Origin of the sequence: Streptomyces sp. HP-A2021, assembly GCF_022807935.1 — a bacterium.
In the GTDB taxonomy this organism is placed as follows: domain Bacteria; phylum Actinomycetota; class Actinomycetes; order Streptomycetales; family Streptomycetaceae; genus Streptomyces; species Streptomyces afghaniensis.
In genome coordinates, this window is record NZ_CP094344.1 from 5177977 (window position 1) to 5234673 (window position 56697).

Below are 56697 nucleotides of genomic sequence, written 5' to 3' on the forward strand. Positions count from 1 at the left end.
ACGGGGGCTGCGGCCGGGACTGGGACGGCTTGGGGGCGTTGCGGACGGCCTCGGCGCGCAGGAGGGCGCGCAGGACCGCGTACGGGTCTTCGAGCATGGCTGTGTTCCTCGTTCCGTGTTGCTGCGCATGGCTGCGCACGGGCTGACGGACAGGTGTCCGGTCCCGTCAGCAGCGCAGGACCTCGGAACACAGGGGTCGAGGGTCGTGCCGCGGCCCCGGCACCACGGGAACGGGATGCGGCGCGGTGTACCCGGACCCGGAACTCGGGAGCGGGGCGGGGCGCAGGGGGACGGCGGTGCGCCGGGAGCCCCGGGCCGGTGGGCGCAGGGCGGTGTCGAGGACGTCGCACTCGACGGCCGTGCTCTCCGCGGAGACGACGGCCGTCGGCCCTGCGTGCGCCTCGGCGTGCGCGCCGGGCACGAGCAGGGCGAGCAGCAGGACGAGTACCCGCGGCCACGTGCTCCGACGGGTGGCGCGGGGGGCCGGCCGCGGTGCGGGGTTCATGGGGGCCGGTTCCCCGTCGTGGGCACGCGGTTTCATCCCACCGGCTGCGAGTTCCGCTCGCTCGGCGTACGACGACCCTGGTTACGCAGGCCCCGGGGGGAGCCGCTCGATGGCTCGCTCATGATCCATGCTTGGCCCGCCCGGGAGACTCCCGCCACCTGGGACGGGCCGCGCGGCTGATGGCCACGGGGCCCCGGGGGGCAGGGTCTCCGCAGTCCGCTACTTGCCCGTCGCCTTCGCGGCCTTGGCCGCTGCCTTCATTTCCTGTTTGTGTGCTCGTACCTTCGCCAGCGACTCGGGGCCGGTGATGTCGGCGACCGAGCGGAAGGACTTGGGTTCGCCGTAGGAGCCCGCGGCCTCGCGCCAGCCCGTCGGCTGCACCCCGAGTTGCTTGCCGAGCAGGGCGAGGAAGATCTGGGCCTTCTGCTTGCCGAAGCCGGGCAGCTCGGCCAGTCGCTTCAGCAGTTCCTTGCCGGTGGCGGCGTCCTTCCAGACGGCCTCGGCGTCACCGTCGTAGTGCTCGACGAGGTACTGGCACAGCTGCTGGATCCGCTTGGCCATGGAGCCCGGGTAGCGGTGCACCGCCGGTTTCTGGGAGAGCAGCGCGGCGAAGGCCTCCGGATCATGCGCGGCGATCTCGTGCGCGTCCAGGTCGTCCGTGCCGAGCCGCTGGGCGATCGTCGCCGGGCCCTTGAACGCCCATTCCATCGGGATCTGCTGGTCCAGCAGCATCCCGACCAGCGCGGCGAGCGGACTGCGCCCGAGCAGCGCGTCGGCCTCGGAGTCCTGGGCGAGGTGAAGAGTGACGTCCATGCACCGATCATCCCCCGGGGTGGGCCCGGCCGCGTCCGGAGCCCCGCCCGCCCGGTGCCTACGTCGCGCGCCAGTAGCCCAGCGCGTGCACCCGCTGCTTGGGCAGGCCCAGTTCCTTGCGGACGTATGCCGCGAGCGACCGGGTCGTCGTCGTGTCGCAGGCGATCCAGACGTACGGGTCGGACGTGCCCTGCAGCAGGCCGGGCAGGTCCGCCTTCACCCGCTCGACCAGGTGCGCGCCGGAGTCCTTGCGCGGCACCTTGCGCAGCTCGTGCCGGTCCGGGTCGGTGCGGAACGGCAGATCGTCGCCGCCGCCCTCGAACCAGACGGTGGCCGGGGCGGAACCCAGTGCGTCCAGCAGGGAGTTGATGGCCGGCAGGGAGGCCGGGTCGCCGACGGCGAAGACGTGCGAGGGGCCGGGTTCCGGATGCTCGAATCCGGTGCCCTGGACGGTCGCCTCGATGGTGTCGCCCGGTTTCGCCGCCCTGGCCCAGTCGCTGGCGCAGCCCTCGTGCAGGGCGAACTCCAGGCTGAAGGTCCCGGCCGCCGGGTCCGGGTCGACCAGGGTGTAGGCCCGCTGGTGGGGCTTGCCCGCGTTGTCGAACCACAGCCGTACCCACATGGTCGGGTGCACGCCGGCCGCCGCGAGCAGACCGCCGTCGGTGAAGCGCAGCCGCCGGTAGTCCGGGGTGACGTCCTCCGCGTCGGTCACCGTGAACACGAAATCCTTCGCGCGCAGCAGCTTGAGGACCGCGCCCTCCCAACCCCGCCCCTGCCCCATCCTGTATTTCACCCTTCGCGTACGATTCCGCCACAGCTCTGACTTAGGCAAGGCTAACCTAAAGGGAAGTGGGGTACAGCGTGGCCACCGAGATCTACCGCGACGCCTGGGGCATTCCGCATCTGCGCGCGGGCAGCGCGGCCGAACTCGCCCACGCCCAGGGCCTCGTCACCGCCCGCGACCGGGCCTGGCAGCTGGAGATCGAGCGGCACCGGGCCCAGGGCACCTCGGCGTCCTTCCTCGGCGCGAGCGCCCTGCCCTGGGACCGGTTCGCCAGACGCGCCAGACTCGACGACACCGCCAGACGCTGCTTCGCGGACCTGGAGAGACGGGACCCCGAGACGGCGGCCTGGCTGCGGGCATACGTCGACGGGGTCAACGGCGGGCTGGCGGCGGGTGGCGACGCGGCCCCCGAGTTCGTCCGCACGAGCCTCACCCCCGGCCCCTGGCACCCCTGGACCCCGCTCGGCGTCTGGCTCGCCACCCACATCCTCTTCGCCGGGTTCCCGGCGAAGCTCTGGCGTGAGCAGGTCGCGGCCCACCTGGGCGGGGACGCCATCGGCCTGTTCGCCACCGACGGCCCCGGCACCTCCGCCAGCAACGGCTGGCTGGTGAGCGGGGCGCGGACCGTCACCGGGCAGGCGGTCATCGCCGGTGATCCCCACAGGTGGATCGAGGACCCCGGCGTCTACCAGCAGATCCACCTGTCCTGCCCGGAGTTCGACGTCGTCGGCCTGGCCGTGCCCGGTGTCCCCGGCATCGCCCACTTCGGGCACACGGGCACGGTCGCCTGGGCCATCACCAACGCCATGGCCGACTACCAGGACCTGTACCGGGAGCGGCTGCGGCGCACCGGTGCCGGGGTGGAGGCCCTCGGCCCGGACGGGGTCTGGCGCCGGGCGGCCCGGCACACGGAGGTCGTCGAGGTGGCGGGCGAGGAGCCGGTCGAGGTCGAGGTGATCGAGACCGACCGGGGCCCGGTGGTCATCGGCGGCCCCGAGGGGCTCGACGGCGACCCGTTCGACCCGGCAGATCCGTCCGACGCGCCCGTCGCGATCAGCCTCCGCCACCCGCCGCGCGTCACCGGCGACCTCGGTTTCGGCGCCCTGCTGCCGCTGCTGCGGGCCCGCCGGGTCGCCGACGTGGACCGGGCGTTCGACCGGTGGGCCGAGCCGGTCAACGTCGTCCAGGCCGCCGACACCGAGGGCGGTGTCCTGCACCGCGTCGCCGGGCGGGTGCCGCTGCGCGCCGAGGCCAACCGCCTGCGCCTGGTGCCCGCCTGGGAGCCCGGCCACGAGTGGCACGGCTGGCAGGAGGCACCCCGCGCCGGGCTCACCGACGACGGCGTCGCCGTCATGGCCAACCAGCGCGGCCCGGCCGAGCCCCTCGGCGTGGAGTTCGCCCCGCCGCACCGCCACGACCGCATCGCCGCGCTGCTCGCAGACAAGGAGCGCTGGTCCGCCGCCGACATGCCCGCGATCCACACGGACACCCACCTCGCCTCCGCGTCCCCCCTCCTGGACCACCTCCGGGCCCTCGACGCCCTCACCCCCGAGGCCTCCGCCCTGCGGGACCGCCTCCTCGCCTGGAACCGCCGCATGGACGCCGGCAGCGCCGACGCGGCCCTCTACTCGGCCGTGCGCGGCGCGGTCGTACGGCAGCTGGCGGCGCACCCCGCCTTCGCCGCACTCGCCACACCGCCGGCGTACCCGGAGGTGTTCCAGCCCTGGCTCGCCCTCCTCCCACGCGTGGGCTTCGCCCTCGAACACCTGCTGCGGGCCGAGGAGCTGTACGGAATCGACCGCCCGTCGGCCGTCCGCGCGGCGGTCGAGGAGGTGGCCGCCCGGCCGCCCGCCGGTGTCTGGGGCGACACCCACCGCCTCGCCCCCTGGCGGGCGCTGGAGCCGGAGGCGCCGTACGACGAACCGGGGCTGTCCGGCGACCACGACTGCGTGCTGTGCACCTCGGGCGTGCCGGGCCTCACCGACCGCGCCGCGCGCGGCCCGGTGGCCCGGTACGTCTGGGACCTGGCCCGGCGTGAGGACAGCCGCTGGGTCGTGCCGCTGGGCGCCTCGGGCGTCCCCGGCTCGCCCCACCACCGCGACCAGCTCCCCCTGTGGCTCGCCGGCGACCTCGTCCCGGTCGTCACCGACTGGACCCTGCTGAAGAAGGAGACCGATGTCTGACCCGTACGCCTCCCGCACGGCCGTCCACGAGCAGGTGACCGACGGCTTCGGCACCGTCCGCGTCCTGCCGCTGGACCCGGAGGCCGACGCCGGGACGGTCCACCGCTGGGTGAGCGAGGACCGGGCCGCCTTCTGGGGCATGACCGGCCTCACCGAGCGACAGGTGGCCGAGATCTACGCCCACATGGACACCCTCACCACCCACCACGCCTACCTCGTCGTCCGCGACGGCGAGCCGGTCGCGCTCCTGCAGACCTACGAGCCCGGGGCGGACCGCGTCAGCGAGTGCTACGACGTCCGCCCCGGCGACATCGGCGTCCACCTGCTGATCGCCCCCGCCGGCCCGGGCGGCGCGCGCTCCGGCTGGACCGCACGGCTCGTGACCGCCATCACCCGCTACGTCCTGCTCGGCCTGGACCGCCGGCGGGTCGTGGTCGACCCGGACGTCCGCAACGAGAAGGCGGTCGCCCGTTTCCTCAAGCTGGGCTTCACGGCGGGGCCGGTGGTGGTCCTGCCGGAGATCGACCTGCCGGACGTGTACTTGCCCGAGAAGAAGGCCCAGCTCGCCTTCCTCGACCGGGAGATACTCTTCCCCGCGTGACGCCCGACGACCTCATCGCTCACTACGGCCTCGAGCCGATCCCCCGCGAGGGCGGCCTGTTCCGCCAGACCTGGGCCGGTCCCGAACGCCCCGACGGCAGACCGGAGGGCACGGCGATCGTCGCCCTCCTGACAGCGGGCCCCGACGACTACTCCGCCCTCCACCGCCTGCCGACCGACGAGATCTGGCACTTCTACCTCGGCGATCCCCTGGAGCTCCTCCTGCTCGCCCCGGACGGCAGTACGCGGACGGTGGTGCTCGGGCCGGACGTCCTCGGCGGCCAGCACGTCCAGTTCACGATCCCGGCGGGCACGTGGATGGGCGGCAGGGTGCGCGAGGGCGGGCAGTGGACCTTGTTCGGCTGCACGATGGCTCCCGGCTTCACGTTCCAGGGCTACGAACACGGGGACGCGGCGGAGCTGACGGCGCGCTATCCGGCAGCGGCTGACCGCATCGCCGGACTGTGCCGACCTGCTTTTTAGGGGCGCGGGGCTGTATCGATGTGCGGCTCCGCCGCGCGGGCGCGACCAGCCACAACGCACCCGCACCCGCCGAACCACACACACCCACCCCCGGCTGAGCGCTACACATTTCCCATCCGTACATAACCGGGAGCCGTACAGCCCGACCCCGGAGACCCACGTGGAGCGCAATGTCGGACACCCCCGGCGATTCCAAGCCCTGGTGCTGCTCGGCACCGTGCTGGTACTGCTCCTCGCAGGAGCAGCCCCCGCCTCGGCCCACGCCGCCCTCCGCAGCACCGACCCCGACGACGGATCGGTCGTCCAGCAGGCCCCCCGCCACCTCACCCTGACCTTCACCGAGTCCGTCGGCCTGCTCGACGACTCCTTCCGGGTCTTCGGCCCGGATCAGCGCCGCGTGCACACCGGCGAGGCGCAGCACGCGGACGGCCGTTCCGACACGGCCCGGGTCGGACTGCCCGGGAAACTCGCCCAGGGCACCTACACGGTGGCCTGGCGGGTGGTGTCCGCCGACAGCCACCCGGTCTCCGGCGCCTTCAGCTTCTCCGTCGGCAAACGGTCCGCGACGTCCGCGCAGGTCGACACCGGCCCGGACGAGGACCCGCTGACCGGCGGCCTCTACGACGCCGCCCGCTATCTCGCCTACCTCGCCGCCGCGCTGCTCGTCGGCACGGTGGCGTTCGCGCTGCTGTGCCGGCCCGCGGACACGTCCCCGTTGCGCAGACCGCTGGTGGCGGCCTGGTGGACCCTGCTCGGCTCGACGGTCGCCCTGCTGATGCTGCGCGCCCCGTACGAGACGGGCGCGGGCCCGGCCACGGCCTTCGACCTCTCCGCCCTCGAACGCACTCTGACCAGCCGCCCGGGCCTGGCCCTGCTCGCCAGGCTGGCCGTCCTCCTGCTGACCGCCGCCTTCCTGCTGCGGCTGTCCAGGCACCGCGACCGCCAGGAGCCCGTGCTGCGGGCGGTGGGCGCGGCCCTGGCCGTCGCCCTGGCCCTGACCTGGGCGGCGGCCGAGCACGCCTCCGCCGGGATCCAGGTGCCGGTGGCGATGACGTCGTCCGTGCTGCACCTGGTCGCGACAGGCGTCTGGCTCGGTGGCCTCGTGGCGCTGCTGCTGACCCTGCGCCGGGCGTCCGTCGACGCCCTGACGGAGGTCGTGCCCCGCTTCTCCCGGATCGCCTTCATCTCGGTGACTGTCCTGGCGGTCACCGGCCTCTACCAGTCCTGGCGCGGCCTCGGCTCCCTCGCCGCGCTGACCGGCACGTCGTACGGCCGGCTGCTGCTGGCCAAACTGGTCGCGGTGGCCGCGCTGTTGCTGGCGGCCGGGTACTCGCGCCGATGGACGGCCCGCCTCGCGGCACCGGCGGCCGCCGCCGTCCGGGCGGCCGTACCGGAACGGGTGGCGCAGCCGGTCGGCGCGGGGGCGCCGGCACAGCCGGGGGAGCCCGGGGAAGCCGGCGCGGCAGTCGAGGCCGGGGAACCGGGGGAACCGGGAGAGCCGGAGAAGCCGGAAGTGCCGGAGAAACCGGAGAGGACCTCGGAACCGGCACCGGAGTGCGGCGACGCGGACACCCGGCGTCGCGGTCTGCGCCGCTCCGTCCTCGTCGAAGTCGCCGTCGCCGCCGTGGTGCTGCTGATCACGACACTGCTCACCACCACGCTGCCGGGCCGCGCGCAGGCCGAGGCCGCCCAGCGATCCCCGGCGGGCGCACTGCCGCCCACGACCCTGACCACGGTGCCCTTCGACACGGGCGGGGGCGCAAGCACCGGCCCCCTGTCCGGCCGCGGCACGGTGCAGGTCACCCTGGACCCGGCCCGCGTCGGCGAGAACGGCGTCCAGGCCGTGGTCTACGGCGCCGACAAGGGTCTGATCGTCGTCCCCGAGGTCCGCATCAGCTTCACCCTCCCCTCCCGGAAGGTCGGCCCGATCGACGCCCGACTCACCGACGTCGGCGGCTACTGGAGCGCCAACTCCGTCAATCTGCCCCTCGCCGGGACCTGGACGATGAAGACGACCGTGCGGGTGTCGGACGTGGACCAGGTGACGGTGGAGAAGCAGGTGCGGATCGTGCCCTAGGCAGCCTCGCAGCCGCCGTCGGCAGGTCGCCGTCGAGGAGCCGCGTCATGCACTCGGCGGCACGGACGGCGGCGTCGCCGCAGCAGTTGTTGAACAGGACGTGTACCTGTTCGGTCCGCTCGGCCAGCCGGCGCACGCGGGGCAGCCACTCGGCGAGTTCGTCCTCGCCGTACCCGTACCGGAACCGGTCCTCCTTGCTGCCGGTCCCCCAGGCGGTGCTGCGTCCGTGGAACCGTACGACGGACAGCCGGGGCGAGGTGACGGGGGTGACGGGCGGCATCGACGAGGGCAGTGTCTGCGTCATGTCGACGGCGACCGCGGCCATGCCGTGCCGGGCGAGCAGCGCGCACGTGGCCTCCGCCCGGTCCGGCTCCCACCACGAGGGATGCCGGAACTCCACGGCGACGGGCCAGCCGCGCGTCCGCTCGGCGCACCCCTGGAGGAACTCCTCCGCCCGCTCTTCGGGCCGGAACCACGGCGGGAACTGGAACAGCACGCTCCCGAGCCGCCCGGCCCGCCGCAGCGGCTCGATCCCGGCCGTGAACCGCGCCCACACCTCGTCGAGCACGGCAGCGTCCCGGTGATCGGCCGGCAGCCCGGCCGGCATCGCCGCCTCCCTGCTCGGATGCCCGGTCAGCAGGGAGAACGCCTTCACGTCGAACACGAACCCGTCCGGTGTCCGCTCGGCCCACAGCCGGCTGTTCCGCTCGCTCGGCAGCGCGTAGTACGAGGCGTCGACCTCGACGACGGGGAACCGCTCGGCGTAGTGCCGTAACCGCCCCTCGGCGTCCCGCCGCCCCACTGGGTACCAGCCGCTGCCGACCAGGGCCCGGTCGGTCCAGGAACACGTGCCCACCAGGATCTCGCCCATGGAGGACCGGTTACCCGGGCCGGGCAGCGGCAGGCTCCCGGCCGGGCCGTGGCGGCAAGGTAAGGGCCGTCACAATCGGGGTAATCAGGGGATAGGTTACATATCGGATGACTGTCCTCCGAATATCCGGGATCACCGCAGATTCCGGCCAGAGCGAGATGACCGATCATGGAGCAGCCCGTCGCCGTCGGCCGGGCCGGCCACCGGGCCGGCCGGCCGCTCGGAGCGGAACCCGAAGCCCCCCAACCCCCCGAAACCCCCGAAGCCCTCGCGGACCTCGTCGGCGAGGCCCTCACCGCCCGCGTCACGCTCGACGAGCAGGGCAGGGTGACCGGCTGGAACGCGGGCGCGGAACGCCTCCTCGGGTACTCGGCCCGGCAGATGACCGGCCGCCCCGCCGCGGCTCTGCTGGCCGAGCCGCAGCCGGCCCGGGGCGGCCCGCCCGCGCTCGCCGGACTGTCCCGGTGGAACGGCGATGTCGCGCTCCGGCACCACGACGGCCGGAAGCTGACCGTCCGGGTCCTCGCCCACCACAGGACGCCCGGCACCGGCGCCCCCGCCTGGCTCCTCGTGTCCGCCCTGACCCGCCGGCAGCCCCGGCCCGCCCTCGACGAATCCCTCGTGAGCTGGAGCTTCACCCAGTCCCCGTGCTGCGCCCTGGCGCTCTACGACACCCGGCTCCGGCTCAGGCGGGCCAACGAGGGCATGCAGCGGGCCATGGCGCTCACCGAGGAGGAGATGCTGGGCCTGCGCGTGTCCGAGATCGTCGACGGTGAGGCCGGTGCGCGGGCGGAACGCAGCATGGCCCGGGTGCTGCGGACCGGTGAGCCGCAGTACGAGGAGAACTATCTGCGCGCCCCGGGCGAGACCCGCGAGCACGCCTGGTCGGTCTTCGAGTCCGCGCTGCGGGACGCCGAGGGCGCGATCCAGGGCGTCTGCCTCTCCGCGCACGACATGACGGAACAGTTCTGGGCCCGCAAGCGGCTCCAGTTGATCGCCGAGGCCGGCCGGCGCATCGGCGGCACGCTCGACGTGCGGCGCACGGCCGAGGAACTGACGGACGTGATCGTCCCGGCCCTGGCCGACTTCGTCAGCGTCGATCTCGTCGCCGCGCTGGACGACATACCCGAACCGCCCGCCCGGGTCCTTCCGGCGGACGGGCCGCTGCTGCTGCGGCGGGTGGCGCTGCGGTCGGTGACCCCGGGGGCCCCGGAGGCGGTCGTGGCGGCCGGCCAGGTGGACGCCTACCCGGAGGGTTCGGCGCCCTACGAGAGCCTGCGCGCGGGACGCGCCACCCTGCACGAGGTGACCGACCCGGCGTTCGCGGCGTGGCTCGCGCACGACCCGGAGCGTGCCGCGAGGATCCGGGCGTTCGGCATCCACTCGGTGATGACCGTGCCGCTCGCCGCCCGCGGCACCACGCTGGGGGTCGCGTTCCTCGTCCGGCACCGCAACCCCGAGACCTTCCGGCACGACGACCTGGTCCTGGCCGGGGAACTGGTGGCCAGGGCCGCGGTCAGCATCGACAACGCCCGCCGCTACACCCGGGAGCGCACCACGGCCGTCACGCTCCAGCGCAGCCTGCTGCCGCGGCGGCTGCCCCGGCAGGCGGCGGTCGAGGTCGCCACCCGCTATCTGCCGGCGGGCGGGCACGCCGGCGTCGGCGGGGACTGGTTCGACGTCATCCCCCTCTCCGGAGCACGGGTGGCCCTGGTCGTCGGCGACGTCGTCGGCCACGGCCTGCACGCCTCCGCGACCATGGGCCGGCTGCGCACGGCCGTACGCACCCTGGCCGACATCGACCTGCCGTGCGACGAGCTCCTCACACACCTGGACGACCTGGTCGCCCGGCTGAGCCTGGAGGTGGAGGACGGGGAGGGCGGGGAGACCTCCGGGGACGTGGGCGCGACCTGCCTGTACGCCGTGTACGACCCCGTGTCGCGGCGCTGCTGCTTCGCCGGGGCCGGGCATCCCGTACCGGTCGTGGTGAGCCCCGACGGGAGGGTCGAGCTGATCGAACTCCCGGCCGCGCCCCCGCTCGGTATGGGCGGCCTGCCCCACGAGGCCACCGAGGCCGTCCTGCCCGAGGGCAGCCTGCTCGCCCTCTACACCAACGGCCTGATCGAGAACCGGGACCGGGATCCCGACGCCGGCGTCCACCGGCTGCAGGAGGCCCTGGCTCGCCCGGCGCCCTCGCTGGACGCCCTGTGCGACACCGTGCTGGCCGACCTGCTGCCGCAGCGCCCGGCCGACGACGTGGCCCTGCTCGTCGCCCGCACCCGCGCGCTCGACGCGAGCCAGGTCGCCACCTGGGCGGTGCCGGACGACCCGTCCGCGGTCGCCCAGACCCGCAAGGACGTGGTGGCGCAGCTGGAGAGGTGGGGGCTGTCGGACGCCGTCTTCGTCACCGAACTGGTCGTCAGTGAACTCGTCACCAACGCCATCCGGCACGCGCGGCCGCCGATCCAGCTCCGTCTGATCCACGACAACACCCTGATCTGCGAGGTCTCCGACGGCGGCAACACCGCTCCCCACCTGCGGCGCGCCCGCACCTACGACGAGGGCGGGCGCGGTCTGCTCCTGGTGGCCCAGCTGACCGAGCGCTGGGGCACGCGCCAGGGCGCCACGGGCAAGACCATCTGGGCGGAACAGACACTGCCTCTCCAGTGAGGATCCACCGGCCATGACCACACACCCTTCCCACCGGGCCGCCGCGGCGCCCGTGCAGCGGGCCGCCCAGCTGGTGGGCGTCGTCTTCCTCCTGGTGGGGGTGCTGGGGTTCATCCCCGGTATCACCACCGACTACGGCTCGATGGAGATCGCCTCCCACGACTCGGGTGCCGAGCTGCTGGGGCTGTTCCAGATCTCGGTCCTGCACAACCTCGTGCACCTGGTCTACGGACTGATCGGCCTGGCCCTCGCCGGCACGGCCGCCGGAGCGCACTCCTACCTGCTCGTCGGCGGCGCCGTCTACCTGGTGCTGTGGGTCTACGGCCTGTCCGTCGGCCACGACAGCGACGCCAACTTCGTCCCCCTCAACACGGCGGACGACTGGCTGCACTTCGCCCTGGGCATCACGATGATCGCCCTGGCTCTGGTCCTCGGCCGCCGCCCGAGCCGCACCTCCCGCACCGGCGCGGAGCGTTAGGCACCCCGGACGGGACGGCGTGCAGACCTTCCTCCCCTTCCCCGGCTTCCGGGAGTCGGCCCTGGTCCTGGACCGCCGCCGGCTCGGCAAACAGCGGGTCGAGGCGTTGCAGGTGCTGCGCGGCCTGGTCGTACCGGGGTACGGCTGGCGCCACCACCCGGCGGTCCGGATGTGGGCCGGCTACGAGGAGGCACTCGTCCGCTACGGCCTGGAGATCTGCCGCGTCTGGCGCGAACAGGGCCACCAGGACAGCTGCGCGGCCACCCTGGTCGCCGACCTCGCGGCGATCCGCCCGCACGCCCCGGTCCGCGACCAGCACGTCCTGGCGGCCGAGGGCGAACTGCCCCCCTGGCTGGGCGACGCCCCCTTCCACCACAGCCACCGCTCGGCCCTCGTCCGCAAGGACCCCACCACCTACGCGGACCTCTTCCCCGGCGTCCCGGACGACCTGCCGTACGTGTGGCCGGCGTCGGACCGGGCCGCGTAGACACCGGGCCGACCTCACGGGGACCCGAGGGCTCACCGGGCCGTCGGCTCGGCCGCCTGTTCCGGAAGCTGTGCTTGCTGCACCTGACCCCGCCCCGGTCACGGCGCCGGCGGATCAGCAGCAGCCGCCCGAGGCGGCCGGTTCCTCGGCGCCGGTTCCGGCCGAGGCCGGGTCGGTGCAGCAGGTACTGCCCCGCTGCTTGGCCAGGGAGTCGGCGTCGGCCTTGACGACGTACACCTCCCAGGGCTCCCCGCCGGGGCCGCGGACCCAGACCTTGTCCTGGAGGGCGTAGCAACAGGTCGTGTCGTTCTCCACGTCGGTGCTCAGGCCCGCCTCGCCCAGGCGTGCGGTGGCGGCGTGCACCGCCTCGGCCGTCCCGACCTCGACGCCGAGGTGGTCCAGGCGGGTCGTCTCACCTGCGGTGCCTTCGATGAGAACGAGCTTCAGCGGGGGCTCGGCGATGGCGAAGTTGGCGTAGCCGTCGCGGAGTTTGGCGGGTTCGGTGCCGAAGAGCTTGGTGTAGAAGGCCACGGACTCGGCGAGGTCGGGGACACGGAGGGCGAGCTGGACACGGGACGTCATGGCGAACCTCCTGGAGCAAAGGGGGGAGTTCAGCAGCCGCCGGAAGGGATGGCCGGGGCGCCGGTGCCGATCTGCAGGGTGGCCGGGGCGGCGCAGCAGCCTCCGCCCTCGGCGGCGGCCGTGTCGGGCTCGTCGAACAGCCCGGCCCCGCCGCACACACCCGTCTCGGGCAGGGTCAGCTCGACGCGCTCGGCGGCCTCACGGTCTCCGGCGATCGCGGCGGTGACGGAGCGGACCTGCTCGTAGCCGGTCATCGCGAGGAACGTGGGCGCGCGGCCGTAGGACTTCATACCGACCAGGTAGACGCCCTGCTCCGGGTGGGAGAGCTCGTTCACGCCGTGCGGGTAAACCGTGCCGCAGGAGTGGACGTTGGGGTCGATCAGCGGGGCCAGGGCGGTGGGTGCCTGGAGGCGGTCGTCAAGGCTCAGGCGGAGCTCGGAGAGGAAGGACAGGTCCGGGCGGAGACCGGTCAGGACGATCACCTCGTCGACCGGGTCCAGGCGGCGCCCGTCCTCGGCGACCAGGATCAGCCGGTCCCCGTCCCGCTCGACGGCCTGCGTACGGAATCCGGTGACCGCGCTCGCGTGGCCTTCCTCCACCGCGGCCTTGGCGCGCAGGCCGAGGGCGCCCCGAGCGGGCAGCTGGTCGGCCTCGCCGCCGCCGAACGTCGAGCCGGTGATTCCGCGGCGCAGGATCCACACCGCGTGCGTGCCCGGCTCGTCCTCGGCCAGGTCCGCGAGGTGGGCCAGGGCGGTGAAGGCCGAGGCGCCGGAGCCGACGACCGCGGTGCGCCTGCCCGCGTACCGGGCGCGTACGGACGGGACCTTGAGGTCGGGGACGCGGTAGGAGATGCGGTGGGCGGCCGTCTTCTCGCCGAGGGCGGGCAGGCCGTCCGCGCCCAGCGGCCCGGGGACGGACCACGTGCCCGAGGCGTCGACGACCGCGCGGGCGCTGATCCGTTCCTCGCGGCCGTCGGCCGACAGGATGTGCACGGCGAAGGGCTGCTCGTCGCGGCCGGAGTCGACGACGCGGTCGCGTCCGGCGCGGGCGACGCCGGTGACGGTGGCGCCGTAGCGGACCTTGTCGCCGAGGACGTCGGCGAGGGGCTGGAGGTAGTTCTCGGCCCAGTCTCCGCCGGTGGGGTACACGGAGCCGTCAGGTCGGGTCCAGCCGGTCGGTGCGAGGAGCTTCTCCGCGGCCGGGTCGATGACCTCCGACCAGGTGGAGAACAGCCGCACGTGCGCCCACTCGCGCACGGCCGTGCCGGCCGACGGTCCGGCTTCCAGGACCAGCGGTTCGATGTCCCGCCCGATGAGGTGGGCGGCGGCAGCAAGGCCGACCGGCCCGGCTCCGATGACCACGACGGGCAGCTGACCAGTGGGCACGCTGTCGCTCGACACGGACACGAGATTCCCCTTTGATTCGACATCTGTCGATGGCTTGTGCTGCCAGCGTCCCACCTGCTTCGACAGTCGTCAACATAGACATCCATCGAATCCAACCCCCTGGCCTCATTGGTTCGACGCATGTCAACATAGATGCATGTCGAATACGCGAGTGCTGCCGCTGCTGGACCCCGAGGTCTCGGACGTCGCCAAGGCCCCCGAGGCCGTGGCACCGTGCTGCCCGCCCCTCACCGAACGTCCGTTCACCTCGGAGGAGGCGGAAACGGCCGCGCGGATGTTCAAGGCCCTGGGGGACCCGGTGCGGCTGCGGCTGTTCTCGGCGGTGGCCTCGCACGAGGGCGGCGAGGCGTGCGTCTGCGACATCTCCGATGTCGGCGTCTCCCAGCCGACCGTCTCCCACCACCTGAAGAAGCTGAAGGAGGCCGGGCTGCTGACCTCCGAACGGCGCGGCACCTGGGTCTACTACCGCGTCGAGCCGTCCGTGCTGTCCGCGATGGGCAAGCTGCTGACCATCTCTCCGGCCGCAGCCTGACCCACCACCGAAAACGCGATCAGGGAGAAGGCGTGGCGCTGAACTTCCGCCGCCAGGCCAGCGAGACGTACACGAGCGCCACCAGCACCGGCACCTCGATCAGCGGCCCGACCACGCCCGACAGCGCCTGCCCTGACGTCACGCCGAAGGTGGCGATGGCGACCGCGATCGCCAGCTCGAAGTTGTTGCCGGCCGCGGTGAACGCGAGGGTCGCGGTGCGGTCGTAGGCGAGGCCGATGACCTTGCCGAGGGCGAAGGTGCCGAACCACATCACGGCGAAGTACACCAGCAACGGCAGCGCGATACGGGCGACGTCCAGCGGCTGCGAGGTGATGGTCCTCCCCTGCAGGGCGAAGAGGATGACGATCGTGAAGAGCAGGCCGTACAGCGCCCACGGGCCGACCTTCGGAAGGAAGCCGGACTCGTACGCCTCACGGCCCAGCTTCCGCTCGCCGATGCGGCGGGTGAGGAACCCGGCCAGCAGCGGCACGCCGAGGAAGATGACGACGTTCAGGGCGATCTTCCCCATGGAGATGTCCAGGTGCTCCCCGTCGCCCAGGCCCAGCCAGCCGGGAAGCAACTCGAGGTAGAACCAGCCGAGCAGGCCGAACGCCACCACCTGGAAGACCGAGTTCAGCGCGACCAGGACCGCTGCCGCCTCGCGGTCGCCGCAAGCGAGGTCGTTCCAGATGATGACCATCGCGATGCAGCGGGCGAGCCCGACGATGATCAGGCCGGTGCGGTACTCGGGCAGGTCCGGCAGGAAGATCCAGGCGAGCGCGAACATCACCGCCGGTCCGACGAGCCAGTTGATGACGAGCGAGGAGACCATGAGCCTCTTGTCGCCGGTGACGGCGTCGAGCTTGTCGTAGCGGACCTTGGCCAGGACCGGGTACATCATGATCAGCAGGCCGATGGCGATCGGCAGCGAAATGCCGCCGATCTCGACCTTCGCGAGGGCGTCGTCGAGGCCGGGAATGGCGCGGCCCAGACCCAGGCCGACGGCCATCGCGGCGAGGATCCACACGGCGAGAAAACGGTCGAGCGTCGACAGCTTCGCGACGACCGAGGACTCCTGGACGGTCGCGGCTGCTTCGGTGCGGGTCACGGGCAGGCCCTCTTGTTGTCGGCGGCATTGCGTGCGGACTCGGCCAGGTCGCTGAACTGCCCGGCGAGCCGGGCGATGACGTCGGGGCGCAGCCTGTAGTACGTGAACCGGCCGCACGGCTCCGTCTCGACGACCCCGGCCTCGCGCAGCACTCTCAGATGGTTGGAGAGGTTGGTCTGCCGGGCACCGGTCTCCTCCACGAGGTGGGTGGTGCACAGCGTCTCTTTGGCCAGCAGGGCCACGATTCGCAGCCTGAGCGGATCGGCCAGAACCCGGATCAGATCAGTGTCGACTGACGTCAGCATGGGCTGATACTTTCACACCAATGAACCGCTGACGAAGGAAGAACCGATGTCCTCCAGCCCGCTCGCCTCCGTGCTGTTCGTCTGTGTCCACAATGCGGGGCGTTCCCAGATGGCTGCCGGCTTCCTCCACCACCTCGCGGGCGACCGGATCGAGGTCCGCTCCGCCGGCTCCGTCCCGGGCGACCGGGTCAACCCCGCCGCGGTCGAGGCCATGCGGGAGATCGGCATCGACATCGCCGACGCCAAGCCGAAGATCCTCACCACCGAGGCCGTCCAGGCGTCCGACTACGTCATCACCATGGGCTGCGGCGACGCCTGCCCGGTCTTCCCCGGCAAGACGTACCTCGACTGGGCCCTGGAGGACCCGGCGGGCAAGGGCGTCGAGGCCGTCCGCCCCATCCGCGACGAGATCGGGAACCGCATCGAGGCACTGATCGCCGAGATCGACGCCGGGCCCCGGCCCCCTCACGGCAACTGAGACCACACACGCCGAAGGGCCCCACCGCAAGCGGTGGGGCCCTTCGACATCGTGCCCGGTGAGGCACTGGCGGAGGATACGAGATTCGAACTCGTGAGGGGTTGCCCCCAACACGCTTTCCAACTGTGTTGGTGGCCTGCGGTGCGGTGTGCAGGGGCGTTCGCCTGCGTTCATGGCCGACTGGCAGCCGGTGAGGGGGCGACTGCGTGTCCCGCCTGAACGGCCGTGAACGGGGCTGAATGAGACGGGAACTGAGACGGCGCTTCCTCTGACACAGCGCGCGACCAACCTCCTTCGTGCTGTGGTCTGGGCTGTCGGATAACCGGTTTCACGTGATGCTGGACGGGTGCGAGACTCCGTCGCGTGCCTCGACCTGAACTCTCTGAGCTGGATTACCTGCGGGAGATCGAGCGGCTTGCCAGGGCGGTGACCGCTGCGGCGTCCGCCGAGGGCCACCTGTCTTACGCACCAGACCCGGACGATGCCACCCCCCTGCAGCGAGCGGTAAACGCACTTGCACGCGAGATCCGGCACTACCACTTTCCCGGCGACGGCTGTTTGCCCGAGGAGGACCGTCCACCGGTGCGGTTGGCGGGCGTGGTGGTGCTCCGACCGACCTCTCTGCCTCCGGGTATGGAGGAGACCTACGAGGAGGCGTGTGCTCGCCTCGGTGTCGAAGCCCGCGCCGACGGCTGGGCACTGTGGAACACCTGGGGTAAGGGCGGGGCGAGGGTCACCATGGTGGTCTCGTCGGTCGATACGACGCTGGGGTTGCTGGCGAACTGGGCGCGAGGCAGGGATGTGTACCCGGTGAGTCCGGTGCCGTCCCAGGTAGCTCAGATCCAACAGGGATGGGCCGGCCCTATGACGTTCTCACCGTGGGGCGCCGAACGCTTGGGCATCACAGGGCAGTGATCTGTGATGCATGGATGATCCCAAGCCCTCAGCTTGGGAAGCTGCGGGCATTTTGGAGTGGTTCGGGCTCTGACCGGGGCAAAGAGGCATGGCAGGGCCTCATCGAGCCCGACGTCTTTCACCGTGACTCCCCGCTGTTCCCCGCTCGATCTGGTGCGTTTGTGGTGCGGGCGCGGTGCGCGGACGACTGCCGTGACCTTCTGATCCATAGCTCTATGTGGATCGGTCGCTGGCGGTCATACCGGTCGCGGTACGGCCGTGTGCGTGCTCAACCGGACAGGGCCGGTGGCTGCGGTTGCTGTACTCCGTTGCTGTACAGCACCAGTTTGGAAGATCGCGTAACTGGGTGGCGCGTGACTTGGCAAGACGCTGACCTGCACGTTCTCGGACAACTCGCCGACGTTCCCCGTTGTTCCCCGTGTGTGGCCGTCTGATCGGGCACGTAGAGGGCACAAGTGGCCGTCTCACGCGCTCCCAAGCCCGGGAGCGTAATTCTTCCCACACTGAGCCTACTCAGCGCTCACGCGGTCGGCGGGGTCTCACGAGCCCAGTCGAAAGGCATCGGCGCGCCCTGCGGAATCACCCAAGGGTGGGGATAGCGAGCCTGACAACCGGTACAGCGCGCGGCGAACGGACCGACCTCGGGGTTCGTGAGAAGGCTGTAGTGGCTGGAGGGCTCAGCCGGGAGCATGTGCCCGTTTGCTGTCGTTTCCAAGCCGGGCCACTCCGGCGAGCATCGACACGGGCGCTCTACCGCGAACGGGTCGCCAGCAGGAGTCTTGGCCGTGCTCTTGAAGAGCTTGGCGAAGTTCTCTCGTATCGACACGGCAGCGGCCTCCCCTTCGGTGCGCCCGACTCCCGGGCTCGCAGACAGTAACCGAGGTCGGCGGAGCGACTTTGGCCGGGAGCTGCTTTGGCGCGAGTGATCATGGCCCCGTAAGCTTCCGGCGCGTCGGGCAGTCTGTGGACCTGCCCGTTAAAGCACGACGTTGGGGCCATGATCTTCGAGGCTCGCGCCAAAGTGGCTGGCTAAAGTCGCGGAGCCGACCGCCCCAGCCACAGAGGGTGTCATCCCCCTTCATGCCCGCAGCTCGCCAGCGCGCCGCCGGGCGCGGCCAGCCGGGGCGCAGACAGGAGGCAGGCCGCGCCGCAGAGGCGGCGCGCGCCGCGCCGTGCGCGGGCCTTGAACCAGTAGAGAAAGTTGTAACTCAGTCTGTGGTGCTGGGCGTGAAGTCGTATGCGCAGGCTGGGAGATCAGCGCTCTGGCGGTGGGCCAGCGGTAGGAAGACCACAGGTCGGATCGTCCATGTGATGCGGGTGCTTGTCCGCGACCGGCAGACCGGCGAGATCGCCAAGGACGCCACCAGCGGAGAGGCACTGATGACGATCGGCGTCGTCTACCTGGAGGACGGCGAATCGTCGCTGATCAAGGTCACCGTTCCCGAGAGCGGCGTTTCCGAGGGGCTGACGCTGGGGGCTCCGGTCTCGCTGCCGGGTCTGGTGGCCCGGCCGTGGGAGAGCGTCTTCAACGGGCAGCAGCGGCACGGCATCGCCTACCGCGCCGCCGCCGTGACTCCGGCCGCGTTCCCGGCCGCCAACGGGGCCGCTGCCTGATGACCGATCTGACGACGCTCCTGGAGGTGGGTGGTCCTGTCGCCGCACTCGGCGGCGGGGCCGCCTACGCCCGGGCCAAGCATCCCGGGGTGTACTGGTCCACGGTCGGCCTGCCGATATCCACGGCCCGGCTCCTCAGCTCGTACAACTCGGTCATGGAGGCCTGCGGCCTGACCGTGGCTCCGTCCCGGCTGCGGATGCTGGCGGTCAAGGCCACCACTCGCCGTGAAGTTCGTCCCGTACCGCCGCGTCGGGGCATCATCCGGCCCACCTCTACCGGGCTGCGGCTCCGTCTGCGGCTCGCTCCGGGGCAGGAACCTGCTGACGTCGCCGCCTCGGCGGAACGGCTGCGGCATGCCTGGGGCGTTCACGCCGTGTACGTGACCACGGTCAAGCCGGGTGTGGTTGAGCTGCGGCTGGTCGGCTTCGATGTGCTGCGGCGGGTGCGGATGCCGCGCAAGGTGGACGCCGGGTTCCTTCAGGTGCCGGTGGCCCTGCGGGAGGACGCCATGCCGTTCATACGCGACTACCGGACCGTGCCCCACCAGCTCACCCTCGGCGCCACGCTGTCGGGCAAGTCCATGTATCTGCGGCACCTGATCGCCGGACTCGCCCCTCAGCCGGTCGCCCTGGTCGGGATCGACTGCAAGCGCGGTGTGGAGCTGGCGCCGTTTGCCTCCCGCCTCTCCGCGCTGGCGACCGAATCGGAACAGGCAGCCGACCCATGGATGAGCCCCGGACCCCTGCCACCGCCCTGGAGCCCCACGACCCCGCCTTGGTCCTTCTGACCGTCGAGGAGGCAGCCCGGCGGCTCCGTATCGGCCGCACGACGTGCTTCCGGCTCGTGCTGGCCGGAGAGATCGAGTCGGTCACGGTCGGACGGCTGCGCCGCATCCCTGCCGACGCCGTACCCGCTTACGTGGCCAAGCTGCGCCACCGACCCGCCGCCGAAGCGGCCTGAGGGGGGAAGTCGTGCCAGAGAAGAAGCGCACCCGCCAGCCCAACGGCGCCTCGTCGATCTACTTCGGCAAGGACGGGAAGTGGCACGGACGGGTGACGGTCGGCGTCCGGGATGACGGCAAGCCGGACCGCCGCCACATCGAGCGCAAAACCAAGGCGGAGGTGACCAAGGCCGTCCGCCAGATGGAGCGGGCGCGGGACGAGAAGAAGCTCAGGAAGCCGGGGCAGAGCTGGACGGTCCAGGCCTGGCTTGAGCACTGGGTCGAGAACATCGCCAAGCCGTACGTCTCCGAGAACACGTACGACGGCTACGAGGTCGACGTACGCGTGCACCTGGTCCCCGGCCTCGGCGCCCACAAGCTCGACCGCCTGGAGCCGGAACATCTGGAGCGCTTCTACCAGAGGATGCAGGAAGCCGGGAGTTCCGCCGGCACCGCTCACCACGCTCACCGGACGATCCGGGTCGCGCTCGGTGAGGCCAAGCGACGTGGGCATGTCGCCACCAACGCCGCTGAGATCGCTAAGGCCCCGAGACTCGAAGAAGAGGACATCGAGCCGTTCACGATCGAAGAGGTTCAGAGCGTCCTGGTCGAGGCCGCCAAACTCCGCAACAGCGCGCGTTGGGTCGTCGCCCTGGCGCTCGGCCTTAGGCAAGGGGAGGCGCTCGGGCTCCACTGGGAAGACGTCGACCTGGATGCGGGGTACGTACGCATCCGCAAGAACCGTCTACGCCCCAAGTACGCCCACGGCTGTGGAGACGATCCGTGCGGCCGGAAGGCTGGCTACTGCCCGCAGCGGGAGCAAATCCGTCGCGAACACACGTCCACCAAGTCCCGAGCCGGGCGGCGCACCATCGGCCTGCCAGATCCGCTGATCAAGATTCTCCGCCAGCACCAGGAGGTGCAGGAACGAGAGCGGATCGAGGCCGGTGCCGACTGGGAGGGCAAGGGCTACGTGTTCGCCTCGCCGACCGGCGGGCCGCTGAGCCCCAACACCGACTTCCATATCTGGAAGCGGCTCCTGCGGGCGGCAGGCGTACGGGACGGCCGTCTCCATGACGCTCGCCACACCGCAGCGACCGTGCTCCTGATCCTCGGCGTCCCGGACGTCGTGATCGACTCGATCATGGGTTGGGAGCCTGGGGGAGCGGCCCGGATGCGCGCTCGGTACATGCACGTGACGGGGACCATGCTCCGCAAGGTCGCGCAGCAAGTCGGCGACGCGCTGTGGGAACTCCCGGAAACCAACTGAGACGGAAACTGAGACGGACAACGTCGAAGGGCCCCACCGCGAACGGTGGGGCCCTTCGACATCGTGCCCGGTGAGGCACTGGCGGAGGATACGAGATTCGAACTCGTGAGGGGTTGCCCCCAACACGCTTTCCAAGCGTGCGCCCTAGGCCTCTAGGCGAATCCTCCGCCGGAAACATTACATGACGGAGAGGAGTGCTCGCGAACTCGTTCCCTGCCCCTGACATCAGGTAGCCTTGGCGCAGCCCCTCACGCGGCGCTATCTGACTGAACTCCCCCAGGGCCGGAAGGCAGCAAGGGTAGGTTGGCTCTGGCGGGTGCGTGGGGGGCGTCTGCGTTCCGGGCTTCCTGCGGCGGGGTCCGCTTCCTGTGGCACGGCCCACTCCGTGTGGCGCGGTCCGCTTCCTATGGCGGGGTCCGTTGTCAGTGGGCGCCTATAACCTCGTATGCGTGTCGTCTCTCGCTCTGTACCGCCGCTATCGCCCGGAGACCTTCGCCGAGGTCATCGGGCAGCAGCACGTCACCGACCCGTTGCAGCAGGCGCTGCGCAACAACCGGGTCAACCACGCGTACCTGTTCAGCGGGCCGCGCGGCTGTGGCAAGACGACCAGTGCCCGGATCCTGGCGCGGTGTCTGAACTGCGAGCAGGGCCCTACGCCCACGCCGTGCGGTGAGTGCCAGTCCTGTCAGGACCTCGCGCGCAACGGACCCGGTTCCATCGACGTCATCGAGATCGACGCCGCTTCCCACGGTGGCGTGGACGACGCCCGTGACCTGCGCGAGAAGGCCTTCTTCGGACCTGCCCGCAGCCGGTACAAGATCTACATCATCGACGAGGCCCACATGGTCACGTCGGCCGGCTTCAACGCGCTGCTGAAGGTCGTCGAGGAACCGCCGGAGCATCTCAAGTTCATCTTCGCGACCACCGAGCCCGAGAAGGTCATCGGGACCATCCGGTCGCGGACCCATCACTACCCGTTCCGGCTCGTCCCGCCCGGGACCCTGCGGGAGTACCTCGCCGAGGTGTGCCAGAAGGAGGCCATCCCGGTCGAGGACGGTGTCCTCCCGCTCGTCGTGCGCGCCGGTGGCGGGTCCGTGCGTGACTCCATGTCCGTCATGGACCAGCTGTTGGCCGGCGCCGCCGCGGACGGTGTGACGTACACCATGGCGACGGCCCTGCTCGGATACACCGACGGCTCCCTCCTCGACTCCGTCGTCGAGGCCTTCGCCACCGGTGACGGCGCCGCGGCCTTCGAGGTCGTCGACCGCGTCATCGAGGGCGGGAACGATCCCCGTCGGTTCGTCGCCGATCTGCTGGAGCGGCTGCGTGACCTGGTGATCCTCGCCGCCGTCCCGGACGCGGCCGAGAAGGGGCTCATCGACGCCCCCGCCGACGTCGTCGAGCGCATGCAGGCCCAGGCCGGCACCTTCGGCGCCGCCGAACTGAGCCGGGCCGCCGACCTCGTCAACGAGGGCCTGACCGAGATGCGCGGCGCCCACTCGCCCCGCCTCCAGCTGGAGCTGATCTGCGCGCGCGTCCTGCTCCCCGCCGCCTACGGCGACGAGCGGTCCGTCATGGCCCGACTGGACCGGATCGAGCGCGGTGTGAACTTCTCGTCCCAGGGCCCCGCCGGCATGCCCGCCATGGGGTACGCGCCAGGGCCCGAGGGGCATGGGGCAGCGGCGGCCGCTCCGGCGGCTGCTCCCGTTCCGCCAGGTGGCGGTCCGGCAGCGGCCCGGGCGGCGGTCCGTGCCTCGGGAGCGCCGGGTGGTGGAGGTCCCGGGGGCTCCGGGGGTCCCGTGGGCCCCGCTAGTGGCAGCGGCAGTGGCGGTCACGCGCCGGCTGCGGCCGGGCATGCGCATGCCCCCGCTGCGGCGGGCCAGGAAGCACAGCAGCCGGCGGTTTCGGGCCCGCCCGCTCCCGCCGAGCCCGCGCCCACCTCCGGCCCTGCCGACGGAGGGCACGCCCAGCCTGCCCAGCCGCCCGGGACACCGCCCGCTCAGGCTCCCGCTCCCTCCAAGGATCCCGCGGCCGCTCCCGCCCCGGCCCCCGGCGCCTGGCCCACCGCGGCCTCCGCCGGCAGCGGCCGTCGCCCGGGCGGCTGGCCCACGGCCGCCTCGGGCGCACCCGCACCCGCACCCGCACCCGCATCCGCACACGCGTCGAACCCCCCGGCCGCGAGCACCCCTGCTCCGAGCGCACCCGCACCCAGCAGCCCCCCACCGGCGCCCTCTGCCCCGGCGCCGGCCACCCCGGCCCCCGCCCCCGCCCACGCCCCCGCGCCCGGCGGTCTCGACCCCCGCATGCTCTGGCCGAACATCCTGGAAGCGGTCAAGAACCGCCGTCGCTTCACCTGGATCCTGCTCAGTCAGAACGCCCAGGTGGCCGGCTTCGACGGCACCACCCTCCAGCTCGGCTTCGTCAACGCCGGCGCGCGTGACAACTTCCTGAGCAGCGGCAGCGAGGACGTGCTGCGGCAGGCGCTGGGCGAGCAGTTCAACGTCCAGTGGAAGATCGAGGCGATCGTCGACCCGTCCGGCGGCTCCGCGCCGCAGGCCCCGGGCGGCCCTTCCGGGTTCGGAGGCGGCCAGGGCGGTCACGGCGGCGGCACCGGTGGCTACGGCGGCGGTGGCGGCTACAACACCGGCGGTGGAGGCGGCGACTACAACACCGGCAGCGGCGGTACGGCGACTGCCCAGCGCCCCGCCACGTCCCAGTCGACGGCCCCGTCCGCTCCCGCCCAGCAGTCGAACACACCCACCCGCGGCTCCACCCCGGCTCCCGCACCCACCGCCGCCGTACCCCAGCCCTCGGCCCCGGCGCCGCGGTCCGTCTCCGTCGAGGACGACATCCCCGAGGACGACGATCCCGACCTCGACGAGTCCGCCCTCTCCGGCCAGGAGCTGATCGTCCGGGAGCTGGGGGCGACGGTGGTGGAGGAGTTCTCCACCGAGCCTTAGGGCCAACGAGCCTCAGGGCCAACGAGCCTCAGGGCCAACGAGCCCTCGGGGCTGGCTGGTCAGCCGGTGCACGCCCCCCGGGCGTCGAGCCAGGCAGCCCCGTTCGGAGGAACCTCCAACCCAAGATCCCCGCCCCCTTCGGAAGCCCGCACAAAGGGAACCCGCCGCCTCCCGTTAGGCTGACCCCCGTGAAGGTCCTCGTCATCGGCAGCGGCGCCCGCGAACACGCCCTGTGCCACTCCCTGTCCCACGACCCCGACGTCACCGCGCTGCACTGCGCCCCCGGCAACGCAGGCATCGCCGAGGTCGCCGAGCTGCACCAGGTCGACGCCCTGGACGGCGCTGCCGTCACCGCGCTGGCCACGCGGCTCGGCGCGGACCTCGTGGTCGTCGGCCCGGAGGCGCCGCTGGTCGCCGGTGTCGCCGACGCCGTCCGCGAGGCCGGCATTCCGGTCTTCGGTCCGTCCGGGCAGGCCGCCCGGCTCGAGGGCTCCAAGGCCTTCGCGAAGGACGTCATGGCGACGGCCGAGGTGCCCACGGCGCGGTCGTACGTGTGTACGACCCCCGAGGAGGTCGCCACGGCCCTCGACGCCTTCGGTGCTCCGTACGTCGTCAAGGACGACGGGCTCGCCGCCGGCAAGGGTGTCGTCGTCACCGACGACCTGGAGGCGGCCAAGGCCCACGCCGCCGCCTGCGAGCGCGTGGTCATCGAGGAGTACCTGGACGGCCCCGAGGTCTCCCTGTTCGCCGTCACCGACGGTGAGACGGTCGTGCCGCTCCAGCCCGCCCAGGACTTCAAGCGCGCGCTGGACCGCGACGAGGGCCCGAACACCGGCGGCATGGGGGCGTACTCGCCGCTGCCGTGGGCCGACCCGAAGCTGGTCGACGAGGTGGTGCAGACCGTTCTCCAGCCGACCGTGGACGAGATGAAGCGCCGGGGCACGCCGTTCTCCGGGCTGCTCTACGCCGGTCTCGCGATCACCTCCCGCGGCGTGCGCGTGATCGAGTTCAACGCCCGCTTCGGCGACCCCGAGACCCAGGTCGTCCTGGCCCGGCTGAAGACGCCGCTGGCCGGTCTCCTGATGGCCGCGGCCACCGGCAACCTCGCCCACCTGGAGCCCCTGCGCTGGAGCGACGACGCGGCCGTGACCGTGGTCGTCGCCTCACACAACTACCCCGGCACCCCGCGTACCGGCGACCCGATCACCGGTCTCGACGAGGTCGCCGCCCAGGACGCCCCGCACGCCTACGTGCTGCACGCCGGCACCAAGCGTGACGGTGACGCGATCGTCAGCGCGGGCGGCCGCGTCCTGTCCGTCACGGCCACCGGCAAGGACCTCACCGAGGCCCGCGACCGCGCGTACACGGCCGTCGGCCGCATCCGCCTCGACGGCTCCCAGCACCGCACGGACATCGCCGCGAAGGCGGCAGGCGCGTAACCGGCCATCCCGGCACCCGGCGCCGCCACCACGCGTCAACCCGGGCGCCCACGCCTCAACCCAGTTGCCCACGCGTCAACCCGGGTACCCGGCGTCACACCAACGCGGGAAACCGCCCCGCTCGATGAACCTCGCAGGCCCCGGATCCGTCTCAGGATCCGGGGCCTGAAGTTTTCGGTATGCGGGGCCTGATCCTCGCTGTCCGTCATCCACCTTTCCCCAAAGCCATTCCATCGAGTGACCGATGTCCTATCCGGCTGACGGGGGGTGGAGCCCCAACTAGGGTGCGGCGCAAGCGTTCCGGCACTTGGCCCACCGGCATTGCGATGTCAGTGGCGGGTGCCACAGTGGGGGAGTGAGCAAGGACAGCGTCAGGTCAACGGGGAGGGGGTGAGGTCGGTCGTGACCGGAATGGGTGTGGAGGCAGGCGCGCAGGTCGCGCGGGCACGAGCACTGGTCGTGCTGCGCATCCGCAGCCGCGCCCTGGCCGTCGCCCTGCTGCCCGCCGCCGTCGCCGTGATCCTGCTCGCGGGCGCCGCCACCGGCCGTCTCGTCGGCCCCGGCTGGGATGCCGCCCGCTGGATCCTGACGCCGGCCGCGGTCCTCGTGCTGCTCGCCGCCGCCGGTATCGCCCTGGTCGTCGCCCGGGCCCGTCCCGCCATGAGCCCGACCATCCCGATCGCCGAGGAGGCGGCCCCGGACCTGTACCGGATGGTGCGCGACCTCGCCGACCGCCTCGACGTCCCCGCGCCCTCCGCGATAGCGCTCACGCCGGACTGCGACAGCTGGCTGGAGGACCGCACCCACCGGGCGCACGGCCCGCCCCCCGCCGAGGAGCACGACGACATAGCGGGCGGTGGAGGACACCCGCACCGCCGGCACCCGGTCGCGCCGGTCCTGGTCATCGGCTCCCCCTTCCTGTGGTGGATGCGGGTCGGCGAGCTGCGCGCGGTCCTCGCCCCCGTCGTCGCCGGTACGGGCCCCTCGGCGCACCCGGACATAGCCGCCGCCCGGCGCTTCGTCCGAGGTCTGGACGCCGCGGTGGCCGTGGCCTCGGCGCCGGAACGCAGACCGGTGTCGCGGGTCGTGCTGGCCGGTGTCGGCTGGGTGGCCCGGCTGCTGCTGCGCGGTTGCCGTGTGTACGCCGCAGAGATGGAGCGGGGCGTGGCGGCCGCGGCCGCGGAGCGTGCACAGGCTGTGGATTACGGGCTGCGGATCGTCGCCCAGGAGCAGGTGGGCCTGGCGTACGCGGGGTGGGACCGGCTGCTGACCCGGGTCGCGCTGCCCGCCTGGCGGATGGGCCGCTGGCCGTCCCGGCTGGACGCCGGTGTGGTGGCGGCGCTCACGGAGCTGTCCCGTCGCGACCGCCTGGCCGAGGGCTTCGCGTCCCGGCTCGGTGAGCGCCCCGCCTGCGATCTGCTGGAGGAGCCGGGCGCGATAGACGAGGCCGCCTCCCTGCTCGCCGCCCGCCTCTTCCACGGCGGCCCGGCGGGGCCCGGCCCCGACTGGTCGCCGGTGGGCTGGAGCGAGTATCCGGAGGAGGTCGTGGACCGCAAGTGGCGCATCGACGCGGCCCGGCTCCACCGCGTCCTGGACGCCATGGGTGTCCGCCCGGCCCCGGGGAGCACGGCCCCCGACACCGGCGGCCCGACCCTGTCCCGCGTCCTCGACCACCTGACCGACCGGACCGGAGAGCCCCCGTTCGCCACCCGAAGCCCGGAACGGCCCCCGGACGACGAAGAGGACCTCTCCGGCACGACCCCCCGCAGCGCCACCCTCGCCGCACGGCTCAGCGCCGAACTCTCCCGCGAGGAAACCACCGCGACACCGAGCCCGTCGCCCGCCACCACATCGCCCGTCGCCACATCGCCCGTCGCCACGTCGGCCACCACCACCGCGCCCGCCGCCACGTCGGCCACCACCACCGCGCCCGCCGCCCCCACGACCGCGGCCTCTCCACCCGCCGGCCCCCCGGCCACCCCGGCCACCACCACCCCGGACCCCGCGGCCCTCTGGGACGACCGGACCCTCCCCCTCTTCCCCCTCCAGCCCCCGCGCACGGCCCGTGAACTGCTCGCCGACCACCTCACGGCGATGATCTGCTGCGCCGCGATGGACACCGCGGGCGCGACCCCGGGCCTTGACTGGCTGGACGGCCCGACCCTCCTCCACAACGGCGAACGCACCGCCGACCTGGCGCCCAAGGTCCTCACCCTGATCGAGGACGGCGACTCCACGCCCCTGCGGGCCTGGCTGGCCGAGCTGGGGATACGCCCCGAGAAGCCGGTCCGCCTCGGCTGACCGCCGGAGCACCTGCCTCCGCTTCTGGCCAATTCGAAACGAACAGTAACGAAGTGCGCGCATTATGTGATGTGCTTGGACCGTTCGCGCACATGGCAAGGGCTTGCGACATACGACAAACACATAGGCACGAAAGAACCACACAGGTCGCAGCGCACCACACAGCACGCACAGCCACGGGGGCGAAGGGGAGGGGAAGCAACCATGGGCTCGGAGCAGATCCGCCGCTGGGAGTCGGGAGCGCTGGCGCACGCCGTGACGGATCCCTTCGGCCAAGGCCCCGTCCCGTGGCTGCGCGGAAACGTCACGTACTTCGACGACAGCGGTCAGGTCGTCCCCTGGTACGTGGACCAGGACCCGGCCCGGGCCTCGAAGAAGGGCAGCCGCTCCGGCGGCCCCCGCGCGGCCGACGACGTCCACCGGCAGATCAAGGGCTTCACCTCCACCGGCGCGGTCGCCCCGGGCGAGGCCATCGACTTCCACGTCACCGTCGACCCGCCCCAGGAGTTCGGCGTCGACATCTACCGCATCGGCCACTACGGCGGTGACGGCGCCGCGAAGATCACCACCAGTCCGCGCCTGTCCGGCATCGTGCAGCCCCCGCCGCTCACGGCGGACCGTACGGTCTCCTGCCACCACTGGTGGCTCTCCTGGCGGCTCCAGATCCCGTCGTACTGGAACATCGGCGCGTACGTCGCCGTCCTCACCACCGCCGACGGCTACCGCTCCCACGTCCCGTTCACGGTCCGCCACGACCAGCCCGCCGACCTGCTCCTCGTCCTGCCCGACATCACCTGGCAGGCGTACAACCTCTACCCGGAGGACGGCCGCACCGGCGCCAGCCTCTACCACGCCTGGGACGAGAAGGGCCGTCTGCTGGGCGAGTCCGAGGCCGCCACCACGGTCTCCTTCGACCGCCCGTACGCGGGCGCGGGCCTCCCCCTGCACGTCGGGCACGCGTACGACTTCATCCGCTGGGCGGAGCGTTACGGCTACGACGTCGCCTACGCCACCGCCGGCGACCTGCACGCGGGCCGCGTCGACCCCACCCGCTACCGCGGCCTGGTCTTCCCGGGCCACGACGAGTACTGGTCGGCCGCGATGCGCGGCGCGGTGGAGCTCGCCCGAGACACCGGCACCTCGCTCGTCTTCCTCTCCGCCAACTCGATGTACTGGCAGGTGGAACTGGGCGCCTCCCCGTCCGGCGTCCCCGACCGCCTGCTGACCTGCCGCAAGCGCAGGGGCCCCGGCAAGCCGGTGCTGTGGCGGGAGATCGACCGGGCGGAGCAGCAGCTCATCGGCATCCAGTACGCCGGGCCCGTCCCCGTGCCGCATCCCCTGATCGTGCGCAACGCCGGCCACTGGCTGTGGGAGGCGACCGGGGCGCACGAGGGGGATGAGATCGAGGGCCTGGTGGCGGGCGAGGCCGACCGCTACTTCCCGCGCACCCCGTTGCCCGAGCACGAGGAGCGCGTGCTGCTCGCCCATTCGCCGTACACGGACAAGGAGGGCGCACCGCGTCACCAGGAGACGTCCCTGTACCGGGCCCCCTCCGGCGCCTGGGTCTTCGCCTCCGGAACGTTCGCCTGGACTCCGGCCCTGGACCGCCCGGGCCACGTCGACCCCCGCATCCAGCGGGCGACCGCAAATCTCCTGGACCGCATCTGCAAACGCGACTGACCCGCTGTCCGTGATCAAGCTCGCATACGGGAGAATCGAGCCACTTGGACAGAACCACGGGGAGGAACCGTGTCCGGATTCGTAGAGAAGCCCGAGCCGATCCAGGTTCCGGGCCTGGTGCATCTGCACACCGGCAAGGTGCGCGAGCTGTACCAGAACGAGGCGGGCGACCTCGTGATGGTCGCCAGCGACCGCATCTCCGCATTCGACTGGGTGCTGCCGACCGAGATCCCCGACAAGGGCCGGGTCCTCACGCAGCTCTCCCTGTGGTGGTTCGACCAGCTCGCCGACCTGATCCCGAACCACGTCCTGAGCACGGAACTGCCCGCGGGCGCCCCCGCCGACTGGGAGGGCCGCACGCTCGTCTGCAAGTCGCTCCAGATGGTCCCCGTGGAGTGCGTGGCCCGCGGCTACCTGACCGGCTCGGGCCTGGTCGAGTACAACGAGTCCCGCACGGTCTGCGGCCTCGCGCTGCCGGAGGGCCTGGTCGACGGCAGCGAACTGCCCGCCCCGATCTTCACCCCGGCCACCAAGGCCGCCGTCGGCGAGCACGACGAGAACGTCTCCTACGAAGAGGTCGCCCGCCAGGTCGGCGCCGACACCGCTGCCCGGCTGCGCCAGGCGACCCTCGCGGTCTACTTCCGGGGCCGGGACATCGCCCGCGACCGGGGCATCATCCTCGCGGACACGAAGTTCGAGTTCGGCTTCGACGGCGACGCCCTGGTCCTCGCGGACGAGGTCCTCACCGCGGACTCCTCCCGCTTCTGGCCGGCCGACGAGTGGCAGCCGGGCCGCGCGCAGCCGTCGTACGACAAGCAGTACGTCCGCGACTGGCTGACCTCGGCGGAGTCCGGCTGGGACCGCAAGAGCGAGCAGCCGCCGCCCGCGCTGCCGCAGCAGGTCGTCGACGCCACCCGCGCCAAGTACGTGGAGGCGTACGAGCGCCTGACCGGCACCAGCTGGTCGTAGACCCGCACGTAGAACACGAAGAAGCCCCCCGGCTGGAACCGGGGGGCTTCTCGCTGGAGCGAACGACGAGGTTCGAACTCGCGACCTCAACCTTGGCAAGGTTGCGCTCTACCAACTGAGCTACGTTCGCCTGCGCCGTGGCGCGGGAACCACTATACCCAACCTCGCTCCCGCGCGAGCCGCACCGCCGCATGCCGGTTCTCCGCCCCGAGCTTCGACACGGCCGACGACAGGTAGTTCCGTACGGTCCCCTGTGACAGCGCGGCCCGCTCGGCGATCTCCGCGACGGGCGCACCGTCGGCGGCGAGCTCCAGCACCTCGGCCTCCCGCGCGGTCAGCGGCGATTCCCCGGCGGCGATCGCGTCGGCGGCCAACTCCGGGTCGACGTAGCGGTTCCCGGCGTGCACGGTGCGGATGAGCTCCGCGAGCCGCTGCGCGCTCACGGTCTTCGGCACGAACCCCCGCACCCCGGCCTCCAGCGCCCGCTTCAGATGCCCGGGCCGCCCGTGGCTGGTGACGATGAGTACCTTGCAGCCGGGCAGTTCGGTGCGCAGGGATGTGGCGACCTTCACACCGTCGGCGCCGGGCATCTGGAGATCCAGTACGGCGACGTCGGGCTTGTGAGCCCGGGCCATCGCGAGCGCCTCCGGCCCGGTGGCCGCCTCGGCGACGACCGTGAGGTCGTCCTCCAGCGACAGCAGCGCGGCGAGCGCCCCCCGGATGAGGTGCTCGTCGTCGGCGAGCAGCAGCCGCACCGGCTCCACGGCGGTCATGGCATGACCTCACTCACAGCAGGCACGGCGGCGATGGGCTCGGAGGGGGCGGACTCCGACGGCAGCGGAATCTCCGCCGTCAGCCGGAACAGCCCCTTGCCCGCGGGTCCGGCCTCCAGGGTCCCGTCGATCTCCGCCAGCCGCTCCCGAAGGCCGGCGAGCCCGGAGCCGGATGAGCCGGACGAGTCGGAGGGCCCGCCCGCGGCCTCGCTGACCCCGTCGTTCTCCACGGACAACACCACGCGCCCCTCCGACATCCGCAGCCTCACCGCACACCGCCGTGCGTCCCCGTGCCGCAGGACGTTCGTGGCGGCCTCCCGGACCACCCACCCCAGGGCGGACTGCACCGCGACGGGCAGCCCCGCCGCCGTCGCCCCGCCCACCGTGCAGTCGATACCGGCCGCGGTCAGTACGCCCTGCGCACCGGCGAGTTCCGAGGCGAGGTCGGCATCCCGGTAGCCTCGGACGACCTCGCGGACCTCCCGCTGCGACTCCTGCGCGAGCCGCTGCACCTCGACCATCTGCGCCACGGCTTCCGGCCGGTCCCGCTGGGCGAGCTGCACGGCCAGTTCGCTCTTGAGCGCGATGACGGCGAGGTTCCGCCCCATGACGTCGTGCAGGTCCCGCCCGAACCTCAGCCGCTCCTCGGCGACGGCGAGCCGGGACCGGGTCTCACGTGCCTCGTCGAGTTCGTAGACGATGTTGAGCAGCCACACCGAGACGATGGCCGTGAAGGCGACGAGCCCGCCGCCGAACAGCACCATCACCGACGCCAGCAGCGATTCGCCCGCAGGCGCACCCCGGGTGAAGGCCACGATCCCGGAGCCCGCGGCGAAGGCCCCGACGACGGCGAACACGCGCTTCCGCTCACGGATGCCGAGCGCGATGATGCCGGTCCCGACGATGACGACCACCCCGAAGGCCCCGCCCACGGCGGCGTCCACGCTCTCGCTGTCCGGTCCGCGTTCCGCGATGCCGATCGCGGTGGCGCCCACCGCGGCGGTGACGGCGGCCAGCGACCACAGCAGTCCGACGGGCTGGGGGCGCCTGCCCCGCGTCCAGTCCAGCGCCCGCGACACGGTGACGAAGCAGAGCGCGGCGTGCACGCCCGCCGTCAGCAGCAGGGCGGCCCCCACCCACCCTCCCAACGGGATCAGGGCCGTGAGCCCGATCGTCACGAACTCGAGCACCGCGAAGAAGTGGAACGACCCCCGGGTGTACGTCTCGACCTTCTCCGGCGTGCTCTGCCGCCGCCACCACCCGCCCGGCCCCCGCATCAGCCCGTCACTCCCCCTTCGGTCAGCGCCGCGGTTCCCAGCGGAACCACCGCCGTACAGCAAACACCGCGATGACGATCCAGACCACCGCCGTCGCGACGGCGCCCAGCGCCTCGGCCACCGGCAGGTCGCCGGTCCAGCCGCCGCGCACCAGGGTGACGACGGGCGTCAGCGGCAGCAGTTCGCAGACGGAGGCCACGCGGTCCGGCAGGAGCTCCAGCGGGAAGAACATGCCTGAGCCCATCATCGAGACGAGCATCAGGGGCATGGGCGTGACCTGGGCGCTCTCGCCGGTCCTGGTGAAGCTCGCGGTGGCGGCGGCCAGCGCGGCACACATCACGAGCCCCAGCAGCAGGCCGGCGACGGCCAGATGGGGCGCGGGCGGCGCGGGCAGATCCAGCAGGACCGAGCAGCCCACCGCCAGCACCAGGCACTGCACGAGCCCGGTGAGCACGGCCGGCAGCGCGGAACCGGCCAGGATCTCGACGTCCCGCAGCTCACCGGTGCGCAGCCGCTTGAGGACCAGTTCCTCACGCCGGACGACGAGGGCGCCGACGAGCACCGAGTAGACGGCGAACAGCAGGGAGAAGCCGACCGAGGCGGGCAGCACCAGGGTGCCGGTGCTCAGCCCGGCTTCGGCGAGGTCCATCTTCTTGGAGAACTGCGATGTGCTGACCGGCAGCACCAGCGGTGCGAACAGCGCGGCGACGAGCGCGCCCTTGGTCCGCCCGAGCAGGGTCATCTCGGCACGGGCGAGTGCCGTCATCCGGCTCAGTGGCGTGGTCACCGCCGACGCCGGGCGGGTCGTCGTGTGCGTGGCGCTCATGCCGCGTACTCCTTCGCCGTCATCCCCATGGCCTGCTGCGCGGAGACGTTCTTGGCGATTGCGAGGAACGCCTCCTCCAGGGAGGCCGACCGCACGTCCAGGCGGCGCAGTTCCACCCGGACCTGCGCGGCCCACATCAGCAGTCCGGTGGCCGTCCGCTGGAGTTCGTGGGTGCGGAGCCGGACGGTCCGGCCGTCGGTCTCGTGCCCGCTCACGCCCAGCTCGCCGAGCGGCGGGAGGTCGCCGACGAAATAGCCCTCGGGCAGTTCGAAGGAGATCCGCGACGGTTCCGCGGCGGTCACCTCGGCCGGGGTTCCGGTGGTGGCGATGCGGCCCGCATGCATGATCGCCAGCCGGTCGGCGAGGTTCTCGGCCTCCTCCAGGTAGTGCGTGGTCAGCAGCACCGTCGTACCGCCGTCGCGCAGGGCGCTCACCAACTCCCAGGTCTCGCGGCGGCCTTCGGCGTCCAGCCCGGTGGTCGGCTCGTCCAGGAAGAGCACCTCGGGGTCGCCGAGCAGCGCGAGCGCCAGATCCAGTCGGCGCCGCTGCCCGCCGGACAACTGCTTGACCCGGATGCCGGCCTTCGACTGCAGCCCCACCAGCGCCAGGATCTCCGCCGGTGGCCGGGCCCCGCTCACACACCCCGCCCACATCCGCGCGGTCTCCGCGACGGTCAGCTCGGACGGGAAGCCGCCTTCCTGGAGCATCACGCCGGTGCGCGGCCGTACGAGGGCCCGGTCGGTGTACGGGTCGTGGCCGAGGACCCGCACCCGGCCGCCCGCCGGCGCCGCGAGGCCCTCCAGCAGTTCGACGGTCGACGTCTTGCCGGCGCCGTTGGTGCCCAGCAGGGCGAAGATCTCCCCGCGTCGTACGGAAAAGGTGATTCCGCTTACCGCCTCGAACCCGCCCCCGTACACACGCCGCAGGTCAGTGACCTCAATCACGTGTTCGTGTCCGTTGGTATCCATGTCCTCAGCGTCCCGGCCGCGTGGCTCCGGGAGCAGTGCGCGCTGTCATCACTCGGCATGACAAATGTCAGAAGCAAGGATCAGAGACCAGGAACGGAAACACGAAGAAGACCCCGGTCCATCAGGACCGGGGTCTCATTCCCGAGCGGACGACGAGGCTCGAACTCGCGACCTCAACCTTGGCAAGGTTGCGCTCTACCAACTGAGCTACGTCCGCATATGCTCCCGACCGGCTCTCACCGATCGGTGCGGGCACCAGCCTACCTGATCCACACGAGTGGTCGGTACTGGCGATGCAGAGCGGGTGACAGGAATCGCACACTGCGCCTTCCCCCTGGAAGGGGGATGTTCTACTACTGAACTACACCCGCATGTTTCCGTGAGCCGGGCCTTTCGGCCTCGCCCCTCGGCGTGCTCCAGACTCTAGCTGATCAGCCGGGGTGCTGCGCAAGTCGGTTGCCGCGAGGGGCGGGTGAGCGGTCGTCCGCCCGGGCCTCACCGGGCCGTCACTGCGCGGCGGTGAACGCCTCGTAGACCTTCTTGGGGATGCGCCCGCGCGCGGGGACCTCCATCTTGTTCGCCTGGGCCCAGGCCCGTACGGCCGACGGGTCGGGGGCGACCTCCGTCTGCCGGTACGCCCTGCCCGAGCGGGACCGTTTGCGGCCGGCCTCCACGTAGGGCGCGAGCGCCTTCCGCAGTTCGCCGGCATTGACTTCGTTCAGGTCGATCTCGTACGACTTGCCGTCCAGTCCGAAGGCGATCGTTTCCGCCGCTTCCGAGCCGTCGATGTCGTCAAAGAGAGTGACCACGACCTTCTGCGCCACGAATATCGGTCCCTTCCTGCGGCACTTGCCAATTCATTTCTACAGTGCCTGACAATGCAATGTGAAACCCGACTAAATCCTCCCGCGTGTCCGAACGCAATAGGTTCCGGGTGTCGACCCGGAATCTTTCCCGGAAATTTTCGTGTGTGGGTCCGTTGATGCGGGATCGTGATGACCGTCACGTAGTTTCCTACAAGTCGACGCGCGTAGAATTTTTGTGCGGGTAGTCTGAAGGAACCTGCTCAGCACCACACACCGGGAGTGCCAGTGGCACGCGTCGTAGTCGACGTCATGCTCAAGCCGGAGATCCTCGACCCCCAGGGCCAGGCGGTGCAGCGCGCACTGCCGCGGCTGGGTTTCGAAGGGATCTCGGACGTCCGCCAGGGAAAGCGTTTCGAACTGGAAGTTGACGGGCCGGTCGACGAGGCCGCCCTCGCCCGCATTCACGATCTTGCGGAGTCCTTCCTCGCGAACACCGTGATCGAGGACTTCACGGTCCGGGTCGAGGAAGTCGCGGAGGCCGTGAAGTGACCGCTCGTATTGGCGTCGTCACTTTCCCCGGCAGTCTGGACGACCGGGACACGCAGCGCGCGATCCGCCTCGCGGGCGCCGAGCCGGTCGCCCTGTGGCACAAGGACAAGGACCTCAAGCAGGTCGACGCCGTGGTGCTGTGCGGTGGTTTCTCCTACGGCGACTACCTGCGCGCCGGGGCCATCGCCCGTTTCTCGCCGGTGATGGAGCCCCTGCTGGAGCAGGCGAAGGCCGGTCTGCCGGTGCTCGGCATCTGCAACGGCTTCCAGATCCTCACCGAGGCCCACCTGCTGCCCGGCACGATGCTGCGCAACAACCACCTGCACTTCATCTGCCGTGACCAGAAGCTCCGGGTGGAGAACGCCGAGACGGCCTGGACCAGCGACTACACCGCCGGCCAGGAGATCCACATCCCGCTGAAGAACATCGACGGGCAGTACGTCGCCGACCAGCGCACGCTGGACGCGCTGGAGTCCGAGGGCCGGGTCGCCTTCCGGTACCTGGACGTCAACCCCAACGGCTCGAACAACGACATCGCGGGCGTCACCAACGAGGCCGGCAACGTCGTGGGCCTGATGCCGCACCCCGAGCACGCCGTCGAGCCGCTGATCGGCACCGGTCGTACCGACGGCCTCCCGTTCTTCACCTCGATCCTCAAGAAGCTGGTCAACGCATGAGCCGGACGCCTCTGGACACGGTCGAGCACGCGGCCGCGACCCCCGACGTCGAGCTGCCCTGGGCCGAACTGGGCCTGAAGAAGGACGAGTACGAGCGCGTGGTCGAGATCCTCGGCCGCCGGCCCACCGGGGCCGAGCTCGCCATGTACTCGGTGATGTGGTCCGAGCACTGCTCGTACAAGAGCAGCAAGGTGCACCTGCGCCAGTTCGGCGAGAAGGCACCCGAGAACGACGCCCTGCTCGTCGGCATCGGCGAGAACGCCGGTGTCGTGGACGTCGGCCAGGGTTACGCGGTCACCTTCAAGGTCGAGTCGCACAACCACCCGTCGTACGTCGAGCCCTACCAGGGCGCGGCCACGGGTGTCGGCGGCATCGTCCGCGACATCATCGCCATGGGCGCCCGGCCGGTGGCGGTCGTCGACCCGCTGCGGTTCGGCGCGGCCGACCACCCCGACACCAAGCGGGTGCTGCCGGGTGTCGTCGCCGGCATCGGCGGCTACGGCAACTGCCTGGGCCTGCCCAACATCGGCGGCGAGGTCGTCTTCGACTCCTGCTACCAGGGCAACCCGCTGGTCAACGCCGGATGCATCGGCGTGATGCGGCACGAGGACATCCACCTCGCGAAGGCGTCCGGCGCGGGCAACAAGGTCATCCTGTACGGGGCCCGGACCGGCGGTGACGGCATCGGCGGCGCCTCGATCCTGGCCTCCGAGACCTTCGACGACGCCAAGCCCTCCAAGCGCCCGGCCGTCCAGGTCGGCGACCCCTTCCAGGAGAAGCTCCTCATCGAGTGCACCCTGGAGGCCTTCAAGGAGAAGCTGGTCGTCGGCATCCAGGACCTGGGGGCGGCGGGCCTGTCCTGTGCCACCAGCGAGCTGGCGTCCAACGGCTCCGGCGGCATGCGCGTGACGCTGGACGACGTCCCTCTGCGCGACTCGACGCTCTCGCCCGAGGAAATCCTCATGAGCGAGTCGCAGGAGCGCATGTGCGCGGTCGTCGAGCCGGAGAAGGTCGACCGCTTCCTGGAGATCTGCGAGAAGTGGGACGTCATCGCCACCGTCATCGGTGAGGTGACCGACGGCGACCGCCTGGAGATCTACTGGCACGGCGGCAAGATCGTCGACGTCGACCCGCGCACGGTGGCCCACGAGGGCCCGGTCTACGAGCGCCCGTACGCCCGCCCGTCCTGGCAGGACGCCCTCCAGGCGGACGACGCGAACAAGCTGCCGCGTCCGGCGACGAGCGAGGAGCTGAAGGACCAGGTCCTGAAGCTGGTCGGCTCCCCGAACCAGGCCTCCAAGTCCTGGATCACCTCGCAGTACGACCACTTCGTGCAGGGCAACACGGTCCTCGCCCAGCCCGAGGACTCCGGCATGATCCGGATCGACGAGGAGACCGGCCTCGGCGTGGCCCTCGCCACGGACGGCAACGGCCGGTACGCCAAGCTCGACCCGTACGCGGGCGCGCAGCTGGCCCTGGCGGAGGCCTACCGCAACGTGGCGACGACGGGCGCCAAGCCGCTCGCCGTCTCGGACTGCCTCAACTTCGGCTCGCCCGAGGACCCGGCGGTGATGTGGCAGTTCGCGGAGGCCGTGCGCGGTCTGGCGGACGCCTGCCAGCAGCTGGGCACCCCGGTGACCGGCGGCAACGTCTCGCTCTACAACCAGACGGGCGAGGCCGCCATCCACCCGACCCCGGTCGTCGCGGTCCTGGGCGTCATCGACGACGTCACCCGTCGCACGCCGGTCGCCTTCCAGGAGGAGGGGCAGCTGCTCTACCTCCTCGGCGACACCCGTGAGGAGTTCGGCGGCTCGGCCTGGTCGCAGGTCGTCCACGACCACCTCGGCGGCCTTCCCCCGAAGGTCGACCTGGAGCGCGAGCGCCTGCTCGCCGAGATCCTGATCGCCGCCTCCCGCGACGGCATGATCGACTCCGCGCACGACCTGTCCGACGGCGGCCTCATTCAGGCGGTCGTCGAGTCGGCGCTGCTGGGCGGCAAGGGCGCGCGCCTGATCGTCCCGGACGGTCTGGACGCCTTCACCTTCCTCTTCTCCGAGTCGGCGGGCCGCGCGGTCGTGGCCGTGCCGCGTTCGGAGGAGGTCCGCTTCAACGACATGTGCGGTGCGCGGGGCCTGCCCGCCACCCGTATCGGTGTCGTGGACGGCGACTCGGTGGACATCCAGGGCGAGTTCACGCTCCCCCTCTCCGAGTTGCGCGAGCTCCACGAGGGGACGATCCCGGCGCTGCTGGCGTAGTCCACTGCCGGCGTAGTCACGAAGGCCCCGCCCCGCCCGTCATGGCGACGGGCGGGGCTTTCGTATGTCCGGACGCCCACTGAGGCCCGCCCCTCTTGCACGCGATTACGTAGTTCCGTAATCTCCATAGAGTGGAACTGGAACAACGCGTCGCCGACCTGGAGCGCCGGCTGGCCGCCCTGGAAGGCGCCCACCGCGCCGGACCCCGCCTCGACGCAGGCGACTTCTGGGCCCTGAACGGGCTGAAGGAGCAACTGTCCGAGCTGGGAGCCGCCGACGGCGGTGTCCTCTACACCGGCTCCGTACGCCTGCCGACGGGCGAGCAGTACGCGTGGCAGACGGGAGCCCTGACGGAAGAGCTGCTGGAGGACGACTGGACACCGGTCGCCGAGTCGTTCGCGGCACTCGGCCACCCGGTCCGGATCCGGCTGCTCCGCGAGATCCTCGGCGGCCGGCGCACCGCGGCGGATCTCGCCGAGCTGGACGAGGTCGGCACGACCGGCCAGATCTACCACCACCTGCGCCAGCTGACCGGCGCCGGCTGGCTGCACACGACCGGCCGGGGCCGCTACGAGGTGCCGCCGGGGCGGGTCGTACCACTGCTGGTGGCGGTGGCGGTGGCACGCCCGTGAACGACTGAACCCGTGACCGACCGAACCGGGGGAACGATGTCCGTACGCAAACTCGCCAAAATCGCCTACCGTGCCCTGCAACTGGCGTTTCTCGGCCTGGTGGTCGCCCACGCCGCGCTGGACCTGGGCTATCCGTGGTGGTGGAACTTCCTGCCGATCGCCCTGGCCTACCTGATCCTCGTCGTGGCCAACAGGTGGGGCGGCGCGACGGACAGCCCGCGCGCGGCCCGGGAGCCGGTCGAGGTCGAGCCGCCCGTCACCGGCCGCTGGACCGCGCTGAACAGCCCGGCCGACCGCACCCCGAGCCACGGCACGCACGCCTACGGCCAGACGTACGCCATCGACGTCGTCGCCGAGCCGGAGCCGGGCGCCCGCCCGGGATTTCACTGGCTGTGGCCGTTCGCGCGTCGCAACAGCGCCTTCCCCGCCTACGGCTCCCCGCTCCTCGCGGTCGCCGACGGCACCGTCGTCCGGGCCACCGACGGTCAGCGCGACCACCTCAGCCGTACGTCGCCGCTCGCGCTGCTGTACCTGATGGTCGTGGAGGCGTCCGTGCGCGACCTGTCCGGCGCCGGGCGCGTCGTCGGCAACCACGTCGTCCTCGACCTCGGCGACGGCACCTACGCGCTCTACGCCCACCTCCAGCGCGGCTCGCTCACCGTCCGCGAAGGGGACCGGGTGACCGCCGGACAGCCGCTCGCCCGCTGCGGCAACTCGGGCAACTCCACCGAGCCCCACCTCCACTTCCAGCTGATGGACGGCTCCGACCCGGACACCGCCCGCGGTATTCCCTTCACCTGGCGCGGCATCGGTGTCCCCCGCAACGGCGAGAGCTTCGAGACGCCCGCGGCGGCATCGCAGCCCGCATAGGCTGATCTCCATGCCCCCGGCCAAGAAGCGCGCCCGCAGCTACGACCCCGTCAAGATCCGCACCGCGGTCTTCACCCAGTTCGGGCACGTCCGCGAGGCCGTACACACCCTCACCCCCGACCAGCTCGCCCTGCCCACCCGGCTGGGGGACTGGACGGTACGGGACCTCGCCGCGCACGTGACCATGGCCGTGGAGACCGTCAGCCGCAACCTGGAGCGCGAGGAACCGGCGAAACCGGAGCTCGCCCTCCTCGACTGGCCCTTCGCCACCGCCGCCCGCGCAGGCGACATCGCCGACGGCACCCGCGACCTCGCCGCCGCCAACCCCGACCTCGACGCCCTCTACGCCCGCACCGAGGAGCACCTCGCGCGCAAGCTGGCCGACACGCCCGGCGACCGGGTCCTCGCCGCCCGCACCGGCGCCATCACCCTCGCCGACTACCTGGTCACCCGCACCGTCGAACTCGTCGTCCACACCGACGACCTGAACGCCGCCGTCCCGGGCCTCGACATCCCCTACGACCGCCAGGCCCTCGCCGCCTGCACCCGCCTCCTCGCCGACGCCCTCGCCGTGAAGGCGCCCGGCGGCTCCACCGAGGTGCGGATCCCGCCGTACGCGGTCGTGCAGTGCGTGGCGGGCCCGAGGCACACCCGGGGCACCCCGCCCAGCGTCGTCGAGACGGACCCGCTGACCTGGATCCGGCTGGCGACCGGGCGGCTGGCCTGGGCACAGGCGCTCCAGGACGCCCGCGTGAGCGCCAGTGGCGAGCGGGCGGACCTTTCGGCCCACCTGCCACTGATGGCATAAGGGGAACCGATCCCCCCGGGTCCCCCGTCGAAGTGGCATGGACAGGCAGAAGCAGCGCATGACCCTGACGGCCGCCGCCGTGCTCGTCCCGCTCATGGCGGCCTGCGGCAACGAGAAGGCGGACGGCGGCAGCGGTTCGGTCGGTGCCGGGAAGCCGGTGACGGTGACGGGCGTGCGGTGGAGCGTGGACAGCGTCACCGCCGACGGAAAGACCCAGAAGGCCCCCACCGGCGCCCACGTGACCATCGACAAGGGCCGGGCCGAGGGCAGCTTCGGATGCAACAAGTTCGGCGCCGATGCCACCGTCGACGGCGACCGCATCCGGCTCGCCAAGACCATGTCCACGGAGATGGCCTGCGAGAACAAGCCCATGGACTTCGAGGAGACCCTCGCCCGCACGCTCTCCGACCGGGAGCTCAGGGCCCGGGTGGACGGCGACCGCCTCACGCTCACCACCGGCCAGGGGGACACCGTCCGCCTGACCAAGGCGAAGGACGCCCCGCTGAGCGGCACCAGGTGGACCGTCACGGCCCCGGACACCGACGGCCGCGCTCACCTCACCTTCGACGCGAAGAAGGGCACCGTCTCCGGCAGCCTGGGCTGCAACAAGGTGAACGCCGAGGCCACCGTCCGCGACGGCGATATCACCCTCGGCCCCCCGGCCACCACCCGAATGATGTGCGAAGACTCACTCATGTCCGACGAGAAGGCCCTGCTGCGACTTTTCGACGGGAAGCTGAAGTACGGAGTCGATCACCAAACCCTGACGCTGACCAGCGCAAACGGCACGAGTGTGCGAGCCGTCGCCGAGCGGTGATCCACTGAAAAGTCCGGTATCCCCAATTCGGACCAGTGGACGACCTCGCCTACACTCGGTGGCGTGCCACGTGGTGACGGACGACTCAACCACGACCTGCTCCCCGGTGAGAAGGGCCCCCAGGACGCTTGTGGCGTCTTCGGTGTCTGGGCTCCGGGCGAAGAGGTCGCCAAGCTCACGTACTTCGGGCTCTACGCCCTCCAGCATCGAGGCCAGGAATCCGCGGGAATCGCGGTCAGCAACGGCTCACAGATCCTCGTCTTCAAGGACATGGGCCTGGTCTCCCAGGTCTTCGACGAGACCTCACTCGGTTCGCTCCAGGGTCATATCGCGGTCGGTCACGCCCGCTACTCGACCACCGGTGCCTCCGTGTGGGAGAACGCCCAGCCGACGTTCCGTGCCACCGGGCACGGCTCCATCGCGCTCGGCCACAACGGCAACCTCGTCAACACCGCCCAGCTCGCCGAGATGGTCGCCGACCTGCCCAAGCAGGAGGGCGGCCGCACCCCGCGCGTCGCGGCCACCAACGACACCGACCTGCTCACCGCGCTCCTCGCGGCCCAGGTCGACGAGGACGGCAAGCCGCTGACCATCGAGGAGGCGGCCGGCCAGGTCCTGCCCCAGGTGCGCGGCGCCTTCAGCCTCGTCTTCATGGACGAGAACACGCTGTACGCCGCCCGCGACCCGCAGGGCATCCGCCCCCTGGTCCTCGGCAGGCTGGAGCGCGGCTGGGTCGTCGCCTCCGAGTCCGCGGCCCTCGACATCTGCGGCGCCGCCTACGTCCGCGAGATAGAGCCGGGCGAGTTCGTCGCCATCGACGAGAACGGCCTGCGCACGTCTCGATTCGCGGAAGCGAAGCCCAAGGGCTGTGTCTTCGAGTACGTGTACCTGGCCCGCCCCGACACCGACATCGCCGGCCGGAACGTCTACCTCTCCCGCGTGGAGATGGGCCGCAAGCTGGCGAAGGAGTCCCCGGTCGAGGCCGACCTGGTGATAGCGACCCCGGAGTCCGGCACCCCGGCGGCCATCGGTTACGCCGAGGCCTCGGGCATCCCCTTCGGCGCCGGCCTGGTGAAGAACGCCTACGTCGGCCGTACGTTCATCCAGCCCTCGCAGACCATCCGCCAGCTGGGCATCCGTCTGAAGCTGAACCCGCTGAAGGAAGTCATCAAGGGCAAGCGCCTGGTCGTCGTCGACGACTCGATCGTGCGCGGCAACACCCAGCGCGCCCTGGTCCGCATGCTCCGCGAGGCGGGCGCCGCCGAGGTCCACATCCGGATCTCCTCGCCGCCCGTGAAGTGGCCCTGCTTCTTCGGCATCGACTTCGCCACCCGCGCCGAGCTCATCGCCAACGGCATGACGATCGACGAGATCGGCACCTCCCTGGGCGCCGACTCCCTGGCCTACATCTCCATCGACGGCATGATCGAGGCGACCACCATCGCCAAGCCGAACCTGTGCCGCGCCTGCTTCGACGGCGAATACCCGATGGAGCTCCCGGACCCCGAGCTGCTCGGCAAGCAGCTCCTGGAGACGGAGCTGGCCGCCGGCCCGGCCGCCACGGCCGCCGCCGACGCGATCCGCCGCCCGTAGGCAGCCCGCACTACCTGCTGTACGACACGAAGGTTCTCATTAGCCATGTCTGAGACAACTGGTGCCAGCTACGCAGCCGCGGGCGTCGACATCGAAGCGGGCGACCGCGCCGTCGAGCTGATGAAGGAATGGGTGAAGAAAGCCCAGCGCCCCGAGGTCCTCGGCGGCCTCGGCGGCTTCGCCGGACTCTTCGACGCCTCCGCCCTGAAGAACTACGAGCGGCCCCTGCTCGCCTCCGCCACCGACGGCGTCGGCACCAAGGTCGACATCGCCCGCCAGCTGGGGGTCTACGACACGATCGGCCACGACCTCGTCGCCATGGTCATGGACGACATCGTGGTGTGCGGCGCCGAGCCGCTGTTCATGACCGACTACATCTGCGTCGGCAAGGTCCACCCCGAGCGCGTCGCCGCCATCGTCAAGGGCATCGCCGAGGGCTGTGTGCTGGCCGGGTGCGCCCTGGTCGGCGGCGAGACGGCCGAGCACCCCGGCCTGCTGGGCGAGGACGACTTCGACGTCGCCGGCGCCGGTACGGGCGTCGTGGAGGCCGACCGGCTGCTCGGCGCGGATCGTATCCGGACGGGTGACGCGGTGATCGCCCTGGCGTCCTCCGGTCTTCACTCGAACGGGTACTCCCTCGTCCGGCACGTCCTGCTGAACCAGGCCGGCCTCGCGCTGGACACCCACGTCGACGAGCTCGGCCGCACCCTCGGCGAGGAACTGCTGGAGCCGACGAAGATCTACTCGCTGGACTGCCTGGCCCTGATGCGCACCACCGAGGTGCACGCCTTCAGCCACGTCACCGGCGGCGGACTCGCGGCCAACCTCGCCCGGGTCGTCCCCGACGACCTGCACGCGATCGTCGACCGCTCCACCTGGACCCCCGGCCCGGTCTTCGACCTCGTCGGCCGGACGGGGAACGTCGAGCGCCTGGAGCTGGAGAAGACCCTGAACATGGGCGTCGGCATGATCGCGATCGTGCCGCAGGAGTCCACGGACGTGGCCCTGGCGACCCTGGCCGACCGTGGCGTGGACGCCTGGGTGGCCGGAGAGATCACGGACCGGGGCGAGCACACCACTGGTGCCGCCCTGATCGGTGACTACGCGAACTGAGGCACGGGGGTCGAAACCCCGCGAGACCTTGCAGGCAGCACAGAACCCGGTCGGTGACCTTTCGGTCACCGACCGGGTACATGCTCAGTGCAAGGTCAAGCGCCGCGACGGTGTTGCGAGGACTGGTCGTCCTCGTCTTCGTCGTCGTCCTCGTAGAGGTCGGCGTACCGTGCGTACAGGTCGTCGTCCTGATCATCGTCCTCGAACGGCCCGCCGTTAGGCGGCTGCGGATTCGAAGGCGATGCACCCAGCTCCTCGGCCAGGCGTGAGAGGTCAGTCCCACCGCTGTTGTACTTCAGCTGGCGGGCGACCTTCGTCTGCTTGGCCTTGGCCCGGCCGCGCCCCATGGCTCGACCCCCTCAACGACGGGGCTCGACGGCCCCAGAGTCTTGACACGCGTTCATGGTCCGGAACGGCCTCTCCGCAGAGAGACCGGCCCGTAGGGCTTCCACGGTACCTGAGCCCGCGCCCATACGGTACGTCGCCCGTATGACGTGCCCGCGCCCAGGACCTTCGAGGCGCCCCGTCCTCGCTGGTCAACCGCGATTTTAACCACTTATCGGCGGTCGACCCGCCGGTAGAAGTGAGAGTTCTCTCTAACTGCCCACCGACGGGTACCGGCCAAACGTACGAGACCGCTCCCGAATCAGCGCGCCCGGCGGGCCGCGGCCGCGTCGTGCATGCGCTGCTCGGCGATCCGGTCGGCCGCGGCAGCCGGCGGAATGCCGTCTTCCTTCGCACGTGCGAATATGGCCAGCGTGGTGTCGAAGATCTTCGCCGCCTTGGCCTTGCACCGCTCGAAGTCGAAGCCGTGCAGCTCGTCGGCCACCTGGATGACACCGCCGGCGTTCACCACGTAGTCCGGCGCGTAGAGGATCCCGCGGTCGGCGAGGTCCTTCTCCACGCCCGGGTGGGCGAGCTGGTTGTTGGCGGCGCCGCAGACCACCTCGGCGGTCAGCACCGGCACGGTGTCGTCGTCCAGCGCCCCGCCCAGTGCGCAGGGGGCGTAGATGCCCAGGCCGTCGACGCGGATCAGCTCGGCGGTGTCCTTCACGGCGATGACGTCCCGGTGCCGCTCGGTGATCCGCCGTACGGCGTCCTCGCGCACGTCCGTGACGAAGACCTCGGCGCCCTCCTTCACGAGGTGCTCCACCAGGTGGTGGCCGACCTTGCCGACGCCGGCGATGCCGACCCGCTTCGCGCGCAGTGACGGGTCGCCCCACAGGTGCTGCGCGGAGGCCCGCATGCCCTGGTAGACGCCGTAGGCGGTGAGGACGGAGGAGTCCCCGGCGCCGCCGTTCTCCGGGGAGCGGCCGGTGGTCCAGCGGCACTCGCGGGCCACGACGTCCATGTCGGCGACGTACGTGCCGACGTCGCAGGCGGTGACGTACCTGCCGCCGAGGGAGGCGACGAACCGGCCGTAGGCGAGGAGCAGCTCCTCGGTCTTGATCCGCTCCGGGTCCCCGATGATCACGGCCTTGCCGCCGCCGTGGTCGAGACCGGCCATGGCGTTCTTGTACGACATCCCGCGGGCGAGGTTCAGCGCGTCGGCGACGGCCTCGGCCTCGTTCGCGTACGGGTAGAAGCGCGTACCGCCGAGCGCGGGGCCCAGGGCGGTGGAGTGGATGGCGATGACGGCCTTGAGGCCGCTCGCGCGGTCCTGACAGAGCACGACTTGCTCATGACCCCCCTGGTCCGAGTGGAACAGGGTGTGCAGTACATCAGCAGGTGCGCCGGTTACGTCGGTCACTGTGGTGACTCCTGAGTAAGTAGCGGCGGGTGGAAACCAGCCTCCGTGCGGGTGGCGGTGGCTGTTGAGCATGAGATTAGAGCCTGGGGGGCCCGCCGGCCGCACTCTGCTAAGGATCACCTCCGACCGGAGTACACCCGTGCGACGATTTGCATAGATTTCCCGTGCGTTCGTGAGTGGGTTCCCCAGGTTTTCGCGACGGTGTGCGGGGGAGGGAGCAGGCGTGCCCAAGGTGTCCTCGGTGATCGTCCCCTACGCGACCTATCTGCGCGTGTACGAACCGCTGGCCGCCTTCGCGGAGCCGGAGCGCAGCCACTGGGCCCGCTACGCCCGCCGTCCGGACCGTCCGTCGTACCAGGACGAACTGCGTCGTGCGCTGGCCGACTTGGCGCCCACCCCGCCGGTCCTGGTGCCGGTGCACGAGAGCGAGGACGCCTTCGTGCTGGATGTCGACGGCGTCGTCTGCGTCTGCCCCTGGCGCACCCGGCTGCGCGGCTGGCAGGCCCTGGAGGAGCTCTCCGAGGAGCTCCCGCCGCCCGTCCTGGACGCGGTCCTGCCGCCCTTCCTGCGCCACCAGGCGGCCCAGGACTACGAGCGCTGGCTGGCGGAGAACCCGGACGCCCGGCCGTGGATCCGTACGGCGACCTGGCAGGTGCCGATCAACTGGTTCGTGTTGGTCTCCGACGAGGAGCGCGAGTACGACAAGGGCGACAGCGTGGACAGCCCGCCGGTGCTGCGCTACCGCACGCCCATGGTCCAGGCCCGGCGCCGCGTGGCCCGGGGCCTGCGGGCCCTGAAGGAGGCCATGGACGAGGGGCCGCTGATCGACGGCCTGGTGGACGTCGGGCGCTGGCTGGAGGAGTTCCACCCGCGCTCGCTCGTGGAGCTGGACTACGGCGGCCTGGTGCACGCCGTGCCGCCCGGGGCGCTGGAGCACGACCACTCGGCGGCGGACGTGGCCGAGGGGATCGCCGCGCTGCGCCGGGGCGACGGGGCGGCCGCCGGGTCGGCGTACGCCCGGCTCGTGGAGCGGTGGCGTTCCGTACGCGATCTGCGGTCGGCGAACTGACCTCTGACCTTCGGTTCCTACGGACCGCTCGCGACCGGTCACGAACAGGCGTTTGACGTACCGCCCGTTTTGGGGTTTCGTCCTCGCACCGACGTTCCTGAAGAGCTCTCTGCGTGTGCTGAAGCCTTGTCAACAACGGACGTAGGTCCCGATCCGGGCGTACCTCTCAAGTAGGCCAAGCGTGACGGAGTACACGTACGAGGCCCTTGCGCCCCTTGCCCCTCCTCATGCCAAAATAGGACAAGGAGTCCGGGGGGCTCCTTCCGTCCCGTTGTGCTGCATTGTGGGCGGAATCTCAGCATTGCACGCTTTGGGGGGTCTCGTGACTCCTGATCGTCCTGTGACTGATCGTCACAGTGGCGTGACTGTCCGCTATGGCATGGTCCATCGGCTTCCGTCGCTGATGAACACCTGGGAGGGCAATTCCATCGGTTTGGCCGACGCGGCTGGACAGATGGTGTAGTTGTAGTGCCGAGGACAAGCCGTTCGTCCTATAACCGACTCGACTCGCGTCCGCCATTTCGGGCAACGCGGGTCAAGGTGCAGAATTTAGAGGAAAGAACCGAGAAGGTTCGGTTCTCCCGAGGAGGCCGCTCATGACCGCTCGCACCCCTGATGCCGAGCCGCTGCTGACCCCGGCTGAGGTCGCCACCATGTTCCGCGTCGACCCCAAGACGGTCACGCGGTGGGCGAAGGCCGGCAAGCTCACGTCGATCCGCACGCTCGGCGGGCATCGCCGCTACCGCGAGGCCGAGGTCCGCGCTCTGCTCGCGGGCATTCCGCAGCAGCGCAGCGAGGCCTGAACAACTGAATAACCGGGCAAACCGGCTGGTCCCCCATCAGTCGAGACGTCCGAACCACAGCTCCAAGCGACGCGGGTCCTGCCCCAACAGGCCCCACGCCCACGCCAGTCAGAGCTCTCCAGGCATGTAAACAGGGTGCGTCGTCGATCGCGCTGGACTCCGCCGGGTCCAGCGCGATCTTTTTTGTGTGCCGGCTGTCGGACTCGTGGCCTGGCTGTGAGCGGCCTTGTCGGAGTCTGGGGAGGGGTGTCGGATCCCCTGTGTGGGGCACCGCCGAAGGGGTGCAATTGCACATATTAAATTGACCCCTTGTAGGCGGGGTGTAAGTACCGCACTTTTCAAAACTCATGCGGTGACACCCGTCACATACCAAGCGGCTTGTTAGCTCCGCTGCGGGTGCGGTAGTGGAACCATCGGCTCCAGCGTCCCGTGTACGAACGGGTGTTGAGGCCGGTCCCCGGTCAGGCTCGCGCCGGACTCTCGTTCTAGACGGCCCCCTGGGAGGCCTGGGCGGTGCGTTGGGCGGACTGGGCGGACTCCATCGCCAGCCGCAGCAGGTGATGGCAGATCGGACAGTGGCGAGTGAGATGCCGGTACGACGACGCGGCCGCCAGGTGCGCACGGAGCAGGGCCCGCGTCTCGTGCCTAGCCGATGCCGCCATACGCCACCTCCGGAAGGCCGAACGGGAACGGCCCTGGTTTCTGGGTACCGAGGGAACGAGAGGCCGTCAAGACGGCGTGAGGGCCCGCGAGGGGGCATTGCACAGGTCAGGGGCGCACAAACGAACTTGGATGCGAGAGCGCCCGGACGACAGAAGAGCCCGGGCGACAGAAAAGCCGGGACGACAGAAGAGCCGGGACGACAGAAGAGCCCGGACGACAGAAGAGCCCGGATCCGAAGATCCGGGCTCTTTCACTGCGGTCCTGACGGGATTTGAACCCGCGGCCTCCACCTTGACAGGGTGGCGAGCACTCCAAACTGCTCCACAGGACCAGGTTTCGCGGCGCGATTCGTGCGTTGCGCTGCGAGAAGAGACTCTACAGGAGGGCGGGGTCCTGGTCGAACTCACCCTGCGTGCGCGGCCCGTCACGGCACTGCCGCGTCGATCGCCTTCACGATCCGCTTGTCGGAGACGGGGTACGCCGTGCCCAGCGCGTGGGCGAAGTAGCTGACCCGCAGCTCCTCGATCATCCAGCGGATGTCCAGGACCGACGACGGCACCGGCCGCCCCTGCGGCATCTGCTCAAGGAGCCAGGCGTACTCGTCCAGCATCTCGTGGACCTTCTGCATCCGCGTGGTGTCCCGCTGGACGTTCGTCGGCATCTGCGTCAGACGCCGGTCCGCGGCCACCAGGTAGCGCATCAGGTCCGGCATGCGGCGCAGACCCGCCTCCGTCACGAAGCCGGGCTTCACAAGGGCGTCCAGCTGCCCCCGCACGTCCTGGAGGTTCGGCAGCAGCGCGGGGCTGCGTACGGCCTTCAGACGGCGCTCACAGGCCTGCCAGGCGGCCAGCACCTGCTGCACCTGGCCCACCGTACGGACGGTCGTGTCGACGATCTCGGCGCGCACCTTGTCGTACAGCTTCCGGTACGACTCCTCGTCCCACGCCGGCCCGCCGAAGTCCGCGATCAGCTTGTCGGCGGCCGCCATCGCGCAGTCGTCGAACAGCGCCTGGATGGAGCCGTGCGGATTGGCGGACAGCGCCAGCTTCTGCGCGTTCGTCAGCTTCTCGGAGGCGAACTTCGCCGGGTTCACCGGGATGTTGCGCAGGATCAGGCGACGGGTGCCCTTCCACATGGCCTGCTGCTGTTCGGCCTCCGTGTCGAAAAGGCGTACGGAGACCGTGTCGCCGTCGTCGACCAGCGCCGGGTACGCCTTCACCGGCTGGCCGGCTCGCCGGGTCTCGAACACGCGGGTGAGCGTGCCGATCGTCCAGTCCGTGAGGCCCTTGCGCTCCAGGGACTCGCCGCCCTGGCGTTCCGCCGTGGCGGCCGCCGCCTGCGAGAGCGCCTTGCGGGCCTTCGGCCGGAGTTTGAGCTTCAGCGCCTCCAGGTCCTTGTCCTCGGCGAGCTTGCGGCGCCGCTCGTCGACGATCCGGAACGTGACCTTGAGGTGGTCGGGGACCTTGGACCAGTCGAAGTCGTCCGCCTCGAAGGGCACGCCCACCATGCGCCGCAGTTCGCGGGTCATGGTGGTGGTGAGAGGCTCCTGCAGAGGGACCGCGCGCTCGAGGAACGCCTTCGCGTAGTTCGGCGCGGGCACGTAGTTGCGGCGGATCGGCTTGGGCAGGGACCGGATGAGCTCCGTGACGAGCTCCTCCCGCAGGCCCGGGATCTGCCAGTCGAAGCCCTCGTCCGTGACCTGGTTGAGGACCTGGAGCGGGATGTGGACGGTCACGCCGTCGGCGTCCGCGCCCGGCTCGAACTGGTACGTCACCCGGAACTTGAGGTTCCCCTGGCGCCAGGAGTCCGGGTAGTCGTCCTTGGTGACCTCGCCCGCCTTCTCGTTGATGAGCATCTCGCGCTCGAAATCGAGGAAGTCGGGCTGTTCGTGCCGCTTGTGCTTCCACCAGGAGTCGAAGTGGGCGCCGGAGACCACGTGGTCGGGGATCCGCTGGTCGTAGAAGTCGAACAGCGTCTCGTCGTCGACCAGGATGTCCCGGCGCCGGGCCCGGTGCTCCAGCTCCTCGACCTCGGTGAGGAGTCTGCGGTTGTCGGAGAAGAACTTGTGGTGGGTGCGCCAGTCACCCTCGACGAGCGCGTTCCGGATGAACAGCTCGCGGCTGACCTCCGGGTCGATCCGGCCGTAGTTGACCTTCCGCTGGGCCACGATCGGCACGCCGTAGAGCGTGACCTTCTCGTACGCCATCACCGCGGCCTGGTCCTTCTCCCAGTGCGGTTCGCTGTAGGTGCGTTTGAGGAGGTGCCCGGCGAGGGGTTCGACCCACTCGGGCTCGATCTTGGCGTTGACGCGGGCCCAGAGGCGGGACGTCTCCACCAGTTCGGCGGACATCACGAAACGCGGGGGCTTCTTGAAGAGGGCCGAGCCGGGGAAGATCGCGAACTTGGCGTTGCGCGCCCCGAGATACTCGTTCTTCGCGCCCTCCTTCACGTCCTTCATGCCGAGGTGCGACAGCAGACCGGCGAGGAGGGACACGTGAATGCGGTCGGCCGGGGCGTCGTCCTCGTTGAGGTGGATGCCCATCTGCTTCGCGACCGTGCGCAACTGGCTGTAGATGTCCTGCCATTCGCGGATGCGAAGGAAGTTGAGGTACTCCTGCTTGCACATCCGGCGGAAGGAGGACGAACCGCGCTCCTTCTGCTGCTCGCGGATGTAGCGCCAAAGGTTGAGGTAGGCCAGGAAGTCGCTGGTCTCGTCCTTGAAGCGGGCGTGCTGCTGGTCGGCCTGGGTCTGCTTGTCGGCGGGGCGTTCGCGCGGGTCCTGGATGGACAGTGCGGCGGCTATGACCATGACCTCGCGGACACAGCCGTTCTTGTCCGCCTCCAGGACCATGCGGGCCAGCCGCGGGTCGACGGGCAGCTGGGCGAGCTTGCGGCCGGTGTCCGTGAGCCGCTTGCGGGGGTCCTTCTGCGCCGGGTCGAGGGCGCCCAGCTCCTGGAGGAGCTGCACGCCGTCGCGGATGTTGCGGTGGTCCGGCGGGTCGATGAAGGGAAACTTCTCGATGTCGCCGAGGCCGGCCGCGGTCATCTGGAGGATGACGGAGGCGAGGTTCGTCCGGAGGATCTCCGCGTCCGTGAACTCCGGGCGGGCGTTGAAGTCGTCCTCGCTGTAGAGGCGGATGCAGATGCCGTCCGAGGTACGGCCGCAGCGGCCCTTGCGCTGGTTGGCGCTGGCCTGTGAGACCGGCTCGATCGGCAGGCGCTGGACCTTGGTGCGGTGGCTGTAGCGCGAGATGCGGGCGAAGCCGGGGTCGATGACGTACTTGATGCCCGGGACGGTCAGCGACGTCTCGGCCACGTTCGTGGCCAGAACGATCCTGCGGCCGCTGTGCGGCTGGAAGACGCGGTGCTGCTCGGCGTGGGAGAGCCGGGCGTAGAGGGGCAGGATCTCCGTGAAGCGGTAGTTCTTCTTGGTCAGGGCGTCGGCCGTGTCGCGGATCTCCCGCTCGCCGGAGAGGAACACCAGGATGTCGCCCTGGCCCTCCTTCTGGAGCTCCTCGACCGCGTCGGTGATCGCGGTGATCTGGTCGCGGTCGGCGTCGTCGCCGTCCTCCTCCAGGAGCGGCCGGTAGCGGACCTCCACGGGGTAGGTACGGCCGCTGACCTCGACGATCGGGGCGTCGCCGAAGTGCCGGGAGAAGCGCTCGGGGTCGATGGTGGCCGAGGTGATGACGACCTTGAGGTCGGGGCGCTTCGGCAGCAGCTGGGCGAGGTAGCCCAGCAGGAAGTCGATGTTGAGGGACCGCTCGTGGGCCTCGTCGATGATGATCGTGTCGTAGGCGCGCAGCTCGCGGTCGGTCTGGATCTCGGCGAGCAGGATGCCGTCCGTCATGAGCTTGACGAAGGTGGCGTCCGGGTCGACCTGGTCGGTGAAACGGACCTTCCAGCCGACGGCCTCGCCCAGCGGGGTGTCCAGCTCCTCCGCCACGCGCTCGGCGACGGTGCGGGCGGCGATACGGCGGGGCTGGGTGTGCCCGATCATGCCGCGGACCCCGCGGCCGAGCTCCATGCAGATCTTCGGGATCTGCGTGGTCTTCCCGGAACCGGTCTCACCGGCGACGATCACGACCTGGTGGTCGCGGATGGCGTCGGCGATCTCGTCCTTCTTCTGGCTGACCGGCAGCTGCTCGGGATACGTGATCTCGGGTACGTGGGCGCGGCGCCCGGCCATCCGCTCCTCGGCCTTGCCGATCTCCGCCTCGATCTCGGCCAGCACGGCGGCGCGTGCTTCCGGCTTACGGATCTTGCGCGCACCTTCGAGCCTGCGCCCGAGCCGGTGCGCGTCGCGCAGGGACAGCTCGGTCAGGCGGGGGGCGAGGGCGCCGAGGGCGGGGGCGGATTGCGTAGACATACGCGGTCCAGGATCTCATCCCGCGGATTTTTGTGGCTAACGCTTTTGTCTCCGGCGGTCCGGCCGGGCACAACAGGAAACCCCCGCCGATGAACTCGACGGGGGTTTCCGTTGTGGCTGGGGCCGGGGTCGAACCGGCGACCTTCCGCTTTTCAGGCGGACGCTCGTACCAACTGAGCTACCCAGCCACGAGGTTTCACGTGAAACCTCAGCGGTCCTGACGGGATTTGAACCCGCGGCCTCCACCTTGACAGGGTGGCGAGCACTCCAAACTGCTCCACAGGACCAAGCGTGTCGTACGACAGTGTCGCACAGGGTGGTGCGTGCCCCCAACGGGATTCGAACCCGTGCTACCGCCTTGAAAGGGCGGCGTCCTAGGCCGCTAGACGATGAGGGCTATCGGCCCGCCTGGGCGCTTCTCAGCGCGTCGGGGACGTGAGAAGCATATGGGATGGCGGGAGCTATCGCCAAAACGGTTTAGGGGGAGGCCGTCGAGGAGGCCGTCGGGGACCCCGTCGGGGACCCCGACGGCGGCTCCGTCGTGGGGGTGGTCGGGGACTGGGTCGCGCCGGGCTGGTTCTCCTCCGGGAGGTGGCGGCTGACCTCGGCCGTCGTGAGGCCGAGGCCGCCCAGTTCGATCTCGTCCCAGGCCTGGAGGTGGCGGGTGTCCCGGTCGAAGTAGAGGATCGACGCTTCGATGGGGTCCGGGTGCTTGCCCTCGATGGCGCGCAGGCCGCTGCCGCCCGTGGAGCCCTCGATGCGGAGCCGGGTGCCGTACTTCAGGACTTCCATCTCGTCGTGGTGGATGTGGCCGGCCAGCACCAGCGGCACCTCGCCGTCGACCTCGCGGGCCGCCGACGGCTCGTGGGCCATGGCGATGTCCACCGGGGTACCGGCCGTGCGCTGGTCGCGCAGGGCCGTGGCCAGGCGGGCTCCGGCCAGCTCCTGGGACTGCTCGTTGCCGGGCTGTTTCGAGCGGTCCGGGGTGAACTGCGGGTCGCCGATGCCCGCGAAACGCAGGCCCTTGATCGTCTTGGCCCGGCCGTCGTCCAGGACGTGGACGTTCTTCAGGCCCTCCAGATAGCGCTGGGTGATCATCGAGTCGTGGTTGCCGCGGACCCAGACGTAAGGGGCCCCGAGGTCCTCGATGGGGTCCAGGAAGCCGTTCTCGGCGGCCGTGCCGTGGTCCATCGTGTCGCCCGAGTCGACGATCACGTCCACCTTGTACTGCTCCACCAGCGAGGCGATGATCTTCCAGCTCGCCGGGTTCAGGTGGATGTCGGAGACGTGCAGGACCCGGATGGTCGAGGGGTCGGGCGCGTAGGCGGGGAGGGTCGAGGTGGCGTCGTAGAGCTTGGTCACGTTGGTGACCAGGCGGGCCAATTCCTTCTGGTAGACGTCGAATTCTGTGACGATGCTGCGCGCGTTGCCGACCAGGGAGGGGGCCGAGGTGAGCAGCCCGGAGAACTTGGGTTCCAGGACGGAGTCGGGGCGCCAGGTGGCGTACGCCGTGCCGCCCGAGGCGGCGAGGAGGGTGAGCGCGAGGCCGCCGGCGGCCAGGGCGCGGCGGGGGCGGCGGTAGACCGCGAGGCCGAGCGCGGTGGCGCCGCCGACGACCGCGATGCCCGAACGGACGGCCAGGTCGAGGGTGCCGCGTCCGACGTCCTCGGTGACCTCGTCCTGGAGGCCCGAGAGCCGTTCGGGGTGGTCGACCAGGGCCTGGGAGCGGTCCGGGTCCAGCTGGTCGACGTTCACGTCCAGGCGGACGGGGGCGACGTGGCTGTCCAGCTGGAGGGCGCCCAGGGGCGAGATGTTGATTTTGGTGCCGCCGGTGAAGGAGGGGCGCAGCGTCATGGTGGTGTTCATGGGGCCGACCGGGACCCGGACGTTGCCCACGACCAGCAGGCCCAGCCAGGCGCCGAGGAGGACGACGGCCACGAGTCCCACCGCACGGGACCACGGGTGCGGCTGCGGCACGAGTTCGATCACGGCCGGGGCCTGCCGGGAGCGGTAGCGGCGGGCGAGGACGCGTGGGGCCTTGCGGATCGGGTTCAGGACACTCAGGACTGCGGCGGGGACGCGGGCCATTGGTCCCGTATGCCCAAGTCCCGGGCCGGATATGCGACGCCGGAAGGCTCTCGTACGGCTCTGTCGTGGCCGACAATGGGCCTGTGCTGGAGATGACGCGCGAGGAGTTCGAGGAGCTGGTCGCCGAAGCGCTCGACCGGATCCCGCCGGAGTTGACGCGACTGATGGACAACGTCGCGGTGTTCGTCGAGGACGAACCGCCGTCGGACGATCCCGAGCTGCTCGGGCTGTACGAGGGGACTCCGCTGACCGACCGGGGCGAGTGGTACGCGGGTGTGCTGCCGGACCGGATCACGATCTACCGGAATCCGACGTTGCGGATGTGCGAGTCGCGGGAGGACGTCGTCGCCGAGACGGAGATCACGGTGGTACACGAGATCGCGCACCACTTCGGCATCGACGACGCGCGCCTTCACGCCCTGGGTTACGGCTGAGCGGGTTGTGAATGAGGGCGGCGTGTCCTCTTGCGCGCGGCGGGAGTTGGAGGTGTTGACTTCCTCACCCTTCCCGGAGGTGGCCCCGTGCGCCCCTTGTACGTACCCGTCCGCCTGGCCGCCACGGTCGTGGCCGTCGCCGCTGCCGCCGGCTGTATGAGCGTCGGCGACGACGGCGCGGAAGGGAGCGCCAAGCCGTCGCACTCCGCCGGGCGGCACGGCGGGGAGGCGCCCGACGGCGGGTCGGCGGTGTCGGGCGGCGGTGCCGGGTTCGGCACGGCGGCCGACGGCGAGCGCGGGCACGGCAAGGGCAAGAAGGCGAAGGGGAAGAAGGGCAAGGACGGCGGGGCGGGGGAGCCGGTGTCTCCCGGGGTGTCGCCGTCCGCTGCGGTGAGCGCGCCCGCGCCGGGGCGGGACAAGCCGGGGAAGCCGGCCAGGCCGACGCCGAAGCCGCCGGCTCCGCCGACGCCCACCCGGACGGCCGAACCCGAGCCCACGCCGACGCCGACCGAGGTGACGACGTCCCCCGAGCCGACGGACAAGCCGGAGCCGTCGTCGTCGGCGCACGAGCCACCGGGGCCGCAGCTCGCCCAGCGGGAGCCGGCGCCGGAGGCGGGGTCGCCGGCGTAGCCCTGCCTGCTGGTGCCGAGGGGCGGGAACAATTCCGGGGGGTGGCTGGTTGGCAGCGACGGGAGGTTCTCCGGGCCGCTGGCCGACGGAGGGCGTCCCAACTGTCTCCTGCGGAGTCCGGTTTGCCTTGCGGGGCCCGGAGTGCGTATGGTGGCAGATCGTTTGATCCCATCTTGCCCGGCGCCACCGCAGAGCGCGCCGTGTGGCGCGTACTCTCCCTTGCCGTGGTGGACCGCATTGAGGCGGTCGTATTGCGAATCGCGAATCACGGAGTTGACGGGCGCGTGCCGACGAGACTCCGGAAGGTTTCGCATTCGCATGTCCATCGCCAGTACTGATCACGTCGTCGTGCCCGAGAACGAGGCAGCCGAGGACGCCCCCGAGGTCACTTTCGCCGACCTCGGTCTCCCCGAGGGCGTCGTCCGCAAGCTCGCGCAGAACGGCGTGACCACCCCCTTCCCGATCCAGGCCGCGAC

Annotated in this window: 51 protein-coding genes, 8 tRNA genes, 1 other RNA gene and 1 pseudogene (2 of these 61 cut by a window edge); 34 read left to right on the plus strand and 27 right to left on the minus strand. The window is 71.1% G+C overall.

Features of this window, described 5'->3' with window-relative positions; all coding sequences use genetic code 11:
* From MQE23_RS23345 to MQE23_RS23360, 4 genes are all read right to left on the minus strand, one after another.
* Positions 1-97, minus strand: the 5' portion of a protein-coding gene (locus MQE23_RS23345) for a hypothetical protein (protein ID WP_020275506.1). 56 nt of this gene lie to the left of the window's left edge; the window shows 97 of its 153 coding nt (coding positions 1-97); it begins with the start codon at positions 95-97; the stop codon falls past the left edge of the window.
* A 69-nt stretch (positions 98-166) separates the two neighbouring features.
* The gene (locus MQE23_RS23350) at positions 167-505 is read right to left on the minus strand and encodes a hypothetical protein (RefSeq protein WP_243380169.1); all 339 of its coding nucleotides are present in this window, start codon (positions 503-505) and stop codon (positions 167-169) included.
* A 219-nt stretch (positions 506-724) separates the two neighbouring features.
* Positions 725-1318: an HhH-GPD-type base excision DNA repair protein gene (locus MQE23_RS23355; RefSeq protein ID WP_243380170.1), complete on the minus strand. Its 594-nt coding sequence runs from the start codon at positions 1316-1318 to the stop codon at positions 725-727.
* A gap of 58 nt (positions 1319-1376) precedes the next feature.
* Positions 1377-2099 (minus strand): siderophore-interacting protein, encoded by a 723-nt coding sequence (locus tag MQE23_RS23360; RefSeq protein WP_020275508.1) that lies wholly within the window; start codon positions 2097-2099, stop codon positions 1377-1379.
* Between the two features lie 80 nt (positions 2100-2179).
* Between MQE23_RS23360 and MQE23_RS23365 the strand changes: the two genes are divergently transcribed.
* The 4 genes from MQE23_RS23365 to MQE23_RS23380 all read left to right on the plus strand — a co-directional run bounded on the left by MQE23_RS23365 (position 2180) and on the right by MQE23_RS23380 (position 7445).
* Positions 2180-4285 (plus strand): penicillin acylase family protein, encoded by a 2106-nt coding sequence (locus MQE23_RS23365; RefSeq protein WP_243382719.1) that lies wholly within the window; start codon positions 2180-2182, stop codon positions 4283-4285.
* A complete protein-coding gene (locus tag MQE23_RS23370) occupies positions 4278-4886 on the plus strand; it encodes a GNAT family N-acetyltransferase (protein ID WP_243380171.1) in 609 nt (202 codons plus the stop codon). The genes MQE23_RS23365 and MQE23_RS23370 overlap by 8 nt, the downstream gene beginning before the upstream one ends.
* Positions 4883-5368, plus strand: coding sequence for a cupin domain-containing protein (locus MQE23_RS23375; protein WP_243380172.1), 486 nt, complete (start codon positions 4883-4885; stop codon positions 5366-5368). Before MQE23_RS23370 ends, MQE23_RS23375 begins: the two co-directional genes overlap by 4 nt.
* A 202-nt stretch (positions 5369-5570) precedes the next feature.
* Entirely contained in the window at positions 5571-7445 is a 1875-nt protein-coding gene (locus MQE23_RS23380; protein ID WP_243382721.1) for a copper resistance protein CopC, read from the plus strand.
* Here the strand turns inward: MQE23_RS23380 and MQE23_RS23385 are convergent.
* On the minus strand, positions 7345-8316 hold the full coding sequence (locus MQE23_RS23385) for a DUF72 domain-containing protein (RefSeq protein ID WP_243380174.1): 972 nt from the start codon (positions 8314-8316) through the stop codon (positions 7345-7347). The genes MQE23_RS23380 and MQE23_RS23385 overlap by 101 nt on opposite strands.
* Before the next feature lie 168 nt (positions 8317-8484).
* Here MQE23_RS23385 and MQE23_RS23390 point away from each other — a divergent pair, with 168 nt between their 5' ends.
* The 3 genes from MQE23_RS23390 to MQE23_RS23400 are packed head-to-tail and all read left to right on the plus strand — an operon-like array spanning position 8485 to position 11951.
* Positions 8485-10986, plus strand: a complete 2502-nt coding sequence (locus tag MQE23_RS23390; protein ID WP_243380175.1) for a SpoIIE family protein phosphatase — start codon at positions 8485-8487, stop codon at positions 10984-10986.
* Between the two features lie 13 nt (positions 10987-10999).
* A complete protein-coding gene (locus MQE23_RS23395; protein WP_020274959.1) occupies positions 11000-11464 on the plus strand; it encodes a DUF4383 domain-containing protein in 465 nt (154 codons plus the stop codon).
* A gap of 19 nt (positions 11465-11483) precedes the next feature.
* Positions 11484-11951, plus strand: a complete 468-nt coding sequence (locus MQE23_RS23400) for an MSMEG_6728 family protein (RefSeq protein WP_020274960.1) — start codon at positions 11484-11486, stop codon at positions 11949-11951.
* A gap of 114 nt (positions 11952-12065) precedes the next feature.
* Here MQE23_RS23400 and MQE23_RS23405 read toward each other — a convergent pair whose 3' ends face one another.
* Positions 12066-12533, minus strand: a complete 468-nt coding sequence (locus MQE23_RS23405; protein WP_243380176.1) for an ArsI/CadI family heavy metal resistance metalloenzyme — start codon at positions 12531-12533, stop codon at positions 12066-12068.
* Between the two features lie 29 nt (positions 12534-12562).
* On the minus strand, positions 12563-13939 hold the full coding sequence (locus tag MQE23_RS23410; protein WP_243380178.1) for an NAD(P)-binding domain-containing protein: 1377 nt from the start codon (positions 13937-13939) through the stop codon (positions 12563-12565).
* A 136-nt stretch (positions 13940-14075) separates the two neighbouring features.
* On the opposite strand from MQE23_RS23410, the gene MQE23_RS23415 reads away from it, so the two are divergent.
* Positions 14076-14471 carry a metalloregulator ArsR/SmtB family transcription factor gene (locus tag MQE23_RS23415; RefSeq protein WP_243380179.1) on the plus strand — a complete coding sequence of 132 codons (396 nt, stop codon included), beginning with the start codon at positions 14076-14078 and terminating at the stop codon, positions 14469-14471.
* Positions 14472-14490: 19 nt separating this feature from the next.
* On the opposite strand, the gene arsB is transcribed toward MQE23_RS23415, so the two are convergent.
* Together arsB and MQE23_RS23425 are read right to left on the minus strand one after the other, a co-directional pair.
* Positions 14491-15579: an ACR3 family arsenite efflux transporter gene (arsB, locus tag MQE23_RS23420; protein ID WP_020274964.1), complete on the minus strand. Its 1089-nt coding sequence runs from the start codon at positions 15577-15579 to the stop codon at positions 14491-14493.
* Entirely contained in the window at positions 15576-15884 is a 309-nt protein-coding gene (locus MQE23_RS23425) for a metalloregulator ArsR/SmtB family transcription factor (protein ID WP_037671374.1), read from the minus strand. The genes arsB and MQE23_RS23425 overlap by 4 nt, the downstream gene beginning before the upstream one ends.
* Before the next feature lie 46 nt (positions 15885-15930).
* Here MQE23_RS23425 and MQE23_RS23430 point away from each other — a divergent pair, with 46 nt between their 5' ends.
* From MQE23_RS23430 to MQE23_RS23455, 6 genes and pseudogenes are all read left to right on the plus strand, one after another.
* On the plus strand, positions 15931-16362 hold the full coding sequence (locus tag MQE23_RS23430) for an arsenate reductase ArsC (protein ID WP_020274966.1): 432 nt from the start codon (positions 15931-15933) through the stop codon (positions 16360-16362).
* Between the two features lie 363 nt (positions 16363-16725).
* Positions 16726-17277: a hypothetical protein gene (locus tag MQE23_RS23435; RefSeq protein ID WP_243380181.1), complete on the plus strand. Its 552-nt coding sequence runs from the start codon at positions 16726-16728 to the stop codon at positions 17275-17277.
* 1311 nt (positions 17278-18588) lie between these two features.
* Entirely contained in the window at positions 18589-18891 is a 303-nt protein-coding gene (locus tag MQE23_RS23440; protein WP_243380182.1) for a hypothetical protein, read from the plus strand.
* Positions 18891-19613, plus strand: a pseudogene (locus tag MQE23_RS23445) (FtsK/SpoIIIE domain-containing protein); the annotation flags it as partial. The gene MQE23_RS23440 and the pseudogene MQE23_RS23445, both read left to right, overlap by 1 nt.
* 2 nt (positions 19614-19615) lie before the next feature.
* Positions 19616-19852, plus strand: a complete 237-nt coding sequence (locus tag MQE23_RS23450) for an excisionase family DNA-binding protein (RefSeq protein ID WP_243380184.1) — start codon at positions 19616-19618, stop codon at positions 19850-19852.
* Positions 19853-19863: 11 nt separating this feature from the next.
* On the plus strand, positions 19864-21102 hold the full coding sequence (locus tag MQE23_RS23455) for a site-specific integrase (RefSeq protein WP_243380185.1): 1239 nt from the start codon (positions 19864-19866) through the stop codon (positions 21100-21102).
* A gap of 79 nt (positions 21103-21181) precedes the next feature.
* On the opposite strand, the gene MQE23_RS23460 is transcribed toward MQE23_RS23455, so the two are convergent.
* Positions 21182-21269: transfer RNA gene (locus MQE23_RS23460), tRNA-Ser, on the minus strand.
* 72 nt (positions 21270-21341) lie between these two features.
* Here MQE23_RS23460 and ffs point away from each other — a divergent pair.
* The 6 genes from ffs to MQE23_RS23490 all read left to right on the plus strand — a co-directional run bounded on the left by ffs (position 21342) and on the right by MQE23_RS23490 (position 30451).
* Positions 21342-21438: signal recognition particle sRNA small type (gene ffs, locus MQE23_RS23465), an RNA gene on the plus strand.
* Positions 21439-21551: 113 nt separating this feature from the next.
* Entirely contained in the window at positions 21552-24062 is a 2511-nt protein-coding gene (locus tag MQE23_RS23470) for a DNA polymerase III subunit gamma and tau (protein ID WP_243380187.1), read from the plus strand.
* A 188-nt stretch (positions 24063-24250) separates the two neighbouring features.
* The gene (purD, locus tag MQE23_RS23475; protein ID WP_020274982.1) at positions 24251-25501 is read left to right on the plus strand and encodes a phosphoribosylamine--glycine ligase; all 1251 of its coding nucleotides are present in this window, start codon (positions 24251-24253) and stop codon (positions 25499-25501) included.
* A 411-nt stretch (positions 25502-25912) separates the two neighbouring features.
* Positions 25913-27802: a hypothetical protein gene (locus MQE23_RS23480; RefSeq protein WP_243382724.1), complete on the plus strand. Its 1890-nt coding sequence runs from the start codon at positions 25913-25915 to the stop codon at positions 27800-27802.
* A gap of 204 nt (positions 27803-28006) precedes the next feature.
* Positions 28007-29482, plus strand: coding sequence for a N,N-dimethylformamidase beta subunit family domain-containing protein (locus MQE23_RS23485; RefSeq protein ID WP_243380188.1), 1476 nt, complete (start codon positions 28007-28009; stop codon positions 29480-29482).
* 69 nt (positions 29483-29551) lie between these two features.
* Positions 29552-30451 carry a phosphoribosylaminoimidazolesuccinocarboxamide synthase gene (locus tag MQE23_RS23490; RefSeq protein ID WP_020274985.1) on the plus strand — a complete coding sequence of 300 codons (900 nt, stop codon included), beginning with the start codon at positions 29552-29554 and terminating at the stop codon, positions 30449-30451.
* 54 nt (positions 30452-30505) lie between these two features.
* Here MQE23_RS23490 and MQE23_RS23495 read toward each other — a convergent pair.
* From MQE23_RS23495 to MQE23_RS23530, 8 genes are all read right to left on the minus strand, one after another.
* Positions 30506-30581, minus strand: a tRNA-Gly gene (locus MQE23_RS23495).
* 22 nt (positions 30582-30603) lie between these two features.
* Positions 30604-31224 carry a response regulator transcription factor gene (locus MQE23_RS23500; protein ID WP_020274986.1) on the minus strand — a complete coding sequence of 207 codons (621 nt, stop codon included), beginning with the start codon at positions 31222-31224 and terminating at the stop codon, positions 30604-30606.
* Positions 31221-32501 carry a histidine kinase gene (locus MQE23_RS23505; RefSeq protein ID WP_020274987.1) on the minus strand — a complete coding sequence of 427 codons (1281 nt, stop codon included), beginning with the start codon at positions 32499-32501 and terminating at the stop codon, positions 31221-31223. Before MQE23_RS23505 ends, MQE23_RS23500 begins: the two co-directional genes overlap by 4 nt.
* A 22-nt stretch (positions 32502-32523) precedes the next feature.
* Positions 32524-33327: an ABC transporter permease gene (locus tag MQE23_RS23510; protein ID WP_020274988.1), complete on the minus strand. Its 804-nt coding sequence runs from the start codon at positions 33325-33327 to the stop codon at positions 32524-32526.
* Positions 33324-34295: an ABC transporter ATP-binding protein gene (locus MQE23_RS23515; protein ID WP_243380190.1), complete on the minus strand. Its 972-nt coding sequence runs from the start codon at positions 34293-34295 to the stop codon at positions 33324-33326. The genes MQE23_RS23510 and MQE23_RS23515 overlap by 4 nt, the downstream gene beginning before the upstream one ends.
* Before the next feature lie 144 nt (positions 34296-34439).
* Positions 34440-34512 (minus strand) — tRNA-Gly (locus tag MQE23_RS23520).
* A gap of 82 nt (positions 34513-34594) precedes the next feature.
* Positions 34595-34666: transfer RNA gene (locus tag MQE23_RS23525), tRNA-Gly, on the minus strand.
* A 135-nt stretch (positions 34667-34801) separates the two neighbouring features.
* Positions 34802-35119 (minus strand): Lsr2 family protein, encoded by a 318-nt coding sequence (locus tag MQE23_RS23530; protein ID WP_010045046.1) that lies wholly within the window; start codon positions 35117-35119, stop codon positions 34802-34804.
* Between the two features lie 267 nt (positions 35120-35386).
* Between MQE23_RS23530 and purS the strand changes: the two genes are divergently transcribed.
* From purS to purM, 9 genes are all read left to right on the plus strand, one after another.
* Positions 35387-35650, plus strand: coding sequence for a phosphoribosylformylglycinamidine synthase subunit PurS (purS, locus tag MQE23_RS23535; protein ID WP_010045045.1), 264 nt, complete (start codon positions 35387-35389; stop codon positions 35648-35650).
* Complete coding sequence (gene purQ / locus MQE23_RS23540; protein ID WP_020277208.1) at positions 35647-36327, plus strand: phosphoribosylformylglycinamidine synthase subunit PurQ; 681 nt, start codon at positions 35647-35649, stop codon at positions 36325-36327. The genes purS and purQ overlap by 4 nt, the downstream gene beginning before the upstream one ends.
* Complete coding sequence (purL, locus tag MQE23_RS23545; protein ID WP_020277207.1) at positions 36324-38582, plus strand: phosphoribosylformylglycinamidine synthase subunit PurL; 2259 nt, start codon at positions 36324-36326, stop codon at positions 38580-38582. Before purQ ends, purL begins: the two co-directional genes overlap by 4 nt.
* Before the next feature lie 131 nt (positions 38583-38713).
* Positions 38714-39214: a winged helix-turn-helix domain-containing protein gene (locus MQE23_RS23550; RefSeq protein WP_020277206.1), complete on the plus strand. Its 501-nt coding sequence runs from the start codon at positions 38714-38716 to the stop codon at positions 39212-39214.
* A gap of 36 nt (positions 39215-39250) precedes the next feature.
* Positions 39251-40084: a M23 family metallopeptidase gene (locus MQE23_RS23555; protein WP_243380191.1), complete on the plus strand. Its 834-nt coding sequence runs from the start codon at positions 39251-39253 to the stop codon at positions 40082-40084.
* Between the two features lie 10 nt (positions 40085-40094).
* Positions 40095-40892, plus strand: a complete 798-nt coding sequence (locus MQE23_RS23560) for a maleylpyruvate isomerase family mycothiol-dependent enzyme (protein WP_020277204.1) — start codon at positions 40095-40097, stop codon at positions 40890-40892.
* Between the two features lie 37 nt (positions 40893-40929).
* The gene (locus tag MQE23_RS23565) at positions 40930-41709 is read left to right on the plus strand and encodes an META domain-containing protein (protein WP_243380193.1); all 780 of its coding nucleotides are present in this window, start codon (positions 40930-40932) and stop codon (positions 41707-41709) included.
* 63 nt (positions 41710-41772) lie between these two features.
* Positions 41773-43302 (plus strand): amidophosphoribosyltransferase, encoded by a 1530-nt coding sequence (purF, locus tag MQE23_RS23570; RefSeq protein ID WP_020277202.1) that lies wholly within the window; start codon positions 41773-41775, stop codon positions 43300-43302.
* Positions 43303-43347: 45 nt separating this feature from the next.
* Positions 43348-44415 carry a phosphoribosylformylglycinamidine cyclo-ligase gene (gene purM, locus MQE23_RS23575; RefSeq protein WP_020277201.1) on the plus strand — a complete coding sequence of 356 codons (1068 nt, stop codon included), beginning with the start codon at positions 43348-43350 and terminating at the stop codon, positions 44413-44415.
* Positions 44416-44510: 95 nt separating this feature from the next.
* On the opposite strand, the gene MQE23_RS23580 is transcribed toward purM, so the two are convergent.
* Positions 44511-44762: a DUF3073 domain-containing protein gene (locus tag MQE23_RS23580; protein ID WP_020277200.1), complete on the minus strand. Its 252-nt coding sequence runs from the start codon at positions 44760-44762 to the stop codon at positions 44511-44513.
* 299 nt (positions 44763-45061) lie between these two features.
* Positions 45062-46165 carry a Glu/Leu/Phe/Val dehydrogenase dimerization domain-containing protein gene (locus MQE23_RS23585; protein WP_243380194.1) on the minus strand — a complete coding sequence of 368 codons (1104 nt, stop codon included), beginning with the start codon at positions 46163-46165 and terminating at the stop codon, positions 45062-45064.
* 223 nt (positions 46166-46388) lie between these two features.
* Here MQE23_RS23585 and MQE23_RS23590 point away from each other — a divergent pair, with 223 nt between their 5' ends.
* Positions 46389-47234: a hypothetical protein gene (locus tag MQE23_RS23590; RefSeq protein ID WP_020277198.1), complete on the plus strand. Its 846-nt coding sequence runs from the start codon at positions 46389-46391 to the stop codon at positions 47232-47234.
* A gap of 596 nt (positions 47235-47830) precedes the next feature.
* Positions 47831-48037: a developmental transcriptional regulator BldC gene (gene bldC, locus MQE23_RS23595; RefSeq protein ID WP_003949541.1), complete on the plus strand. Its 207-nt coding sequence runs from the start codon at positions 47831-47833 to the stop codon at positions 48035-48037.
* A 485-nt stretch (positions 48038-48522) separates the two neighbouring features.
* Here the strand turns inward: bldC and MQE23_RS23600 are convergent, their stop codons facing one another.
* The 7 genes from MQE23_RS23600 to MQE23_RS23630 form a co-directional block, all read right to left on the minus strand.
* Complete coding sequence (locus MQE23_RS23600) at positions 48523-48699, minus strand: DUF6274 family protein (RefSeq protein WP_243380196.1); 177 nt, start codon at positions 48697-48699, stop codon at positions 48523-48525.
* Between the two features lie 257 nt (positions 48700-48956).
* Positions 48957-49031 (minus strand) — tRNA-Asp (locus tag MQE23_RS23605).
* A gap of 93 nt (positions 49032-49124) precedes the next feature.
* Positions 49125-53069 carry an ATP-dependent RNA helicase HrpA gene (hrpA, locus tag MQE23_RS23610; protein ID WP_243380198.1) on the minus strand — a complete coding sequence of 1315 codons (3945 nt, stop codon included), beginning with the start codon at positions 53067-53069 and terminating at the stop codon, positions 49125-49127.
* A gap of 114 nt (positions 53070-53183) precedes the next feature.
* Positions 53184-53257 (minus strand) — tRNA-Phe (locus MQE23_RS23615).
* 24 nt (positions 53258-53281) lie between these two features.
* Positions 53282-53356 (minus strand) — tRNA-Asp (locus tag MQE23_RS23620).
* A gap of 37 nt (positions 53357-53393) precedes the next feature.
* Positions 53394-53466 (minus strand) — tRNA-Glu (locus tag MQE23_RS23625).
* A gap of 80 nt (positions 53467-53546) precedes the next feature.
* Positions 53547-55157: a metallophosphoesterase gene (locus MQE23_RS23630; protein WP_243380199.1), complete on the minus strand. Its 1611-nt coding sequence runs from the start codon at positions 55155-55157 to the stop codon at positions 53547-53549.
* An 83-nt stretch (positions 55158-55240) separates the two neighbouring features.
* On the opposite strand from MQE23_RS23630, the gene MQE23_RS23635 reads away from it, so the two are divergent.
* The 3 genes from MQE23_RS23635 to MQE23_RS23645 form a co-directional block, all read left to right on the plus strand.
* Entirely contained in the window at positions 55241-55591 is a 351-nt protein-coding gene (locus MQE23_RS23635) for a metallopeptidase family protein (protein WP_010044994.1), read from the plus strand.
* A gap of 87 nt (positions 55592-55678) precedes the next feature.
* The gene (locus tag MQE23_RS23640; protein ID WP_243380200.1) at positions 55679-56221 is read left to right on the plus strand and encodes a hypothetical protein; all 543 of its coding nucleotides are present in this window, start codon (positions 55679-55681) and stop codon (positions 56219-56221) included.
* Positions 56222-56539: 318 nt separating this feature from the next.
* Positions 56540-56697, plus strand: partial view of a DEAD/DEAH box helicase gene (locus tag MQE23_RS23645; protein ID WP_243380201.1) — the start only. Its footprint extends 1936 nt past the window's final position; the window shows 158 of its 2094 coding nt (coding positions 1-158); its start codon is at positions 56540-56542; its stop codon lies beyond the right edge, outside the window.

Bases quoted from the DNA above. Each gene is read 5' to 3' on its own strand.
- MQE23_RS23350 (WP_243380169.1), bottom strand. From the start codon at position 505: ATGAACCCCGCACCGCGGCCGGCCCCCCGCGCCACCCGTCGGAGCACG.
- MQE23_RS23355 (WP_243380170.1), bottom strand. From the start codon at position 1,318: ATGGACGTCACTCTTCACCTCGCCCAGGACTCCGAGGCCGACGCGCTG.
- MQE23_RS23360 (WP_020275508.1), bottom strand. From the start codon at position 2,099: ATGGGGCAGGGGCGGGGTTGGGAGGGCGCGGTCCTCAAGCTGCTGCGC.
- MQE23_RS23370 (WP_243380171.1), top strand. From the start codon at position 4,278: ATGTCTGACCCGTACGCCTCCCGCACGGCCGTCCACGAGCAGGTGACC.
- MQE23_RS23385 (WP_243380174.1), bottom strand. From the start codon at position 8,316: ATGGGCGAGATCCTGGTGGGCACGTGTTCCTGGACCGACCGGGCCCTG.
- MQE23_RS23390 (WP_243380175.1), top strand. From the start codon at position 8,485: ATGGAGCAGCCCGTCGCCGTCGGCCGGGCCGGCCACCGGGCCGGCCGG.
- MQE23_RS23395 (WP_020274959.1), top strand. From the start codon at position 11,000: ATGACCACACACCCTTCCCACCGGGCCGCCGCGGCGCCCGTGCAGCGG.
- MQE23_RS23405 (WP_243380176.1), bottom strand. From the start codon at position 12,533: ATGACGTCCCGTGTCCAGCTCGCCCTCCGTGTCCCCGACCTCGCCGAG.
- MQE23_RS23415 (WP_243380179.1), top strand. From the start codon at position 14,076: ATGTCGAATACGCGAGTGCTGCCGCTGCTGGACCCCGAGGTCTCGGAC.
- MQE23_RS23425 (WP_037671374.1), bottom strand. From the start codon at position 15,884: ATGCTGACGTCAGTCGACACTGATCTGATCCGGGTTCTGGCCGATCCG.
- MQE23_RS23430 (WP_020274966.1), top strand. From the start codon at position 15,931: ATGTCCTCCAGCCCGCTCGCCTCCGTGCTGTTCGTCTGTGTCCACAAT.
- MQE23_RS23440 (WP_243380182.1), top strand. From the start codon at position 18,589: ATGCGGGTGCTTGTCCGCGACCGGCAGACCGGCGAGATCGCCAAGGAC.
- MQE23_RS23450 (WP_243380184.1), top strand. From the start codon at position 19,616: ATGGATGAGCCCCGGACCCCTGCCACCGCCCTGGAGCCCCACGACCCC.
- MQE23_RS23480 (WP_243382724.1), top strand. From the start codon at position 25,913: ATGGGTGTGGAGGCAGGCGCGCAGGTCGCGCGGGCACGAGCACTGGTC.
- MQE23_RS23485 (WP_243380188.1), top strand. From the start codon at position 28,007: ATGGGCTCGGAGCAGATCCGCCGCTGGGAGTCGGGAGCGCTGGCGCAC.
- MQE23_RS23500 (WP_020274986.1), bottom strand. From the start codon at position 31,224: ATGACCGCCGTGGAGCCGGTGCGGCTGCTGCTCGCCGACGACGAGCAC.
- MQE23_RS23505 (WP_020274987.1), bottom strand. From the start codon at position 32,501: ATGCGGGGGCCGGGCGGGTGGTGGCGGCGGCAGAGCACGCCGGAGAAG.
- MQE23_RS23510 (WP_020274988.1), bottom strand. From the start codon at position 33,327: ATGAGCGCCACGCACACGACGACCCGCCCGGCGTCGGCGGTGACCACG.
- MQE23_RS23515 (WP_243380190.1), bottom strand. From the start codon at position 34,295: ATGGATACCAACGGACACGAACACGTGATTGAGGTCACTGACCTGCGG.
- purL (WP_020277207.1), top strand. From the start codon at position 36,324: ATGAGCCGGACGCCTCTGGACACGGTCGAGCACGCGGCCGCGACCCCC.
- MQE23_RS23555 (WP_243380191.1), top strand. From the start codon at position 39,251: ATGTCCGTACGCAAACTCGCCAAAATCGCCTACCGTGCCCTGCAACTG.
- MQE23_RS23560 (WP_020277204.1), top strand. From the start codon at position 40,095: ATGCCCCCGGCCAAGAAGCGCGCCCGCAGCTACGACCCCGTCAAGATC.
- MQE23_RS23565 (WP_243380193.1), top strand. From the start codon at position 40,930: ATGGACAGGCAGAAGCAGCGCATGACCCTGACGGCCGCCGCCGTGCTC.
- purM (WP_020277201.1), top strand. From the start codon at position 43,348: ATGTCTGAGACAACTGGTGCCAGCTACGCAGCCGCGGGCGTCGACATC.
- MQE23_RS23580 (WP_020277200.1), bottom strand. From the start codon at position 44,762: ATGGGGCGCGGCCGGGCCAAGGCCAAGCAGACGAAGGTCGCCCGCCAG.
- bldC (WP_003949541.1), top strand. From the start codon at position 47,831: ATGACCGCTCGCACCCCTGATGCCGAGCCGCTGCTGACCCCGGCTGAG.
- MQE23_RS23600 (WP_243380196.1), bottom strand. From the start codon at position 48,699: ATGGCGGCATCGGCTAGGCACGAGACGCGGGCCCTGCTCCGTGCGCAC.
- hrpA (WP_243380198.1), bottom strand. From the start codon at position 53,069: ATGTCTACGCAATCCGCCCCCGCCCTCGGCGCCCTCGCCCCCCGCCTG.
- MQE23_RS23630 (WP_243380199.1), bottom strand. From the start codon at position 55,157: ATGGCCCGCGTCCCCGCCGCAGTCCTGAGTGTCCTGAACCCGATCCGC.